Genomic DNA, 54,465 nt, shown 5'->3' on the forward strand with positions numbered 1-54,465 from the left:
GCGGTCCCGGCGCCCCGGACGAGGGCGGGACCCACGCGTACGCGCCCGGGACGAGGAGCCGCCCACGGCACCCGGAACGGCGCGCGGACGGACGACCGACGGGGCCCGGACGGTTCCACTCGCACGTCAAGCCCGGATCACCGTTGGATACCGAACGAGGAGCCATCCTACTCACGAGTAGGATTCTGTTGTTACGGTCGTCACGGCCCCATCCACCAGCACCCGTACACGTCCAGGAGCACCACGTGCGCGAATACAGCTCTCCCGCGAAAGCCGAGATCTCAGACGAGGCGCGGCTGACCGACACGCTCTTTGCGCGCGCGGCCGGCGAGCCGAAGGCGATCGCCGCCCGCCGTCAGGAGCAGGCCGGTTCCGGCCAGTGGCGTGACGTGACCGTCGAGCGTCTGCACGCCGACATCGTCGGTTACGCCAAGGCACTGATCAACGCGGGCATCGAGCAGGGCGACCGCGTGGCCCTCATGTCGCGCACCCGCTACGAGTGGACCGTCATCGACTACGCCATCTGGTCGATCGGCGCCGTCACCGTCCCGATCTACGAGACCTCCTCCGCCGAGCAGATCCAGTGGATCCTGTCCGACTCCGGCGCCAAGGCCGCCTTCGTCGAGACCCCCGACCACGCCGAGCGCGTCGAGTCGATCCGCGAGCAGGCCCCCGAGCTGACCAAGGTGTGGCGCTTCGACGGCGACGACCTGGAGAAGCTGGTCGCCACCGGCACCGGGATCTCCGACGAGGACCTGGAGAAGCGTCGCACCGCCGTCAAGGCCGACGACCTCGCCACCCTCATCTACACCTCCGGCACCACCGGCCGCCCCAAGGGTTGCGAGCTCACCCACCGCAACTTCCTCTTCATCGCCCACGCGGCGCTGGAGGGCCCGGCCAAGCCCATCATCCTCGGGCACGAGGGCGCCCCCTCCACTCTGCTCTTCCTCCCCCTCGCGCACGTCTTCGCGCGCTTCGTCCAGGTCATGGTCATCGAGGGCAAGGCCGTCCTGGGCCACTTCCCCAGCACCGGTCCGGACCTGATCGACCAGTTCTCGGTCTTCAAGCCCACCTTCCTGCTCGCGGTCCCCCGCGTGTTCGAGAAGGTCTTCACCAAGGCCCAGCAGAAGGCCGAGGCCGAGGGCAAGGGCAAGATCTTCAACATCGCCGCCGACACCGCGATCGAGTACAGCAAGGCCCTGGGCAAGGGCAACGTGCCGCTGACCCTCAAGCTCAAGCACGGCCTGTTCAAGAAGCTGGTCTACAGCAAGCTCATGGACCGTCTGGGCGGCGAGGCCCGCTACGCGGTCTCCGGCGGTTCGGCCCTGGGCGACCGCCTGGGCCACTTCTTCCGCGGCGCCGGCCTCACCATCATCGAGGGCTACGGTCTCACCGAGACCACCGCCCCGACCTCGGTCAACAGCCCCGGCTTCAACAAGATCGGCACCGTCGGCCAGCCCATGCCTGGCACCACCATCAAGATCGGCGACGACGGCGAGATCCTGCTCAAGGGCGACCACATCATGGTCGGCTACTGGCAGAACGAGAAGGCCTCGAAGGAGGCCTTCGAGGACGGCTTCTACCGCACCGGCGACCTCGGCTCCCTCGACGACGACGGGTTCCTGAGCATCACCGGTCGCAAGAAGGAGATCATCGTGACCGCCGGCGGCAAGAACGTCGCCCCGGCCGTCCTCGAAGACCGGATCCGCGCCCACGCCCTGGTCAGCCAGTGCATGGTCGTCGGCGACAACCGCAAGTTCATCGCCGCCCTGATCACGATCGACCCCGAGTCGTTCGCGCTCTGGAAGGACCAGAACGGCAAGAGCGGCGAGATCGCCGACCTGACCGAGGACGCCGACCTCCAGGCCGCGATCCAGGGTGCCGTCGACGACGCCAACAAGGCCGTGTCCAAGGCCGAGGGCATCAAGAAGTTCAAGATCCTGCCGAGCGACTTCACCGAGGAGGGCGGCCAGATGACCGCCTCCCTGAAGGTCAAGCGCCACGTGGTCAGCAAGCAGTGGAGCAAGGAGATCGACGACATCTACGACGTCTGATCCTCGAAGTCCTCCCCGAGGGGCCGGTCGCCGACGCGACCGGCCCCTCGGCCTTTCCCACCGGCCGTCAGCAGGTCCCGGTGGGCTCCGGGCCGTAGCCCGAGATGACGCCGGAACGCCTCACTGAATCCGTACGGGTCGGCGTACCCGACCCGGCGCGACACGCTGTCGACGGTGGCGCCGGGCTCCAACAACAGTTCCGACGCCAGGGTCATCCGCCACGCCGTCGGATAGGCGATGGGGCTCTCCCCCACCAGTTCGTTGAACCGGCGGGCGAAGGAGGCACGGGAGACCCCTCCCCGCGCGGCCAGGTGGAGGGGATGGCCTCCCTCCGGGGTGAGCGCCCCGTCGCCGCCGAGGAGGATCACCAGACCGAAACGCTCCTCCTCCCCCTTCACCGGTACCGACCACGGCCCCCGCAGGAACCCCCGCCGCCGGCGCGCTCCTGGGAGCGGCCGGAGCGGCGGTCCTGCCCTCGACCCTGGCCCTGATCTCGACGCTCTTCGTGGATCCGCGTCGTCGGGCATCGCCGTCGGCCCGGTGATCGGCGGGGCGGTGGTCGCCCACTTCTGGTGGGGGTCGGTGTTCCTGGTGGGTGTCCCGGTGATCGTGGCACTGCTGATCGCCGCGGTCATGGGCGTCCTCTTCACCCGCCGTCAGGCCCGGGTGCCCGGCCCTCTGCCGGAGGTCTCCCTATTGCGTGACCGGACCTTCCGGGCCGCGCTGCTCCTGCTCTTCCTGGGCCTGGCCGCGATGAACGGCGTCCAGTACCTGGCGCCGCAGTACCTGCGTCTGGTGATGGACGTCCCGCCCCTGACCGCCGGGCTCTGGCTGGTCCCCCCTGCCCTGGCCCTGATCCTGGGCTCTCAGGCGACCCCCGTCCTGGCCCGGCGCCTGAGGCCCGCACTCGTCATCGTCGCCGGCGTCGCGATCGCGCTCCCCGGGTTCGCCGTACCGGCCGGCGCCGACGGCCGGGAGGCCTGGTGGCTGAGCGCGGGGTTGAGCCTGGTGGTCCTCGGTGTGGCCCCGATCACCGTGCTGGGCACGGATCTGGCCGTGGGAGCCGCCGCCCCGGAACGGGCGGGGGCCGCCTCCGCCCTGGGACAGACCGCCTACGAGCTGGGACCGGCCTTCGGGATCGCCACGATCGGCACCGTGGCGGCCTCGATCTATCGGAACGAGGTGATCGCCCGGGCCCCGTCGGATCTGCCCGCACCCCTGGTGGAGTCCGCCGCCGACGGTATGGGAGGAGGCGTCGCCCTCGCGGAGGGGACGTCCGGGCCCGCCGGAGAGGCGTTCGTGTCCGCGGTCCGCGCCGCCTTCGACACGGCCTTCGCCGCCGCGGCCTGGACGAGCGCGGGTCTGGCGGTCCTGGTCGGGGTGTGGTCCCTGATGTCCTTGTGGCATCTTCGCCCTCTCGGGCGGGAGCCCGAGGGCGCGGGAAGGTCTCCCGAGGCCGCAGAGAGGATCTGAGGGCCTCCTGGACGCCTTCCCCGAACACGTGAGGGGCCCGACCGCGCTCGGCGGTCGGGCCCCTCATCGGGACGCGGGGGACCTAGTGGTCCTTGTCGCTCCCGTGGTGCAGGTGGTGCCCGCTGTGGGGCTCCACGCCCTCGAAGGAGATGTTGTCCTTCGTGTACCAGTGGGCCAGGGACCTGCGGAGTTTGCCCATGCCCTTGCGGGCCTCGGGGTTCTCCACGCCCTTCTCGTCGGTCGTCCCCTCCGTCAGAGCGTCGGAGGTGATGACCGGCTTGCTCTCCAGCACGTGGGTGGTCTCGGCCGAGCTCTCCTTGTGGACCTCGATGAACTCACCGCTCGGGAGCTGCTGGATGGTGCCGCTCTCGTAACCGTGCTCCAGGATCTCCCGGTCACGGCGCTGGAGACCCAGGCAGATCCGCTTGGCGACGATGAAACCGATGATCGGACCGAGGATGGCCAGCGTACGGAAGATGTACGTGGTCACGTAGAGGTCGATCGAGAAGGTCTCCGACAGGATGTCGTTCGAACCGGCGAGCCAGAGCACACCGTAGAAGACGATGCCGGCGACGCCCAGACCGGTGCGGACCGGGGCGTTGCGCGGGCGGTCCGCGACGTTGTGGGCGCTCTTGTCACCGGTGATCCACTGCTCGATGAACGGCCACATGGCCAGTCCACCGAAGATCAGGCCGGGGATGACCAGACCGGGCACGAGGACCGCGGTCATGATCGGGTATCCGGCGCCGATCGGGATCGTGAAGTCGAGCCAGTTCGGGAAGATCCGCAGCGAACCCTCCATGAAGCCCATGTACCAGTCCGGCTGGAGACCGGAGGTGATGGACGTCGGCGTGAAGGGACCGAACAGGTGGATCGGGTTGATCTGGACAAGGGCGCTCAGACCCGCGATGACGGCGAAGGTGAAGAAGAAGAACCCACCCGCCTTGACCGCGAACCCGGGGAACATGGGTGTTCCCACGACCGTCTTGTCCGTTCGTCCCGTCCCTGGATACTGCGTGTGCTTCTGGTGCCACAGGATCATGAAGTGCGCCACGATGAGCGCCAGCAGGATCGCCGGGATCAGCAGCACGTGCAGCATGTACAGACGCGTGATGATGTCCTCGCCGGGGAACTCCCCGCCGAACAGGAACATCGAGATGTAGGAGCCCACCAGTGGCAGCGCCAACATCACGCCCTGGAGGATGCGAACACCCATACCGGAGGGCAGGTCGTCCGGCAGCGAGTAGCCGAAGAGGCCCTCGACCATGGCCAGACCGAAGATGGCGATACCGATGAGCCAGTTGATCTCACGCGGCTTGCGGAACGCCCCGGTGAAGAACACACGGAGCATGTGCACCACAAGGGAGGCCACGAAGATCAGCGCGGCCCAGTGGTGGATCTGACGCATGAGGAACCCGCCCCGGACATCGAAGTCGATGTACAGGGTCGAGGCGAACGCCTCACTCATCGGAACGCCCTGGAGGCGCTCGTAGGAGCCGTCGTAGATGATCTCCGTCATGCTCGGTTTGAACCAGAGCGTCAGGAAGACACCGCTCAAGAGCAGGATGATGAACGAGTACAGCGCGATCTCGCCCAGCATGAAGGACCAGTGGTTCGGGAAGACCTTGCGCAGGTTCTTCTCACCGGTCTTCGCCAGGTGGAAGCGGTCGTCGATGAAGTTTCCGACGCCGCGCAGCGCCTTGGGTGCTTGCGTGGTCTTACTCATCGACTAGTCCTTCGCGTATTCCCAGAACGTCGGCCCGGTCGGCTCGTTGAAGTCGCCCCGGGCGACGAGGTAGCCCTCGTCATCGACGCCGATGGGCAGCTGCGGCAGCGGCCGGTGGGCCGGGCCGAAGATGACCTTGGCGGCGTCGGACGCGTCGAACGTGGACTGGTGGCACGGGCACAGGATGCGGTGCGTGGTGCGCTCGTAGAGCGCCGCCGGGCAGCCCACGTGGGTGCAGATCTTCGAGTACGCCACGATGCCCTGGTGGGTCCAGTTCATGTGGGTCTCGTCGCTGCCCTTGCGGACCGGCTGGTCCATTCCGGGCTTCCAGTCCTCTTCCGGCATCTTGATGAGCAGGATGACGGACTTGGCCTGGTCGGTGAGGCTCATCCCGTGCGGGTAGCCCTCGTCGTCCAGAGCGGGAAGCGCGGAGATCATCCCGTACGGGTCGTTCTCCAGGTCCTCGGCACGAAGGTGACGGTGGGTGCCCTCGGCGTACATGCGCATGCCGTCGGTCCACCGGGTCTTCTTCATGAGGTCGCCGGGCACGGGCCCGGTGTCGCGCAGGAGCACCACCGGGGCCAGCCCCAGCGGGAGCATGGCCGCGATGAGCGTACGGCGCATCAGCGGACGCTTGGTGAAGCCGCTCTCGTCGGCGCTCTTCATGAAGAACTCGCTGAAGGAGCTCTTCTCCTCCTCGCTGGAGGGAAGCTCGTCGTAGGGAGAGGCCACCTCGTAGTGGGGCATCACGTTGCGCGCCCACACCGTCATACCGGCACCGATACCGAACATGGCGATGGCGAGGGTCCCGCCGAGCAGCAGGTTCGAGTACTGGCCGATCTGCGGGTCCGCGATCGCGGGCTCCCCCGCCGCGTTCGGCGGGAAGAGGAAGTACGAGACCAGGAAACCGATCCCCGCCAGGAAGGCGATGATGAACCAGGCCGAGGCGAGCTTCTCGCCGCGGCGCTGCTGCTCCTCCGGGTGGTGGTGGGTCTCCGAGGCCAGGTACGGCCCGTTGTGCTCACGCTCGGCGTGAGACGAGGTCTCGGTCACCACGTCCGTGGTGTCCTTCGGGGTGCCGACCACACGCTCGTCGGCCCCGGCCTCGTTGTTGTCATTGTTGTTGTTCTCAGTCATGGGCACGCTGCTTCGCGGTGATCCAGATCGCGCAGGCGATGATCAGGGTCAGACCCACGGTCCACCCGATGAAGCCCTCGGCGACCTGGCCGACTCGCTCCAGGTCGAAGATGCCGCCGGCGTTCGGTTCCGCCTGCAACGTCTTCACATAGGAGATGAGCTCCTGCTTCTCGTCAGGAGCGATGACGCCATCGCTGAACATCGGCATGGCGCCGGGTCCGCTGACCATGGCCTCGTAGATCTGACGCGGGGTCGAGTCGTGGATCTCCGGGGCCCACCGGCCGTCGGTGAGGGCGCCGCCGCCACCGGACCAGCTGTGGCAGTGCGCACAGTTGGTCAGGTAGAGCTTCATGCCCATGTCGACGTCGTCGGCGCCTTCGATGTAGGAGTCGTACTCCGCCTCGTAGTCCTCGATGGCGGCCTCGTAGGCCGCCTGGTCCTCGAAGTCATCGGCCTTGGGAGGCGTACCCGGAACGTCGTAGGGCACGTCGGCGCCACTACCGTCGGTCCTGATCGACTCGTCGTAGTAGGCGATCAGGTTGGCCAGGTCCTCCTCGGACATGACCATCGGCTTGCGCGGCATCTGGGAATCGGGGTCCATCGACGGCATACGGCCGGTGCTGACCTGGAAGTCGATGGCGGCCGATCCGACCTCACGGAGGTCGGGACCGTTCAGGGCCGAACCCGAACCGTCCAGGCCGTGGCACGAGGCGCACGTCTGGTCGAAGATGGCCTTGCCCGCGGCGGTGTCCACGTCCTCGGGGGACGGGGCCTCAGCCGAAAGCGTCTGCGCGCTTGCCTGGTCCGCGGTGGGGGCCAGAGAGGCGTACCCCACCCCGAACAGGGCTAGCGCGAGGATGACGACGACATACCCCGCCAGGGGATGCCGTCGCCGCGCGGTAATCCATTTCACGGTTTCCCCGTTTCGGGTTACTGGATGAAGTAGATGGTGAAGAACAAAGCGACCCAGACGACGTCGACGAAGTGCCAGTAGTAGGACACGACGATCGCACTGGTCGCCTGTTGGTGAGTGAAGCGCTTCGCGGCGTACGTGCGTCCCAGCATGATGAGGAACGCGATCAACCCACCGATGACGTGGAGTCCGTGGAAGCCAGTGGTCAGGTAGAACATCGACCCGTAGGCGCTCGACTGGAGAGTCAGGCCCTCGTGGAAGATGAGCTCGTAGTACTCATAGGCCTGTCCAAGGATGAAGAACAGGCCCATGAAGAACGTGATGAAGAACCACATGCGCAGCTTCTTGACGTCACCGCGCTCCGCGGCCCAGACGCCGAACTGCGCGGTGAAGCTGGAAGCCACCAGGACCACGGTGATCGTGGAGGCCCAGGGCACGTTGAGGTGGACGTCCGCCCACTCGCCGAGCTCGGGGTTCCCGTTCGTCACCGATCGGATGGTGAAGTACATCGCGAACAGCGCAGCGAAGAACATGAGTTCGTTGGCAAGCCAAACGATGGTGCCAACACTCACCAGGTCAGGACGCTTTGCCGCACCATGCGCTGGTGCGGTTGCTGTTTTTGGGTTCGCGGTTGCTGTCGCCACGGGAGCATTATTACGGCATCTCGCGAAGGTCCGTACTCGACCCCCCGTAAGGCGACGGATCAGTCCCGGTATCGACCGTCATCGGGGTCACGGGCGGAGGCGTATCCGTGACATGGGCGTTACTGTAACCGCCGCCGGCCCCACTCTCCGCACACGGCGCGCTCACATGCGTGAAAAACCGCGATCCTGCGCGGTTGCGGCGTTCCGTACCCCGCGAGACCGCCCCCGAACCCTCCCTTTCCAACGCCGAGATATCGAAACGATCACCGTTGGGCAACGGCGCCCTCGAGGCCGTCGGACGAAGCCCTTCACGCCCCTGGCATGCTGTGGTGTCGAAGGTCTCAACCTCTCCACCGGTTCCTCGACTCTCCTGGGCCGGCGGGGGCACGAGGCAATAGAGTCGTAGTCATACAGCCAACGAACGCCACGGCCGCACCCCCCACGGCGGCGGCCGCGGACTGACGCGATGGGACGGTTGCGCGATGAGCGGTACGGACACGGACGCCAGGATGCGCGTGCTGGTCTACAGCGACAAGGCGGACACCCGTGAGCAGGTGCGGACGGCCATCGGCCGCCGCCCCGCCACCGATGTCCCCAAGGTCGAGTTCGTCGAGTGCGCGACCGCGCCCGGCGTTCTGCGCAAGCTGGAGTCCAAGGACCCGGCCGAGCGCATCGACGTGGCCATCTTCGACGGTGAGGCCGCGCCCACCGGTGGGATGGGCCTGTGCCGCCAGGTCAAGGACGAGATCTTCCGTTGCCCCCCGGTACTCCTCCTGGTGGGCCGGCGCGACGACGGTTGGCTGGCGACCTGGTCCCAGGCCGACCAGGTGGTGAGCCACCCCATCGACCCGGTCGCGCTCGCCGAGTCGCTGGCCGACCTCATGCGCCGCCGCGTGGCGGCACTCAGCGGGTGACCCGGTGGGGCGTGCGGAACACGGCCTGGTGAAGGCCGGAGGGGACGACGGCGCGAGGGACATGCGCCGTGGCCTCATGGTGGGCGGAGCCCTCAACCACGGCGCGAGTACCGGGCGATGGCGCGGCCGCGCCCGGATCCTCGCCCTTCCCCGCCCGGGTCGTTGAGGGGCGGGCACCTCACCCGTGCCCGCCCGACGACCCCGTTCCCACGCCCTTCCATCAGGAGTAGCCCACATGAACGTCCCCGCATCGTCCGCCGCGGAACGGAACGCCGTCGATACCGGCGCTCCCGTCGGAGATTCCTCCTCCGTCGAGGAGCGCACCTGGTCCAACCTGATCACCGCCCTGCTCGGCGGCGTCTCCCTGAGCGCCTCCGACACCGAGTGGGCGATGAACGAGATCATGTCCGGGTCGGCGACCGACGCGCAGGTGGCGGGGTTCGCCATCGCCCTGCGCGCCAAGGGCGAGAGCGTGTCCGAGGTGACCGGTCTGGCCCAGGGCATGCTCGACAACGCCGTGCGGATCGAGATCCCCGGCCCGACCCTGGACATCGTCGGCACCGGCGGCGACCGGGCCCACACGGTGAACGTGTCCACCATGGCCGCGATCGTGGCCTCGGCCGCGGGCGCCCGGGTGGTCAAGCACGGCAACCGCGCCGCCTCCTCCTCGTGCGGGACCGCCGACGTACTGGAGCGGCTCGGCGTGGTCCTGGACCTGGCGCCGGAACCCACCGCCCTGCTGGCGGAGAAGGCGGGGATCACCTTCTGCTTCGCCCCGCTGTTCCACCCCTCCCTGCGTTACGCGGCCAAGCCCCGTCGTGAGCTGGCGGTGCCGACCGTCTTCAACTTCCTGGGGCCCCTCACCAACCCGGCCCGGCCGACCACCTCGGCGATCGGGGTGTTCGACGAGCGCATGTGCGAGGTCATCGCCGGGGTCTTCGCCCGTCGCGGTTCCTCGGCGCTGGTGTTCCGCGGCGACGACGGTCTGGACGAGCTGACCACGACCACCACCTCCACGGTGTGGGTGGTCTCCGAGGGACGGGCCCGCCGCGAGCGGCTGGACCCGACCGACCTGGGGATCCCGCGCTCGGCCCCGGACGCCCTGCGCGGAGGCGACGTCGACTTCAACGCCCAGGCGGTACGCGACCTGCTCGCCGGCCGTACCGGGCCGGTCCGCGACGCGGTGCTGCTCAACGCCGGGGCCGCGCTGGCCGCGGTGGAGGGCATCGACGGCGATCTGACCGAGGCCGTGCGGGTCGGATACGCGCGCGCCGCCGCCGCGGTCGACGACGGTTCCGCCGAGCGGGCGCTGGAGACCTGGGTGCGCGGCAGCCGGGAGGCGGCCGAGGCCCGCTGAGATCGGGGGACGCCCCCTCGGAACGAGACGGGCGGGGCGCGGTGGATCGGATCCGCCGCGCCCCGCCCGTCTCGGTGTCCGGGCCTACCAGCCCAGGGCGAAGGCCGACTCCAGGTCGTGCTTGGAGTAGGTCTGGAAGGAGATGTGGGTGTCGGAGGAGATCACGCCGGGCACCTTGTTGACCCGGCCGGGGATCACGTCGGCCAGGTCCTCGTGACGGCGGACCCGCACCATGGCGATGAGGTCGACGCCTCCGGTCACCGAGTAGACCTCGCTGACGCCCTCGATCTCGGCGATGGCCTCGGCGACCTCCGGGATGCGGTGGACGTCGGCCTTGATCATGACGATCGCGGTGATCACTGTGCCTCCTGGGCGTTCGTGGTACGTGGGCGGGACGGGGAGGGCGTCGCTCTAGTAGGCGTCGGAGAGCCGTGTTCCGGAGTTCCTGCGCCAACGGAAGGCCACCGGTGCCGCGATCAGCCCCGCGATGAACCCGTAGACGTGCGCCGCGTAGGCCACGCCGGATCCCCCGCCCGGGGCGGTCGAGGATGTGACGTAGAGAAGATACTGAAGCGCGAAGTAGCTGCCGACCACCGCCCATCCGGGCAGCCTCATCGGGACGACGCCGAACACGAGCGTGGTCACACGGCTGCGGAACTGGACCACCAGATAGGCCCCGAGCACCCCGGAGATGGCGCCGGAGGCCCCGATCATGGGCACCCCGCCGTCCATGTCCACCAGCGCGTGCCCGTAGACGGCGACGACCCCGGTCAGCACGTACAGGAGCAGGTAGCGGAGCCTGCCGATACGGTCCTCGACCACCGGTCCGAACACGAACAGGTAGACCATGTTGCCGAGCAGGTGCATGGCGCCGCCGTGCAGGAACATCGAGCTGAGCACCGAGAACCAGACGGATTTGCCCTCGATCCCCCCGCATTCGGGGGTGAGCGGTTCGGCCAGGGCCGCGCGTCCGAGGATCTCGTCCGGGATGGCCCCCCAGCGCATGAAGTAGGCGTCGACGGCGCAGAACCGTTCGAGCATGTCGGCCGGGTACCAGACGGCGGTGGCCGCCTGTGGGGAGAGCAGGTAGACGAGGACGTTCGCGGCGATCAGGCCGTAGGTGACGACCGGTGCGCGGCGGACGGGATAGTCGTCATTGAGCGGAAGCGCGGCCATGGGCCCAGTGTGTCATCCGATCGTGGGCTTCGGCGCTCCGCAACGGGCATGTCCACTCACCTTCGATCTCGATCAGGTGGGTGCCGGGGGTGGTGAGCCAGTCCAGGATCAGCTCGCCCTCCTCCGCCGTGGCGTTGGGCACCGGTCCGGGACCGGGCGGAACGCGTTCGGCGGTGGCGGTGAGCGAGTTCAGGAAGGCCGCCGGGTCGGTCCCCGGGGTCAGGACGGCGCAGGAGGCCAGACGTCCGTGGCGGACCACGATCGTCTCCCATCCCCGGTCCCCCGGCCGGGAGGCGACCAGGTGGGGCACCGAGGCGAGCGCCGTCAGACGTTGGGACCGCCGGGCGCCCCGGAGGAAGGCCACGAGACGGTCGCGCAGACTCGCCGCCTCCTCGTAGCGCAGCTCGGCCGACAGTTCTCCGATCCTCGCGGTGAGCGCGTCCACCACCACAGCGGGGTCGGCGGTCATGGCGGTGCGCGCCTCTTCGGCGTGGACCCCGTACTCGTCCCGCCCCTGGGTCCCGTCGCAGGGGGCGCCGCAACGCCCCAGTTGGGCGAGTACGCAGCGTGGCACCGTACGTTCGGGCGGGGCGAAGGTGTGGGTGCACTGTCGCAGGGGCAGGGCGTGCAGTAGTGCCTCGCGGGCCTCGTCCGCCTCGCGGGCGGAACGGTAGGGACCCAGATAGGGGGCGCCGTCGTCCTTGACCGAACGGACCACCGCCAGACGCGGGTAGGCGTCGGTGGTGAGTTTCACCCAGCGGACGTTCTCCGGGTTGCGCGAACGCCGGTTGAAGGGGGGTTTGCGTTCGGCGATGATGCGCAGCTCACGGACGGAGGCCTCCAGGTCGGTGGCGCAGACGATCGGGGTGACCGCCTCGACCAGACCGGCCATCTCGCGGATCCGGCGGCGGGACTCGGCCGCGGTGAAGTAGGAGGCGACCCTGCGTCTGAGGTTGTTGCTCTTGCCCACGTACAGGCTGTGGCCCCGGGAGTCGGTGAACACGTACACGCCCGGACGGTCGGGCAGGTCCTCGGCGAGGTGCCTGCGGGCGCGCTGGGCCTTGGTCGGTGGTTTGGAGACCGCCCGCAGCTCCTCCAGGGAGGTGGCGCCCAAGGGGACGAGTTCGGAGATGAGCCCGCCGAGCACGTCCACGGTGGCGCGGGCGTCGTCCAGGGCTCGGTGATCGGGGGTGACGGAGGCGCCGTAGTAGGCGGCGAGGGTGCCCAGCCGGTGGTTGCGCACCTTGGGCACGGGCAGGAGGGCCCGGGCCAGCCGCAGGGTGTCGACCACCGGCGGCGCCGGCCACTCCAGCGCCTCGCGTTCGCAGGCGGCCTTCAGGAAACCGGTGTCGAAGGGGGCGTTGTGGGCGACCAGCACACTGTCGGGATCCTCGGTGAGGAAGGCCAACAGCTCGGGCAGGACCTTCTCGATCCGGGGCGCCGTCGCCACCATGGACTGGGTGATCCCGGTCAGGAGGGTGACCTCGGCCGGAATGAGGGTATCGGGATCGACCAGGGTGGTGTACTCGTCCAGGATCTCGCCGTCACGGACCCGCACCGCGCCGACCTCGGTGATCCGGGACCTCGACGCGCTGGTCCCGGTGGTCTCCAGGTCGACGACGACGAAGGTGACCTCGGACAACGGGGTGCCGAGGTCACCGATGCTGGTTTGGACGCCCGAGGGCGTCACGGACTGTCGAACCACCCGGTCAGAGTAGTCGGGGGGCACGACCGAACCTCTCCGGGAGAACGCCCGACCCTCCCGACGTGGAAAGATGTGGGCACCGGGGGCACCGGGACGCCAGAGGGCGCTCGGCCCCATGACGATGACGACGACAACGAGGAGGAACCCCGTGGGGATCGCGATGCCGGGTGACAGTGAGCGTTGGCGGTGCACGGGGTGCGGCAATCTCACGCGGTTCGACGTGACCCGCACCGTCCGCTCCCAGGACTACGTGCACCAGGAGCTGTCGGGCGCCGGTGCCGTCGAGGAGCGCAACGTGCTGTCGGAGACGATCGAACGGGTGCGGTGCCGCTGGTGCGGCGCCACCGACAGTGTGGAGATCGTCCCCCGCCCCGACGCCGACCGGTCGGACTCCGACCCTTCGGCGGAGAGCCCGACGGGTCTCGCATGAGTGGCGGCCCGGAGGCGGGCGGCCGGACCGACGGAGAACCGATCGACCGGAGCGGGGCCTCCGACTCCGACGACGACCCCGCCGAGCGGCTCTTCCGTCCCCTGCCCGAGACGGTCCGTGCCCGGGTGGTGGAGTACGGATCCGACGTGCTGGGCGGGATGCGCACGGCCGATCTTCCGCCCGTACTGCGCAGGGTGGCCAGGTTCGAGCCCCGGCGCAGGGCCAGGTTGGCCGGTCCGCAGATCGCCGCCCAGTTGGAGAACGACGCGGACTTTCGCGCGTTGGTCGCCTCACGGGTGGAACAGGTCTGGCCCGAGCTCGCCGAGGGGATGCGCGCGGGGGTCGTCCCTCCGGCCGCCGATCCCGTGGCCGTGGCCGCCTGCGCCTATCTGCTGCGTCCGCCCGGCTGGCCTCGGATGATCGAGGACGTCCACCAGGAGTTGGAACGGCGCAACAACGCCAAAGAGGTGGACGAGGCCGCCGAGGCCCTGGAGGAGGTGCGCCGGGAGCTGGAGGAGACCAGGCGCGGTCACCGCTCGGAGACGGACCGTCTACGTGCGCAGATCTCCGACCAGCGCACCGAGATCGCCGAACTGCGCCGGAAGGTGCACAACGAGCGGCAGCGCGCCCGAACGGCCACCAGCGAGGCCGAAGAGGCGATGAGCCGGGCCCGGGAGCACGGCAGCGAGACCGAGAACCGGGTCCATTCCCTGGAGAGCGAGAACCGGAGACTCCGGGCGAGGCTGGCCGACGCCGAGGCCCAGGTGGAGAACGCCCGTCGCGCGGTGCGCACGGGACGCAACGCCGACGAGGCCCGTCTCCGGGTCCTCCTCGACGTCCTGGTGGACGCCTCGCACGGTCTGCGACGCGAACTGGCGCTGCCCACGGGGTTGGACAGCCCGGCCGACCTGGTCGCCGCCGCCGGCGACGAACGCCGTCGGGTGTCCTTGGACGGGTTGCCCGACGACGACCCCGGGCTGCTGGAGCACCTGTTGACCGTCCCCCGGGTGCACCTGGTGCTGGACGGCTACAACGTCACCAAGACCGGGTACGGCACGCTCCCGTTGGTCGATCAGCGCAACCGTCTGCTGGCGTCGCTGGAGGGCCTGGCGAGCCGGACCAGGGCCGAGATCACCTGCGTGTTCGACGGCGCCGACGTCGACACCCCTCCGGTGGTCCCGAACCGTCGGGTCCGGCTGTTGTTCAGCGCCCCGGGCGAGACGGCGGACGAGTTGATCGTCCGACTGGTGCGGGCCGAGCCGCCCGGTCGTCCGATCGCCGTGGTGACCTCGGATCAGGAGATCGTTCGGGCGGTCCGCAGGGCCGGGGCCAGGGCCGTCCCCTCCCTGATCTTCCTGCGACAACTGTCCTGAGAGTGCCTGATGGTGACCACGCTCACCCGTGTCACGGGGGGTCTTCGGGCCCTGCCCTGGTTGAGCGGGGAAGGCCGTTCCGCTAGGTTCTTCCCGAACGTGAGTGCCTCATCGGGTAGAAGGCCACCCCTGTGTCCGTCCCCGGTGAGGACCCGCACACTCATGGCAGCCCCGTGACCCACGGGCGCCCCCAGCTTTCGTCTCCCAGACACCCCTGCGGATTTCCCAGACTCAAGGAGCGTGGACCGCCATGAAGAACCCCGGTGGTCGGCGTACGGCTCGCCGAATCGCTACGACCGGCCTCGGCGTGGTCGCCGCCGGCACCTTCATCGCCCCAGGTATCGCACACGCGGAGCCGACCCAGGACGAGGTCGAGGACCGCATCGAGGAGCTGAACCAGGAGGCCGCCCAAGCGGTAGAGGCCTACAACCAGGCCGAAGAGGACTACGAGGCCGCCAAGGCCGCCTTCGACGAGATCGACGACCAGGTCGGCGACGAGGAGGACCGCTACGAGGAGCTTCGCGAGAAGGTCCAGCAGTTCGCCAACGCCACCTACCAGGGCGGCGACCTCAGCTCGACCGCGAACGTCCTCACCTCCGACGGTCCCGAGACGCTCCTGGAACAGAACGCCGACCTGACCTACCTGTCGGAGGCCCAGCAGGCCCAGCTCGACGACTTCGGCGACTCCGCCGAGCGTCTGTTCGCGCTCAAGGACGAGGCCGAGTCCGCCTTGGAGGAGGCCGAGAAGACGAAGGACGAGGCCGAGGAGGCCAAGGAGGAGGTCGAGAAGGCGATCGAGGAGCAGCAGGAGCTCCTCGCGCAGTTCCCCGACTCCGACGCCTCCGCCGAGGGCGCCGACGACAGCGGCGGCCAGAGCCACGCGGGCGGTGGCAGCGGCGGCGCGTCGACGGCCCTGGACTTCGCCTACTCCAAGGTGGGTCTGCCCTACGTGTGGGGCGGCACCGGCCCCAACGGCTACGACTGCTCCGGCCTGGTCCAGGCGTCCTGGCGCGCGGCCGGTGTCGACCTGCCCCGCACCACCTACGGGCAGGCCGACGTGGGCACCCGCATCTACGACATGAGCGCGGTCCAGCCGGGCGACATCCTCTTCTTCTTCGGCGACCTGGGTCACAACGGTCTGTACGCGGGCAACGGGCAGATGGTCCACGCCCCGAGCAGCGGCCGCAACCTGGAGGTCGTCGGGTTGGCCGCCTACTGGGGCGGTCAGTTCCAGTTCGCGGTTCGTCCCTGAACCACTCGTGTCCACGAGGCCGTCGTCCTTCGGGGCGACGGCCTCGTGTTCGTTCCGGCCCCGGACCCCGAGGTTCGTGGAAGCGTCTCGTGGGGCGGGTTTCGGACAGACCTCCCCTTCTTCCAGAACATCACGAAACAGTTGAGAGCCACCCAAGAGATGCACTAGTGTTCGTCGCCGAGCAAGGTCGTTCCTCTTCACCGAACCCCGTCGGTGACGGCCTCGCCCGGGTCGGGCACAGCAGACCCCCTTTCGGTCGTCCTCATCGACTCCGCCCCCGCCCGGTACGCCCGCCTGTTCCCGATCACCGGAGCGGCGGGAGAAAGGTGCTGACCTCGTGTCCGTGTTCTCTGGTGCCCCCGGTCGCCGTTCGGCGACCATCGCCTCGATCGGCGTCGTCGTCCTCCTCGCCTCCTCCGCGGTGGCGCGGGCGGAGCCGACCAGCGACGAGGTCCGTGAGGAGATCGAACGCCTCGAAGAGGAGTTCATCGGACTCAACGCGGCCTACAACGAGGCCAAGGAGGAGCACGAGGCCGCCGAGGAGAAGCTCACCGATCTGCTCGCCGACATCGAGGCCGCCGAGAAGACCGTCGACGACCTGAGCGGCGGGGTACGCGCCCTCGCCAACATCTCCTACATCGGTGTCGACCCGACCTCCCCCACCCAGCTCATCGGCGCCTCCGGCCCCGAGGAGGCGCTGGAGCACCAGGCCGACCTGACCTATCTGTCCGAACAGCAGCAGATGGGGCTCGACCGGTACGTGGACGAGCTCGACCACCTGGAGTCACTGCGATCGGAGGCGGAGAGCACCGAGGAGAGCGCCGCCCAGGCCCTGGAGGAGGCCGAGGAGGCCACCGAGGAGGCCGAGGCCGCCATCGCCGAGCAGGAGGAACTGCTCTCCGAGCTCACCGCGGAGGAACGCGCCGAGGCCACCCGCAACGTCGACAACGGCGGCGAGAGCACGACCACCGGCGGCGGTTCCGGAGGCAACGGCTCCAGTGGCGGCGGAGGCGGTGGCGGCAGCTACACCGGTCCCGCGTCCGGCAACGCCCGCACCGCTCTGGACTTCGCCTACGCCCAGATCGGCAAGCCCTACATCTGGGGCGGCACCGGTCCCGACGGCTACGACTGCTCCGGACTGACCCAGGCGGCCTGGGCCCAGGCCGGTGTGAGCCTGCCCCGCACCACCTACGACCAGATCAACGCCGGACAGCGCGTGTCCTGGGACGACAAGCAGCCGGGCGACCTGCTGTTCTTCTACGGTTCCAGCCCCGACCACGTCGGCCTGTACGCGGGCGACGGCGTGATGGTCCACGCCTCCACCTCCGCGCGCCCCATCGGTACCGTCACCCTCAACGACCACTACCGCTCCAACTTCGTCGCCGCCGTCCGCCCGTAGGGACACCCTCGGCGGGGTGTGACAGGTACCCGCTCCCCCACCCCGCCCCGGAATCACCCGAAGCGAAGCGGAGGCGCGAAGCGAACACGTCCCGCCCCCTAGACTCCTGACGTGTCGCGAACGCTGATCATCACCAACGACTTTCCGCCTCGGGCCGGGGGGATCGAGTCCTTCGTCCACGAGTTGGCGCTGCGCCGGCCGGAGGGGTCGGTCGTGGTCTACTGCTCCTCTCCCGCCGCCGCGGATCGGGCCGGCGATCCCCATTTCGACGTGCGGCAGCCGTTCCCGATCGTGCGGGACGGCGCCGGGGTCCTTCTGCCGACGCCCCGGGTGGCGGAGCGGGCGCGGGTCATCGCCGGGTTGGAGGGGTGCGACTCGGTCCTGTACGGGGCGGCTGCGCCCTTGGGGCTGCTCGCTCCGGCCCTGCGTTCCGTGGCGCGACGCCAGGTGGCGATCACCCACGGGCACGAGACCGGTTGGACGGTGGTCCCCGGGGCCGGGGCGGCACTGCGCGGGATCGGATCGTCGGTGGACACCGTCACCTACCTGGGCGAGTACACGCGGCGTCGGTTGGCGCGTTCCCTCTCCCCCGTGGCGACGGCCCGGATGCGGCGGTTGGCCCCCGGGGTGGACACCGGGCGTTTCCGTCCCGGGGCGGGCGGCGAGGAGGTGCGCGCGCGTCTGGGGCTGGGCGGCCGTCCCGTGGTGGTGTGCGTCTCCCGGATGGTCCCGCGTAAGGGGCAGGACACCTTGATCCGGGCCTGGCCCCGGGTGTTGAAGGACGTTCCCGACGCCGCCCTGCTGCTCGTGGGCGATGGCCCGTACGCGTCCCGGCTCCGTTCGGCGGCGGAGGGCGTCGAGTCGGTGTACTTCACCGGCCCCGTGCGGGCCGAGGAACTGCCCGCACACTACGACGCGGGCGACGTCTTCGCCATGCCGTGCCGGACCCGGAGGGGCGGTCTGGACGTGGAGGGGCTCGGAATGGTCTATCTGGAGGCGTCGGCCACCGGGCTGCCGGTCGTGGCCGGCGCGTCGGGCGGTGCCCCGGACGCGGTCCTGGAGGGCGAGACCGGACACGTGGTGGACGGTTCCCTACCGGGGCCGACCGCTCGAGCGTTGATCCGTCTCCTGAAGGACCCCGACCGCGCCGCCCTGATGGGCGCACGCGGCCGGGAATGGGTGGGTCGTGAGTGGACCTGGGATCGGACCCTCGATCGCCTGGAGAGCCTCCTGAGCGACTCCTGAGCCCCTCGGGGCTCAGGTGAGGGTCCCCCTCACAGGTCCTCGCCGTGGACCGTGCCCGGAGTGGCCGAGCCGTCGGTCACGTGGGGCTCACCGGTCTCGCTGTGGGACAGCCACTCCTCCCAGGAGCGCTGGTAGTAGCCCCAGCCGTTGTCCCACTCCAGTTCGCGGTCGGTTCCGGTGGTCTCGAGGACGTCGCCCATCAGGACCTCGTCGTGGAACCAGCGGGCGTCGTTCGGCGCCATGTTGGTGCAGCCGTTGGAGGTGTTCGCCGACCCCAGGTTCCCCGAGTTCCACGGGGCGGAGTGGGTGAACTCGCCGCTGTTGGAGGTGCGCACCGCCCAGTCGACGTCCAGCCGGTAGTGGCCGGGCGACCCTTCGGGGATACCGACGCTGGCGGAGTCCATCACCATGGACGAGTACTTCTCCATCGTGAGGTGGACGCCGGAGGTCGTGGTGTTGAAGTGGCGGTCGGCCGCCCCGTTGCTCACCGGGATGCTCCGGACCTTCTCCCCGTCCACGGCCACGTTCAGCTCGTGGTCGGGGACGTGCATGGTGGCGATCAGTTCGCGTCCGACCTCGAACTCCAGACGCCGGTCGGTCGTGCCGTAGACGCCGTCGCCCGCCTCCACCCCGGCCAGTCTCAGGTCCACGGTGACCTTCTGGTGGGGTTCCCAGTACTCCTCGGGGCGAAAGACCGCGGTCTCGTCGGTGAGCCAGTTCCAGGCGCCGCGGGTCGCCTCCTCGGAGACGACCTGGATGGAGTTCTCCACCTGGGTCTTGTTGGTCACGGGTCGACCGAAGTCGACGATGACGGGCATTCCCACCCCGACGGTCTGTCCGTCCGCGGGGAAGGTGGAGGCGACCTCCAGGCGTTCCTTCCCGTCGGCCGGGAGGGTGGTGAACTCCGAGACGACCTCGGTCTCCCGGCCGGCCTCGTCGGAGGCGGTGGCGATGACGGTGACGGCGGCGCCCGGCCGCAGGTTCCAGTCCGAGGTCCAACGGTCACCGGTCTCGTTCAGGGTTCCGGTGTGTTCGAGTTCGGGGGCGCTCTCGGCGTCCTCCCCGGTCGTGTCCGCCGAGGCGATCTCCTCGGGTACGACCTGCTCGATCGAGACGTCGGTGATGGTCCCCGAGTCGGTCTCGACCCGGACCGGCGTGTTCGGCGCGATCCCGGTGGCCCCGGGTTCGGGTGTGATGGTCGGCTCCGGCCCCGGGGCGTTCCGCGCGTCCTGGTCCTCTCCGCCCGGGGCACAGGCCGCCAGGAGGGAGAGCAGGGCCGCCCCCGCGATCGCTCGTCGTCTCATACACGGCTTCACAGGACCTCCAACGTCCGTTCCGCGGGGCGTGTATCCGGAGGCGGACGGGCCCGCCGGGGCCCGTTCACCGTGCCCCGGTAGCCAAGGACACCGTGACGAAGAACCCCGGTGTCCGGCGCGGGTCGAGGACCACGCGTCCGGCCACCGGGGCGGTGACGCTGACTATCTACCCAAAGTAGTCAATTCTACCCAGAGAGTGACAGAACCTTGGGCTGCGCTCTAGTGCTGGAACTCCTTGCGGTAGTACTCGAAGATCCAGCCGATCGCGGTGAGGATGATGGCGAAGAAGCCGATGAACACCATCCACCAGCCGATCGCCACACCGACCGCCGTGAAGGCGACGGCCAGGGCGACGAACATCGGCCACCAGCTGTGCGGGCTGAAGAAGCCGTACTCGCCGGCGTTCTCCGCGATCTCGCCGTCGAGGCGCTCCTCGGCCGGGAGGCCGTGGAAACGCTCACTGCGGCGAGCCGCCTGCCAGAGCCAGAAACCGATCATCCAGCCGAAGCCGATGGCCACGACCAGGGCCGTGGATCCGGCCCATTCGATCTCGCCGGTCTCCTGGAGGGACCAGTAGATGTACAGGGCACCGATGAGACCGAAGAAGGTCGAGATGCCCATGAACAGGTAGGCCTGCATCTTCATGTGTGGCCGCCCCTACTTCTTCTCGGCGCCCGCGGCGACGGCACCGGGTGCCGCGGCGTGCGGGTGGTTGAGGTCGAAGGCCGGACGCTCGGACCGGATCCGCGGCAGCGACGTGAAGTTGTGTCGCGGCGGCGGGCACGAGGTGGCCCATTCCAGCGAGCAGCCGTAGCCCCACGGGTCGTCCACGTTGACCATCGGCGCCTTCTTCGCGGTGATGTACATGTTCCAGAAGAAGATGAGCGTCGAGGCGGCGAGCACGAAGGACGAGATCGAGGAGATCTGGTTCAGCTCGGTGAAGCCGTCGGTGGGCAGGTAGTCGGCGTAGCGACGCGGGAAGCCCGCGGCGCCCAGCCAGTGCTGCACCAGGAAGGTGCCGTGGAAGCCCAGGAAGAGCAGCCAGAAGTGGAACTTGCCCAGCTTCTCGTTGAGCATCTTTCCGGTGAACTTGGGCCACCAGAAGTAGAAGCCCGCGAACATCGCGAACACCACGGTGCCGAACACGACGTAGTGGAAGTGCGCCACCACGAAGTAGGAGTCGGTGACGTGGAAGTCGATGGGCGGAGAGGCCAGGAGCACACCGGTCAGACCACCGAAGAGGAAGGTGACCAGGAAGCCGATCGTGAACAGCATCGGCGTCTCGAAGGTGAGCTGCCCCCGCCACATCGTGCCGATCCAGTTGAAGAACTTCACACCGGTCGGGACCGCGATGAGGAACGTCATGAAGGAGAAGAACGGCAGCAGCACGGCACCGGTCGGGAACATGTGGTGCGCCCACACGGTGATCGACAGGCCCGCGATGGCGATGGTGGCGGCCACGAGGCTCTTGTAACCGAAGATCGGCTTGCGGCTGAACACCGGCAGGATCTCCGTCGCGATGCCGAAGAACGGCAGGGCGATGATGTACACCTCGGGGTGACCGAAGAACCAGAACAGGTGCTGCCACAGGATGGCGCCACCGTGTTCGGCGTTGAAGACCTGTGTACCGACGATGCGGTCGGCGCCCAGGGCGATCAGCGCGGCGGTCAGGACCGGGAAGGCCAGCAGCACCAGAACGCTGGTGAGCAGGGTGTTCCAGGTGAAGATCGGCATGCGGAACATCGTCATACCGGGCGCGCGCATGCACAGACCGGTGGTGATGAAGTTGACCGCGCCGAGGATCGTGCCCAGACCGGACACGGCCAGGCCCAGGATCCACAGGTCGCCGCCCAGGCCCGGGGAACGGACCGCGTCGGACAGCGGGGTGTAGGCGAACCAGCCGAAGCTGGCGGCGCCGCCCGGGGTCAGGAAGCCGCTGACGGCGATGAGGCTGCCGAACAGGTACAGGTAGTAGCCGAACAGGTTGATCCTGGGGAAGGCCACATCGGGGGCGCCGATCTGCAACGGCATGAGGATGTTCGAGAACCCGATGAAGAGCGGGGTCGCGAACATCAGCAGCATGATGGTGCCGTGCATCGTGAACATCTGGTTGAACAGTTCGTTGGACATGATCTGCTTGCCCGGTGCGAACAGTTCCAGACGCATCAGCAGCGCCATCACGCCGCCGATGAGGAAGAACGCGAACGAGGTGATCAGGTACATGTACCCGATGACCTTGTGGTCGGTCGACGTCAACCAGTTGACGATGATCGAACCCTTACGCGACGGTGCCTGACCGTCGGTACGCGGTGCGTCGGTGGTCGTCGTGGTCATTACTCGTCATTCTCCTCGGCGTCATTCTCCTCGGCGTCCTGCGCCTCGGTGTCTTCCGCCTCGGTGTCCTCGGCGCCCTGAGCCTCGGACGCCTCGTCAGCGGCGGCCTGCCGCTGCTCGGCCTCGTCCGCCGCAGCCTGCTGCTGTTCGGCGGCCCAGGCCTCGTACTCGTCCTGAGGCAGGACCTCGACGTTGAAGAGCATGCGGGTGTGGTCCACGCCGCACAGCTCGGCACAACGTCCGATGTAGGTGTCCGCGGTGCCCTCGTTCAGGTTGACCTGGAAGGAGTTGTCGCGACCGGGGACGACGTCCATCTTGAAACCGAACGCCGGGATCCAGAACGAGTGGATGACGTCGGGAGAGTAGAGGTCGAAGTGGACGACGGAGTCCTCGGGAAGCACGAGGGTCGTCTGGGTCTCGGGGTCGGTGGTGCCGTCCGGGTTGGGGATACCAACCTCGGAGAAGAGCACCTCGCCACCGTTCTCCTTGGTGTCGTCCATGTAGTTGAACTGCCAGGCCCATTGGAAGGCCACGACCTCAACGTGGACGTCGGCGGGCTCTTCGGTGTCGAGCAGGTAGGCCTGGTCTCGCGCGGTGAAGAAGAAGAGCACCGAGATGATGACGATCGGCAGCACGGTGTAGAGCGCTTCGATGGGCATGTTGTACCGCACCTGCGGCGGCAACTGCTCAGAGCGCTTGCGGTGGAAGAGGATCGTCCAGATGAACAGTCCCCACACGAGAATGCCGACCGCGAAAGCAGCGACCCACGAGCCCTGCCAGAGCGAGAGAACACGCTCGGCCTGCTCGGTGATCGGCTCCGGCATGCCCAAACGAGCGAGATCGTTCGACGCGCAGCCGGTCGCGGCCAGCCCCAGCACGGCGAGCGCGGCGCCGCGTGGTGCCCATCGGCGCAGTGTTGAGCGCCGATTTTTTTGGCGGGTCGGACTCACGGATTGCCTTCCCAGCGGTGAAGCCCGTGGATCCTCCACGGGCGGCCTAAGTATCCAAAGCTTGTCAGGGGGAAACATTATCGCGAACCGTTCGACGTGCCGTTCATGGGCTTGCCTGGTCAGCGTGTTGCCAGACGAGCCCTCGCGGAACGCTCGACATCCCTCGCGGAGCCGGGCCAGGCCGCCCCCGAGGGACATCCTCCGGCTGGCTGCGAGGCGCGGCCCGGCGTTCCCCCGGGCCCTCGGGTCGAGACCCGTGCACCCCGCCTCCGGCGGTGATGCGCGCGTACTCGGCTCGAGACTAAGGCGAGCGTATCGCTGGATTTACGGCACCCTTAACCGGGTGCGCCTTTTCGCGCACCCCAGGTCAAGATCAGGACACGGGACGACAACCAACGGGGGTGGAAGTGTCCGAGCGACCGATCGGTCAGGGGCCTCGGGTCACCGTGGAGGCGGTGGGCCGAAAGTGCCCGATCCCGATCATCATGCTGGCCGCCCGACTGCACGAAGTGCCTATCGGGGCGGTCATCGCGGTCACCGCGGACGACCCGGCCGCGAGTGCGGACATACCGGCATGGTGCCGGATGAAGATGCACGAGTTCGTCGCCGAGCACCCCCTGGATCGGGGTAGTGCTTTTCACATCCGCAGGATGTACTGACCACTCGATGGTGTGCCCAGGACCGGAGGTCGGGGTTTCGGTTCCATTGCGATAACGATCCCCGCCATCCCTTTCTTCGGGAGTGGCGTGACACGTCCGCGGCCGGGCCGGAGGGGATCCGGCGGCGGCCACGGGCAAGGCGAAGGCCGCGCGGACCTGGGTCCGCGCGGCCTCGTCCACGAGGGGGCCGGGCTCCGAGAAAGAGTTCCGACCCACGACGTGGCAGGTGTTCTAGCGAGCGTAGAACTCGACGACGAGCTGCTCGTCGAAGGGCACCGGGATCTGCTCGCGCTTGGGGCGGTCGATGACCGCGACGCGCAGGTCCTTGTGGCTGACGGCGAGGTAACCGGCGATCTTGTCGTCGGCGTGGACGCCCTCGGCGGCCTCGACGAACGGCACCATGTTGCGGGACTTCTCCCGAACACCGATGATCTGGCCCGGCTTGACCTGGTACGACGGGATGTCGACCTTCTTGCCGTCCACGGTGATGTGGCCGTGGTTCACGAACTGACGGGCGGCGTAGATCGACGCGGCCAGACCGGCGCGCAGGACGACCGTGGCCAGACGCAGCTCCAGCTCGGCGAGCATCTCCTCACCGGTACGACCGGCGCGCTTCTTGGAGTTCTCGTAGACGCGGACGAGCTGCTTCTCGGTCAGGTCGTAGTACCAGCGCACCTTCTGCTTCTCCGCCTGACGGACGGCGAAGTCGCTGCTGTTGCGACGAACACGACGGCCGTGCTCACCGGGCGGGTACGGACGCTTCTCGAAGTAGCTGACCGCCTTACGGGTCAGCGGGGTGCCGGCGCGCCGGGACAACCGCACCTTCGGTCCGGTGTAGCGCATGCATAGTCCTTTCAGGGTGAATCAGGGAATCCCAGGTAAGGCTTGCCTAGATCTGGGAGGCGCTGGACGCGCCCGGGCCCCGCGCCCGTCGGACGGGCGTTCAGAGCGGGTTCCCCACCGTCGTGCGCGACCCTGCACGGACGGCTCGGGCGAATGAACCGGCACGCGTTTCAGCGCACCGGGGCGGTGCGGGTCTCCCCGCACGGGTCACGGCCATCCACTCTACGGGGTCCGGGGCACCACCCCGACCAGAGACGGGGTTCTCGGGTCGGGGCGGCCACGCCGGTCACAGGTGGGGACGCACCTCGTCGGCGGCCTCGGAGCCGTAGGAACGCTCGACGCGCTCCAGCAGGGAGGCCGCGGTGAGCGTGTACTCCTGCGGGCCGTCGGCCTCCAGGCAGTGCACGGCGGTGGCGTTGCCGACCTGCGCGGCGCGCTCCAGGGACAGCCCCCAGGAGTGGGCGGCCAGGAAGCCGGCGCGGAAGGCGTCGCCCATGCCGGTGGGGTCGACCAGTTCGTCCACGGCGGCGGCCGGGACCTGGATGGAGGGCTCGCCCTCACGGTCGATCCGCGCGCCCTTGGGGCCCAGCGTGGTGATACGGGTGCCGACCTTGGACAGGATCTCGGCGTCCGACCACTCGGTCTTCTGCTCGGCCAGGGCCTTCTCGTACTCGTTGGAGAACAGGAAGGAGGCGCCCTCGATGAGGCCGCGCACCTGCGGGCCCTCCATCCGGGCGAGCTGCTGGGAGGGGTCGGCGGCGAAGGGGATGCCGCGCGTCCGGCACTCCTCGCTGTGCCGGACCATGGCGGCCGGGTCGTCGGCGCCGATCAACACCAGGTCGAGTCCGCCGAGACGGTCCGCGATCGGCTGGATCTCGATGTTGCGGGCCTCGGCCATGGCGCCCGCGTAGAAGGAGGCGATCTGGTTCTGGTCGCGGTCGGTGGTGCAGACGAACCGGGCCGTGTGGCGGATCTCGGAGATACGGACGGCGGAGGTGTCGACGCCGTGGCGGTCGAGCCAGGCCCGGTAGTCCTCGAAGTCCTCCCCCGCGGCGCCGACCAGGACCGGGTTCAGACCGAACCCGCCCAGGCCGAAGCAGATGTTGGCCGCGACGCCGCCGCGGCGTACGTCGAGCTCGTCGATGAGGAAGGAGAGGGACAACTGCTGGATCTGCTCGGGGATGATCTGCTCGGCGAACCTGCCCTCGAAGGACATGAGGTGGTCGGTGGCGATGGATCCGGCAACCGCGATACGCACGGGACGTTGTCTCCTTGCTAGGGGAAGGGGTGTGACGCTCGGGACGAGCCGACCGAGCCGTCGAGGACGGGCGAGGACGTGCCCGTTCGGACCTGCCAAGGGTACCCAGAGCACCGTGCCCCCAATCCTCGGGCGTTCGGGACCTCTCCCCGTCCTTCCCCCGGAAACGGGAGGGGTGGGGGGGGGGGGGGGACACCCCCCCCCCCCCCCCGGCCCCCCCCCCCCCCCCCCCCCCCGGGGGGGGGGGGGGCCCCCCGCCCCCCCCCCCCCCCCCCCGGGGGGGGGGGGGGGGGGGTGGCCCCCCCCCCCCCCCCACCCCCGGGTCCACCGACCGCCGCGCGGCCCGTGGGAACGCTCAGTTGAAGGAGTCGCCGCAGGCGCAGGAGCCGGTGGCCATCGGGTTGTCGATGGTGAAGCCCTGCTTCTCGATGGTGTCGACGAAGTCGATGGTGGCCCCGGTCAGGTAGGCGGCGCTCTTGCGGTCGGTGACGACCTGGACCCCGTTGAAGTCGGCGATGATGTCGCCGTCGAGGTCGCGTTCGTCGAAGTAGAGCTGGTAGCGCAGCCCCGAGCAACCCCCGGGCTGGACGCCCACACGCAGGCGCAGGTCGTCACGGCCCTCCTGGTCCAGGAGGGAGCGGACCTTGTCGGCCGCCTCGTCGGTCAGGATGACTCCCTGCGCGGTGTCCTCGGTCTGAACCGTCATGTTGTAAAGCTCCTCTGGAAAGGGGTTGCGGCCGCCTGGCGCCCTCGGTCGTCGGCGAGGCGGACCCCGAAGGGTCCTGTCCTCCTCAACGGGTGCCAACACCGGGGCCCGGTGGAGCATTCCACCTTCCGACCGCCGTGTTCGCCCCGCCGCCGCGGCGCACGGTGCGTCCGTGCCCTCGACGACGTACGGATGTGCCCGTGGACACCAGGGTAATTTGTCCCCGGCCCCGATGCCATCTCCACGAACGTCCGTCCCGGAGCGTCCCGTTCTCGACCGGTCCACCCCCGCGACCTGGTGGTCGGCCTCGGCCCCGTCCCGGGTGAGGGCCGGGGCGGGGCCGTGTTCCGGGGTCGGCGCCCCGGTGGTCGCACGAGGGCGCCGAGGGGCGTCGGGCCCCGGAACGGGCCTGACACACGTGGATCCAGTGTGCGGCCTCACATCCTCGTTCCGCCAGGGCCTAAGGGCAGAAAATTCGCATAACGAACATCTTCTCTCGCATCGCGAAAGAAAAGAATCGGGTGGGGCGCATCAGAGTCCCGGGGCCCCGTAGACCGGGAACCAACGCGAACGGTCCCGCTCCATCGGCAGATCGTCCCCCAACGCCGCCTCCACCTGGAGTTCCAGCGCGTTGTCGCGCCGCTGACCTCCCGCCGGGGCGAAGGGGTAGAAGGTGCCGCGCTTGTAGAGGTAGACCAGCCCGACCCGGCGCCCGGAGCCGTCGCCGAACCCCACCAGGGAGCACAACAGCGAGGGACCGTAGCCGTTGGCCTCCAGCGTGGAGTTGACCGCGTGCAGATCGGTGACCAGGCCCGTGATGTCGGTGTCCACGAGCTCCCCTCCGGACTCCCCGCCCTCCGTCGGAGCACCGCCCCGCACCACCAGCCAGGTGTAGCCGTAGTCGTCGGTGCGCTGTTCGACCGGGGGTCCGTCACCGGCGTCCAACAGGGCGGTGACGTCGCGTTCGACGTCGGCGAAGGCCGCCCCCTCGGCCGCGCGGAAGGCCACCGACCCCGTTCCGGTCGGGGTCAGCCCCGCCCCGGCGCGCAGCGTCAGGGCCGCCGAGGGCAGACCGAAGAGCGCGTCCAGGTCGGGTTGGACCGGCTTGGAGCGCCCCAGAAGTGAACGCCAGAAGCTCATGATGTCCTTTCCGGGTGAGAGTGCCGTCCGGAGGAGCCGGAGGCGTCGTGGACACCGTCCCGGAGGGAACGGGGCCGGATGGGCCCGAGCCCCGTCAGGCCCCTCGACCGAGCTGTCGGGAGATGTCGGAGAGCTGGGCCAGGCGCTGTTCGACCGGGGGGTGGGTGGCGATCAGCTGGTTCATGCTGAACCCCTTCTTCGCGAAGGCCGGGGCGAAGAAGAAGGCGTTGAAGGGCTCGACCTGACGCAGGTCCCGGGTCGGGATGCGGGCCATGTCCCCGGTGATCTTGGACAGCGCGCTGCCCAGCATCGAGGGGCGCCCGGTGAGGTAGGCGGCGGCACGGTCGGCGGACAACTCACGGTAGCGGGACAGGGCCCGGGTGAGCAGGAAGCTCAACGCCCAGGCCACGGCGCTCACCAGGACCACCAACAGGGCGACCACCGCGGGGGCCGGACCGTTGTTGTTGCCGCGGCCGCCGGCGGGACCGGCGAACATCGCGAAACGCAGTCCGGCCTGGGTGAGGAAGCCCGCGACGATGCCGAGGAAACCGGCGATGGTCATGACCGTGACGTCGCGGTGGGCGACGTGGGAGAGCTCGTGGGCGAGGACCGCCTCCAGCTCGGGCCCCTCCAGACGGCGCATCAGACCGGTGGTCACGCAGATGACGGCGGACTTCTCGTTGTGTCCGGTGGCGAAGGCGTTGGGCACGTCGGTGTCGGCGATGCCCACCCGCGGTTTGGGCATGTCGGCCATGGCGCACAGCCGGTCGACCAGAGCGTGCAGTTCGGGCGCCTGCTGAGGGGTGACCTCCTTGGCCCCCATCGAGAACATGGCGATCTTGTCGGAGGAGAAGTAGGAGAAGAGCGCGAAGGCGGCGACGAGGACGATCACGAGCCAGATGTTGAGCCCCGCCAGGACCAGACCGACGATGAAGGCGACGTAGACCAGGACCAGAAGGAACATGGTCGTGACCATCCGGGCGGTCAGCCCCCGGTCCGGACGGAATTTCGAACCTGCCACGGCGTTTCCTCCCCCGATGCGTGGTTCGGAGTGTAGTTCGCGCAGGTGAGAATCGGGTTAAAGCGGGTCACCGCGTGTTCCCACGCCTCCGTGTTCCGTGACACACGTCGCGGCCACCGTGAGGGATCACGGCGGCCGCGATGGAGAAAGCGCGCGCAGGCACCGGACGCGATACCCCGGACCGGGGTCCGCGTCTGATTCGGGGGCTCACCCGGACGGGAGGTGACGGCCCGAGGGGGACGTTCAGCCCGGGATGAGCCCGTCGTCCTGAAGCATCTTGCGCACCTCGTCCATGCCCGCCTCAGCGTGCGGCAGGATGAACTCGGAGGGCTCCAGGGAGTCCGGAGGCAGGGGCCTGCCGTCCTCGCGCACCCGCTCCAGAAGGTCGTGCAGGGCCTTGCGGAACCTGTCCTCGTCCCCGGACTCGATCGCCTCCTCGAGGGCGGCGTCGAAGGAGTTGAGCAGGTCCAGGTCGGCGTCGGTCAGGTCCACCTGACCCTCACCCATGATGCGGACGATCACTGGCCCTCCCGGTTACCCGAACCGTTGCCACCCTCGATCTGCTGCGGGGTGGAGGAACCGCCACCGCCCAGTTCGAGCTTCATGCGCTCCAGCTCGGCCTCGACGCCGGTGGTGCTGGCCATACGGTCCAGCTCGCTCTGGATGTCGTCCTTGGGGCCGGTGCCCGTGACGTCGTCGAGGGCGCCGGAGGCCAGCAGCTCGTCGACCGCGCCGGCGCGGGCCTGCATCTCGGCGGTCTTGTCCTCCGCGCGCTGCACGGCCATGCCGACGTCGCCCATCTCCTCGGAGATACCCGAGAAGGCCTCGCTGATCTGCGTCTGGGCCTGGGCGGCGGTGTAGGTCGCCTTGATGGTCTCCTTGCGCGTACGGAAGGCGTCGACCTTCGCCTGTAGGCGCTGGGCGGCCATCGTGAGCTTCTGCTCCTCGCCCTGGAGGTTGGCGTGCTGCTCGCGCAGGCCCTCGATCTGACCGGTCAGACCGGAGCGACGGGTGAGGGCCTCGCGAGCGAGGTCCTCACGCCCCTGGGTCAGGGCGGCCCGGCTCTGGTTCTCCAGCTTGGAGGACTGCTGTTCGAGCTGCTGGATCTGGAGCTCGACCCGCTTGCGGGAGGTCGCGACGTCGGCGACACCGCGACGCACCTTCTGCAGCAGTTCGAGCTGTTTCTGGTACGAGTAGTCGAGGGTCTCCCTGGGGTCCTCGACGGAGTCCAAGGCCTTGTTGGCCTTGGACTTGAAGATCATCGAAAGTCGCTGAAACACGCTCATTGGCGTGGCCGTCCCCTTCTCGGTGCGTACATCGGCTGTTCCCAGCGGGCGCTTTGCCCAACCCTACGCGGTCTGGCCCGCGGTCGCCATAAAGCTATGACCGGCTACCCTGAGGGTGTGTTCCGACGTCGCTCCGCTTCCGCAGCCACGGATTCGGCCTCCGCCGAATCCGCCAGCCCTGAGGCCTCTGAGGCCACCCAACCTAAGGGATATACCCCCAAGAAGGGTGTGCCCACCCCTAAGCGCAGGGAATCCGAAACCTCCCCGCGCCGACCGGTGAAGGCCCCCGAGACACGGAAGGAGGCCTACCGCGCCTACCGGGACCGTCTCGATCGCCAACGTTCCAAAGGCGTCGCGCGTTCCGTTCCCGGCGCACCGAAGGGTGAGGACGCCCGTCACTTCCGGCCCCAGGACCTGAGCCCGGCCCGCGCCTACGCCCGCGACTTCATCGATTCGCGCCGCAGCGCCAGCGAGTTCTTCCTGCCGTTCTCGATCCTGATCATCCTGCTGCTCTTCGTGAACAACCCGACCTTCCAGGTGGGGGTCGCGTACGTGATCTGGCCTCTGATGATGGTCACGATCATCGCCGAGGGCGTCCTCGTGGGCCGCACCGTGAAGAAGCGCGCCACCGAGTACTTCCCCAACGACGAGCTGCTGCGGGGCATCGGCATGTACGCCGCCATGCGCCAGCTCCAGTTCCGTCGTCTGCGTCTGCCCAAGCCGCGCGTCAAGGTGGGCGAGGACCCCACCCCGAAGAGCGCGCGCTGAGCACCACCTCCCCATCCCCGTACGTCCGATGTGAGCGGGGCCGGTTCCCGTGCCGGCCCCTCACTCTCGACGTCCGTTGGGAGCGCTCCCTCCGGCCGGGGTCGCCACAGCCCGTTCCGGGCCCCGCCGACTAGAGTGCTCGACATGGAATTTCGGCATCTGGGCAGCACCGGCCTGATCATCAGCGAGATCGCCTACGGGAACTGGATCACCCACGGTTCCCAGGTGGAGGAGGACACCGCCGTCTCCTGCGTCCGCGCGGCGCTCGACGCGGGCATCACCACCTTCGACACCGCCGACGTCTACGCCCGGGGCAAGGCCGAGGAGGTCCTCGGTCGCGCTCTGAAGGGCGAGCGGCGCGACGGTCTGGAGATCTTCTCCAAGGTCTTCTGGCCCATGGGCGACGGGAAGAACGACAAGGGCCTGTCCCGCAAGCACATCATCCGCGGCTGCGAGGACTCCCTGCGCCGTCTGGGCACCGACTACCTGGACCTGTACCAGGCGCACCGGTTCGACCACACCACCCCGCTCGAAGAGACGATGCGGGCCTTCGAGGACCTGGTCCGGCAGGGCAAGGCCCTCTACATCGGTGTCTCGGAGTGGCGCGCCGAGGAGATCGAGCGGGCCCTGAGGATCGCGGACGAGATGGGCTTCGACCGGATCGTCTCCAGCCAGCCGCAGTACAACATGCTCTGGCGGGTCATCGAGTCGGAGGTCGTCCCGCTCTCCGAGCGCGAGGGCATCGGTCAGATCGTGTGGTCCCCGATCGCCGGCGGCGTCCTGACCGGCAAGTACAAGCCGGGCGCGGAGCTCCCCGCCGGTTCGCGGGCCAGTGATCCCAAGAGCGAGAAGTTCCTCGCCGACAAGGTCTCGGACCGGGTCCTGCTGGAGCGGGTCCAACTGCTGGAGCCGCTGGCGGCCGAGGCCGGTCTCACCCTCTCCCAGCTCGCCGTGGCCTGGGTCCTCCAGAACGCCAACGTGTCCGCCGCGATCATCGGCGCCTCCCGGCCCGAGCAGGTGGAGAGCAACGTCCGCGCGGCCGGGGTCCGTCTCGACCCCGCGCTCATGAGCCGGATCGACGAGATCCTCGGCGACAGCGTCCAGCGCGACCCGGCGCTCACCAAGAGCCCGGAGAACGTCCGCCTCCTCTAGAGGGGCCGAACGCATCGGGGCCCGGCGGCCGTCACGACCGCCGGGCCCCGCCGTGTCCGGAGCCCATGACCGGATGCGGTCAGGCCGACCTCGGGCCCTTGCCCCGCGCCCGCGCGCGCTCGGAGAATGAGGGCCACCACGTGAAAGGCCCCATGTCCTCCCCCGCCCCTCTCCTTCCCACGGACCCGCGCCGCATCGGATCGTTCCGAGTACACGGACGCCTGGGCGCCGGTGGGATGGGAACGGTCTACGCCGCCACGGACCCGACGGGACGGCCCGCCGCCGTCAAGACCGTGCACCGCGAATTCGCCGCCGACCACGTCTTCCGAGCCCGCTTCGCCCGCGAGGTGGAACTCGTCCGCACCGTGACCGGACATTGTGTTCCGGGTTTCCTCGACGCCGATACCCGGGCGGTCCTCCCCTGGCTGGCGATCGAGTTCGTCCAAGGGCCCACCCTCGGCCGCCATGTGCGCGAACACGGTCCCCTCGCCGGGGACGCCCTGATCGCCTTCGCGGCAGGGATCGCCGAGGCCCTGACGATGATCCACTCCCGAGGGGTCGTCCACCGGGACCTGAAGCCGGGCAACGTGATCCTGTCCCCGAACGGCCCCAAGGTGCTGGACTTCGGTATCGCCCGGGCCATCGACTCCAGTGGGATCACCCGTACCGGTCAGGCCCTCGGCACCCCGGGCTGGGTGCCACCGGAGATCTTCCACGGAGGTGCTCCCTCGACCGCCGGGGACGTGTTCGTCTGGGGCTCTCTGGTCTCCTACGCGGCCACCGGTCGACCGCCCTTCGGCCGAGGCACCCCGCAGGCGGTGGCGGCACGGATCATCGAACACCCCGCGGACACCGAGGGGGTTCCCGAGGGGTTGCTGCCCTGGGTGGACGCCGCTCTGGCCAAGGAGCGCGCCGAACGCCCCACGGCCGAACATCTGATGAGGGCGGTGGTCCGCCTGTCGGGTGAGCGGGCGGAGACGGTCGTCGACGCCACCCAGGTCCTTCCCCGGGTCCTGGCCCGTACCTGGGTGGCCCCCGTGGAGCGGCGGACCCCCGCGTGGGCGGCCGACGGCCCACGACTCCGGCGAAGGCGCCGGGGTGGACTCGTGGCGGCCGCGGTCGGCTCTCTGGTCCTGGTCGCCGGCCTGGGCTGGGGCGGAGCCCGGTGGCTCGACCAGGACGCGCGGCCCCCGGAGACCTCCGAGGAGGAGCCCACCACCGAGGAGATCCTCACCGAGGCCAACGCCGACCGCTATCTGCCCGCTCTGGCCGTGGCATCCAACCAGGGCAGTCGGCTGACCGTGTACAACGCACTGGAGGGGGATTACGTGAAGCCCGACCCCGGAGAGGTGGGGCTGAGCGCTCCGCCCGGAGCAAGCGTGCCCGGGGAGGGCACGGAGTCGATCGAGGTGGTCTTGGACTTCGGCCGGAACACCCCGCCGAGTGACAAGGGAGAGTTCCACATCACCATCACCGCCGAATTCCTTCCCGATGACGGAGCCTTCGCCATCCACCTGTCCGACTTTCTCATGTACGGAGTCGACGCGTCGGTCGATCCGAGTCGGTCCGGCCCCGACTCCCCCGGATACATCGAATACTCACTGTCGACCGCGGACGAGCCGGTCCTGCTCACCCCCGACGACCCGGTCACGGAGTTCGACCTACGCGCCGAGATACCCGACTCCGCATACCTCCACTACCTGCCTCGACCGGGAACCGCCTGGGGCCCCGGCCATGAGGACACGCCCGCCTGGGGCACCCATCTGTGCGCCGACCCCGGGGCTGAGGGGGAAGCGAGCGAAGCCATGTTCACCGGCCTGGGCGCGTACTGCTGAGAGGAAACATGAACCACCCCCCATCGCACCCTCCCCCGCGATTTCGTCGGCTCCACCCCGACGACCCTCGAAGGATCGGGCCCTACACGCTGATCGGCCGGATCGGCGCGGGCGGTATGGGCACCGTGTACGCCGGTCGGGCCGGGGACGGGCGGGTGGTCTCGGTGAAGGTCGTCCACCCCCGTCTGGCGTCCGATCCCGACTTCAGGGCCCGGTTCGCCCGTGAGGTCGAGATGGCGTCCAGGATCGTCGGCCCCCGTGTCCCCGCCGTGCTCGGTAGTGACCTGGAGTCGGACCGCCCGTGGCTGGCGACCGAATACGTCCTCGGCTCGGACCTGGGAGATCTGGTCCGTTCCCGCGGCCCGCTGCCTCGTGTGCTCCTCCCCGGTCTGGCGGCGGGGGTGGCCTCGGCTCTGGCCGACATACACCGGAACGGGGTCGTGCACCGCGATCTCAAGCCCGCCAACGTCATGATCTCTCCCGGTGGACCCCGGGTGCTCGACCTGGGGATCGCGCGCCCTCTCGATGAGACCGCCCTGACCCGGACGGGCGGCCTCGTCGGTACCCCGGGGTGGATCGCACCGGAATTGTACGAGGGAGGCGACCCGAGCCCCGCCGCCGACCTGTTCGGGTGGGGTTGTCTGGTGGCGTACGCGGCGACCGGTGCCGCCCCCTTCGGGGAGGGCCCCGGGGAGGTTTCGGCCTATCGGATCTCCCGCACCGCCCCGGAACCGCGTGGACTGCCCGAGGACGTGCTCCCTCTGGTCGAGCGGGCTTTGGACCCGGACCCGGAGCGCCGTCCCTCCGCCGACGAGGTGGTACGTGCCCTGAGCCCGACCGAACCGGTCGAGGCGTTGTTGGCGCGTACCTGGACCGGCGTTCGGGCTCAGGTACCCGAGCCCGCCTTCTCCTCAGGGGCAAGCCGTCGCCGCCGTAGAAGCGTCACAGCGGCCGCCGGCGCGGTCATCGCCATAGTGGCTCTGGGGGCGGTCGCAGGGTTGCTCTCTTCCACTACCGAGAACCCCGTGCCCAGCACGGACGACACAGCGGAGCAACTGGAAGAACCGACCTGGGACCCACCCGAAGCGGTGGCCGACGGGGTCAATCTGAGCTTGTACACGGAGGTGACCCTGGATGAGGACGGCTCCCACACGTTCTGGAGTTCCGAAGGGCGCAACTTCTATTCGGCAAGTCCTCAGAGCGTTTCCGTGACCGAACCGCCCGGGGTCGCGTTCACCATGACCGGAGGCGGGATGCCCGCCCGCGACGCGAGTTTCATCCCCGGGTCGTTCACCATCCTCACTCCGGACGCGGAGTTCGAGGAGACCGGCTCCCGACCACCGGCGGATGAGATCGACTTCGACACCCGCGAGGTCACCCTGACCTTCGCCGACGCACCACCGCGTGGACTCTTGGTCTTCGGCGACCGCGAGCGGTATGAACCCCATGTATCGGGCGCCCAGCCCGTGGGACTCTGTTACGACGCGGAGGACGGGGCGTTCTCCTTGGACTTCGACACCTGCCTGGCCGAGATCGCGGTCGACCACGCGCAGGGGGCCTGAGCGCCGCGTCGGCTCCGCGGCGCGGCGCCCCGCCCTACCTACTCGGCGCCCAGGGGCATCGTGTAGACCTCGCGGTCCTCCTCCAGGAGGGCGACCGTGCCCACGCCGGCCTCGGCCAGCTCGGACCAGTTCTCACCCAGCCAACTCTCGGCGTCGCCACGCGAGGTGAACGACTCCTCGGGCAGGCCCGTCGTCTCCACCGGAGCACCACCGGCCTCGTGGTACCGCCATGTCCATGCCATGTTCGACCGCCCTTCGTCGCCGGTTCCACGGGGACACTCGTCGAGATCCCGTGGCCGAGCTTAACCAAGCCTTGGCCCGAGATGCTGTTTACTCTTTCGGGTGCGTATCCGATTTCTGGGGACAGCGGGACAAGCGGGCTGGCCGGCGCCGCAGTGCACCTGTTCCTCTTGCAACAAGGCCCACGCGGAACGCCGTCTGCCGCTGAGGGTGACCGTCGACGACCGGTTCCGGATCCGGGACTCCGGCACCGCGGGACCGGTGCCGCCCGGTTACACGGTCACGTCCACCTCGCACGGAGTGCTGGTGGAGGCGCCCGACGGCGGCCGTCTGCTGTACGCCCGTTCCGGACCGGGTCCGACTCCGGAGGCTCCGCCGGCCGAGGCCCCTTCCGACGCGTCCTCCACCTATTCCTCCGCCCCGGAGCAGCAGGTGGACATGGTCATCGTGGACGCCGTACAGCGCCCGGAGGTCATCGGCGAGCTGCGCCGCTCGGGGGTGATCGGCGTGACCACGGCGGTGGTGGCGGTCGGCGGCGACCATCGGGTCCGTTCTCCCGAGGAGTTCGCCCGGCGCGCCCGCCTGTGGGGCGCTCTGGCTCCGGGCGACGGCACCGTGATGACCTGTCCGCCGTCGGTGTGGCCCGAGCCCCGACCGCGAGGACCGCATCGGACGCTGGTGACCGGGGGCGCCCGTTCGGGCAAGTCGACCGAGGCCGAGCTGCGACTGTTGGCCGAACCGACGGTGGTGTACGCGGCGACCGGCCCCGCCGCCGACCCGGAGGTCGATCCCGAGTGGGCCGCGCGGGTCGCCCGCCACATCGAGCGGCGTCCCTGGTGGTGGCGGACCGAGCGGACCACCGACCTGGCCGGGCTGTTGCGTCGGGAGCGGGGCGCCGTCCTGGTCGATTGTCTGGGCACCTGGCTCACCTGGGTGATGGGCGAGTGCGGTCTGTGGGAGGAGGAGCCGACCCGGGACGCGGAGGAGCGTGTGGAGACCGCCGTCCACGAGCTGTTGGAGGCCTGGCGCGCCACGTCGGCCTACGTGGTGGCGGTGACCAACGAGGTGGGCTCGGGGGTCGTGCCTGCGACCAGGGCCGGACGCCTCTTCCAGGACCACCTGGGGCTGCTGAACCAGTGGGCCGGGGCCGAGTCCGAGGACGTGGTCCTGACCGTGGCCGGACGCGTGGTGGAGCTTCGATGAGCGTCTCCGACGCCGTGGCGGGCGCGCGGATGGCGGTGGGCACGTTCACCGTCTGGCCGGTCCGGGTGGAGCGGGTCGATCGCGCGGTGGCCGGCTGGGCGATGCGTTGGGCCCCTGTCCTGGGTGGGGCTCTGGGCGCGCTGATCGGCGCGGCCACCGCGGCCGGTCTGTGGCTGGGCTGGTCGGCGCCGTTGTCCGCCTTGCTCGCGACCGGTCTGGGCGCGTTGGCGACCCGGGGACTGCATCTGGACGGTCTGGCGGATCTGGCCGACGGTCTGGGGAGTGGACGTTCGGCCGAGCGTTCGCTGGAGGTGATGCGCCGTTCCGATATCGGCCCGTTCGGGGTGCTGACCCTGTTGGTCGCGGTGGGCGCCCAGGTCCTGGCCCTGGCGGGGTTGGCCGAGCTCTCCCCTCGGGCGGTGGTGGTGGGGGCCCTGGTGGCGGGTGCGGCCGGTCGGACGGCGGCGACGCTGGCGTGTCTGCGCGGGGTCCCCTCGGCCCGTCCGGACGGGTTGGGCGCCTTCGTGGCCGGGACCGTGCGTCCTCCGGCGGCCCTGGTCTGTTCCCTGGGTCTGGTGGCGGTGTGCGCTCTGGGCCTGTTCCACTCCCCCGGGTTCGCGCTGGCCTGTGCGGCCGGGGTCGTGGTCGGCCTCGTCGCGGCCGGTCTCGTGCTGTGGCACGCGGTGCGGCGGCTGGGCGGTATCACCGGGGACGTCCTGGGCGCTCTGGTCGAGACCGCCGTCACGACGGCCCTCCTGGTGATGGTCGCGGTCGCCTCCCATCTGTGATCGACGTGGGACCGAGGGTGCCCCTGATCACCCGAGAGTGCCACCAGGACTTTCCTACCGACCGGTAACCCGACCCGGAACCCAATGTAGCCATCATCACATTTTTTCACACGGAGTTTCACAGCGGTTCGCCATGGGCAACGCGCCCTCACGTGCCGGAACCCGCACGACACCCCCCACCAGCGACCACAGGCCCCTCATCACGCGGCCGGGCCCCACCCCACCGAGGGGCGGTCCACGTCGCCCGGGGTCGCCATGGGCCGCACCGGGCCCGTCGGCCCCACGGGGCGCCACGTCGCCGCCGGGGCACAGGGAGGACTAGCATCGGGGACGTGAGCACGACGTTGTCAGTAAACACGGAGTCCCCCAGTTCGCTCGACGCCGACGCCGTTGTCGTCGGTTACCACTCCGGAGGCGACGCCCCGGAGCCCGCATCGGGCGCTCATACCGTCGACGCCGCCTTCTCCGGTGGCCTCGGCACGACCCTGTCGCTCCTGGGAGCGAGCGGCGCCCTCGAGGAGGTGCACACCCTTGCCTCCCTCGGGGCCGTCCAGGCCCCGGTCGTCGTCGCGGTCGGTCTCGGCCCGGCGTCCGCCGACGGCTCCGTCGACACCGACGCGCTGTCCCGCGCGGCCGGCGCCGCGCTGCGTTCGCTGAGCTCGCGCCCCGAGGGCGCGGGCCGTGTCGTCCTGGCCCTGCCCGCCACCACCGCCGACCAGGTCGGCGCCGTGGCCCTGGGTGCCCGACTCGGTTCCTACTCCTTCGACCGCTACCGCACCGGTGAGAAGGCCGCCAAGGACACCGAGACCACGCTGACCCTGATCAGCGAGGCCGACGGCGCCTCCGAGGCCGCCGAGCGCGCCGGTGTCCTGGCCGACGCCGTCTCCCTCACCCGCGACCTCGTCAACACCGCCCCGGCCGACCTGGTCCCCGAGGACCTGGCCTCGGTCGCGCAGCAGGTCGCCGAACAGGCCGGCCTGGAGATCGAGGTCCTGGACGAGCGCGCCCTGGCCGAGGGCGGCTACGGCGGTCTGACCGGCGTCGGTCAGGGTTCGGTGAACCCGCCCCGTCTGGTCCGGCTGGCCTACAGCCACCCCGAGGCCACCAAGAAGGTCGCCTTCGTCGGTAAGGGCATCACCTTCGACTCCGGCGGTCTGTCCCTCAAGCCCGCGGGCTCGATGGACTGGATGAAGTCCGACATGAGCGGCGCCGCCTCGGTGCTCTCCGCTCTGCGCGCCATCGCCGCCCTGGGCCTGAAGGTGAACGTCGTCGGCTACCTGGCCGTCGCCGAGAACATGCCCAGCGGCACCGCCCAGCGCCCCTCCGACGTGCTGAGCATCTACGGCGGCAAGACCGTCGAGGTCCTCAACACCGACGCCGAGGGCCGTCTGGTCATGGCCGACGCCCTGGTCCGCGCTCAGGAGGACGAGCCGGACCTGGTCGTGGACATCGCCACCCTCACGGGCGCGCAGATCGTCGCCCTGGGCTCCCGCGTCTTCGCGGTCATGTCCAACGACGACACCGTCCGCGAGGAGATCGTCTCCTCGGCCACCGCCGAGGGCGAGGCCTCCTGGCCGATGCCGCTCCCGAGCGAGATGCGCTCCGGGCTCGACTCCGCGATCGCCGACATCGCGAACATCTCGAACGCGACCGGAGGCGGCATGCTGTCCGCCGGTCTCTTCCTCCAGGAGTTCATCGAGGAGGGCAACAAGTGGGCCCACCTCGACGTCGCCGGGCCCTCCTTCAACCAGGGCGGCCCGCACGGCTATACCCCCAAGGGCGCCACGGGTGCGGGTACCCGCACCCTCGTCCGCATCGCCGAGGACTACGCGGGCAAGTAGTCGTCCGGGGCGGCGCCGATCGAGCCTTCGGCGCCGCCCGCCTCGGCCCACCACGGATTCGGTGTCCGGGCGTCCCCGACCTCGACCGACCGTGGTACCCACCACCATCAGCCACCTGATTTAGGAGTTCGTTCCCGTGAGTGAGAGCGGCGGTACCTTCGACCTCGTCGTCCTTGGCGGCGGCAGTGGCGGCTATGCGGCGGCGCTGCGCGCGGCCGAGCTGGACATGAGCGTCGTCCTGATCGAGAAAGACAAGCTCGGCGGCACCTGCCTGCACCGCGGCTGCATCCCCACCAAGGCCCTCCTGCACTCGGCCGAGGTCGCCGACTCCGCCAAGGAGAGCGAGAACTTCGGCGTCAAGGCCTCCTTCGAGGGCATCGACATCGAGGCCGTCCACAAGTACAAGGACAAGGTCATCGGTGGCCTGCACAAGGGCCTGAGCGGGCTGATCAAGTCCCGCAAGATCACCGTCGTCGAGGGTGAGGGCAAGCTCACCGGCAAGGACGAGGTGACCGTCGACGGCAAGGTCTACAAGGGGAAGAACATCCTCCTGGCGACCGGCTCCAAGCCCAAGACCCTGGGCCTGGAGATCGACGGCGACAAGGTCATGACCAGCGACCAGGCCCTCGGCCTGAACCGCGTCCCCGAGTCCGTCATCGTCCTGGGCGGCGGTGTGATCGGTGTGGAGTTCGCCAGCGTGTGGCGCTCCTACGGCGCCGACGTCACCATCGTCGAGGCCCTCAAGCACCTGGTCCCCGTCGAGGAGGAGTCCAGCTCCAAGCTGCTGGAGCGGGCCTTCCGCAAGCGGAAGATCAAGGCCGAGCTGGGCACCCCCTTCGAGTCGGTCAAGACCACCGACTCCGGCGTGGTCGTCACCCTCCAGGGCGGCAAGACCCTGGAGGCCGAGGTCCTGCTGGTCGCCATCGGCCGCGGCCCGGTCTCCGAGGGCCTGGGCTACGAGGAGCAGGGCATCACCCTCGACCGCGGCTTCGTCAAGGTCGACGAGAACCTGCACACCGGTGTCGGGAACATCTACGCCGTCGGCGACCTGATCCCGACCCTCCAGCTGGCCCACGTCGGCTTCGCCGAGGGCATCTTCGTCGCCGAGCAGATCGCCGGGCAGAACCCGCCGGCGATCGACTACGACGGCGTCCCCCGGGTCACCTACTGTGAGCCCGAGGTCGCCTCCGTCGGTCTGACCACCCAGGTCGCCAAGGAGCGCGGTTACGACGTCGTCGAGATGAACTACAACCTCGCGGGTAACGGCAAGAGCCAGATCCTGCAGACCCAGGGCGCGGTCAAGGTCATCGCCGAGAAGGACGGCCCCGTTCTGGGCGTCCACATGGTCGGCAGCCGCGTCGGCGAGCTCATCGCCGAGGGACAGCTGATCTACAACTGGGAGGCCCTGCCCTCCGAGGTGGCCCAGCTGATCCACCCGCACCCGAGCCAGTCGGAGGCGTTGGGCGAGGCGCACCTCGCGCTGGCGGGCAAGCCCCTCCACGTCCACGACTGATCGCTTCACCAGGGGGCGGGCTCCAGGGCCCGCCCCCGCACACATCCGCGCTGCCCATCAAGGCTTGGGCAGGTATCCGCGCCCAGATCCAACGAGGAACCCATGCCGACTTCCGTTTCCATGCCCGCCCTGGGTGAGAGCGTCACCGAGGGGACCGTCACCCAGTGGCTGAAGAACGTGGGCGACACCGTCGAGGTAGACGAGCCGCTCCTTGAGGTCTCCACCGACAAGGTGGACACCGAGATCCCGTCCCCGGTGTCCGGTGTACTCACCAAGATCCTCGTCGACGAGGACGACACCGTGGAGATCGGCGCGGAGATCGCGATCATCGGTGGCGAGGGCGAGTCCGCCGACGCGCCGGCCGAGCCCGAGCCCGCCGCCGCTCCCGAGCCGGAGGCCGAGCCCGAGCCCGCCCCGGCCGCCGAGGAGCCCGCCCCCACGCCCGAGCCCGCTCCCGCGAGCCCCGCGGCCACGGGCACCGGTACTCCGGTGGACATGCCCGCCCTGGGTGAGAGCGTCACCGAGGGGACCGTCACCCAGTGGCTCAAGAGCGTGGGCGACACCGTCGAGGTGGACGAGCCGCTGCTCGAGGTCTCCACCGACAAGGTGGACACCGAGATCCCGTCCCCGGTCGCCGGTGTGCTCACCGAGATCCTGGTGGCCGAGGACGAGACGGTGGAGATCGGCGCCCGTATCGCCCTGATCGGCGGCTCCGCCTCCGCTCCCGCCGCTCCCGCCGAGTCCGCTCCCGCTCCGGCCGCCCCGAAGCCCACGAGCGCCCCCGCCCCGGCCACGCCTGCTCCCGCCGCACAGGAGCAGGACTCCGAGGGGGGCCCGTCCGTGGACGTCGAGACGCTGAGCGGAACCGGTCGCGCCTCCGGCACCGACGCCGTGACCGAGGCCTACGTGACCCCGCTGGTCCGCAAGCTCGCCGGCGAGCACCGTGTCGACCTGAGCCGTGTCACCGGCACCGGCGTGGGCGGTCGCATCCGCAAGCAGGACGTGCTCAAGGCCGCCGAGGCACGGAGCTCGGCCGCCGCCGCTCCGCGCCGGACCGGCTCGGACACGTCGCTGCGCGGGCGCACCGAGAAGCTGACGCGTCTGCGTCTGTCCATCGCCGACCGCATGGTGGAGTCGCTGCACGTCTCCGCCACGACCACCCAGGTCATCGAGGTCGACGTCACCAAGATCGCGCGCCTGCGCACCCAGGCCGCGGCCGACTTCACCAAGCGTGAGGGCGTGGACCTGGACTTCTTCCCGTTCTTCGCGCTGGCCGCGGTGGAGGCCCTCAAGGCCCACCCCGAGGTCAACGCGGTGATCGACAGCCAGGCCCAGACGGTGACCTACCACGACATCGAGAACCTGGCGATCTCGGTGGACACCGAGCGCGGTCTGCTCGCCCCGGTCGTCAAGGACGCCGGTTCGCTGAACCTGGGCGGTCTGGCCCGGACCATCACCGACCTGACCGAGCGGGCCCACACCGCCGTTCTGAGCCCGGACGAGCTGGTCGGCGGTACCTTCACCATCACCGACACCGGCCACACCGGCGCCCTGTTCGGCACCCCGATCATCAACCAGCCCCAGGTCGCGATCCTGGGCGCGGGCGCGGTCGTCAAGCGCCCGGTCGTGGTCGAGGACTCCGCCATGGGCGGCGAGGTCATCGCGGTCCGGTCGATGGTCTACCTGTCGATGGCCCACGACCACCGTCTGATCGACAGCGCCGACGCCGGCCGCTTCCTCCAGACGGTCAAGGCCCGTCTGGAGGAGGGCGCCTTCGAGAGCGAGCTCGGTCTGGCCTGATCAGGGCCTCGATCCGCTCCGTGTGAGCCGGGCCCGGCCCGGGTACCGTCCGTGGTACCCGGGCCGGGCCCTTTCGTGTACGTACGGGATCCACCGTCCGGAGTGGCCGGGGTCTCCTCGCACCCGGTTGACCTCAACCGAACTCCAGGTTCTAACGTGGCAGGGTACGTCCACAGCGAGCGTCCCACCGGCAAAGGACCCCCATGTATCGAGAGAACCTTCGAATCGCGGTCGTCCTGGGAGGCGACCATCGAGGGCGTACGGGGCTCCGCGTCTCCTCCTGGTTCCTCGACCTGCTGACGGCCCGTCCCGGTGTGGAGATCGACGTCCTGGACGTGGCCGAGCACCGGGGCGACGGGCACGGCACCCCTTCGGAGCTCTTCTCCGCCTCGGTGGCGGCCGCCGACGGCTTCGTCGTGGTCACCCCGGAGTACAACCACGGCTATCCGGGACCGTTGAAGAGCGCCATCGACTCCGCCCGCCGGGAGTGGTTCGCCAAGCCGGTCGCCTTCGTCTCCTACGGGGGCATGTCGGGCGGCCTGCGCGCGGTGGAGCAGTTGCGGACGGTCTTCGCCGAACTGCACGTGACCTCGGTACGCACCTCGGTGAGCCTGCACAACGCCCGGGAGATGTTCGCCGACGGCGCCGTCTCGGGGGAACGCGGCGCGGGTGCCGCGGCGGCCGTGGCGGAGATGCTGGACCAACTGACGTGGTGGGCGCTCTCCCTGCGCGAGGCACGCGATCGCCGCCCCTTCCCCGGTTAGCGGAAAAGGGCCGGAAAAGGTGGACGGGGCGGCGCCGTAACGGCACCGCCCCGCCTTTCTACCCCACCAATCACCATCCCCTGATGATCCCCATCATCAAAGGTCTGTGGTCGGGCGCACCACCGCCTGAACGGCGGATGGTCGCCCACAGTGCCTCCGCGATGACGCGGAGTTCCATGTCCCACTCCTCAACCTAGAAGACCCGGCCCCTCCCCGCAGAGGTTTCACCGAAAAAGCCGGAGAAAAATTCGAACGACCTCGACGGCAACGGGTAGACCCTCGTCATGCGAGTGGCGATCACGGGTGCGACAGGGCTGATCGGCCGGGCACTGACCACGTCCCTCCTCTCGGACGGGCACACGGTCGTGCGGCTGGTACGCCGACCTCCCCTCGACGGAGGGGCCCCGGGCCTGGAGGAGGCCGAGTGGCGGGCCGAGCAGGGGCGCGTGGACTCCGTGGCCCTACGGGGAACGGACGCGGTGGTGCATCTGGCGGGCGCCCCCGTGGTCGCGAGGCCCTGGGCCCGTCGCAGACACGAGCTCGTCCATCGCAGCAGGGCGCACTTCACCCGGGAGCTGTGCCGGGCCCTGGCGGGCATGGACCACCCGCCTCCCCGCCTCCTGAGCGCCTCGGGGGTGCACTACTACGGGCGGACCGGGAGCACCGTGGCCGTGGAGGGCCACCCGCCGGGCCGGGGCTTCCTGTCCCGGGTGTGCCGCGACTGGGAGGAGGCCACCCTGCCCGCGGAGGAGGCCGGGATGTCGGTGGCCCATCTGCGCACCGGACTGGTCCTGGCCCGCGAGGGCGGGCTGCTGCGGACCCTGGTCCCGTTACAGCGGATGGGTCTGGGCCGTCGCCTGGGCCCCGGCGACCAGTACCTGACCTGGATCTCCCTGACCGACCAGGTGGGCGCCATCCGTTTCCTGCTGGAACGTCCGGACCTCACCGGGCCGGTGAACCTCTGCTCCCCCGAGCCCGTCGGCAACGCGGCCTTCTGCCGCGAGCTCGGCCGCGCCCTGGGCCGCCCCGCGCTCCTCCCGATCCCCGCCGCCCTGGTGCGCGCGACCCTGGGAGGGCCGGCCGAGGAGAGCGTCCTCCTCGATCTGAGGGCGCACCCCGAACGTCTGGAGAAGGCCGGGTATTCCTTCTCGTTCCCCATGGTCGATCGTGCTCTTTCCGACATCCTGACCCACCCTCGACCCTCGACCGGGGCGTAAGGTGGTGGTGTGAATGATCTCGTTTACGCATGGCTGGGCGATGCTCCCGTCCCCTACCACCAGGGCTGGGATCTCCAGAAACGGCTCCACCAGAGTCGTGTCGCCGACGAGGTGGCCGACACCGTCCTCCTCCTGGAGCACGAGCCCGTGTACACGGCGGGCAAGCGCACCGGGAGGTGGGATCGTCCCATCACCGACCCCGGCGCTCCCGTCGTGGACATCGATCGGGGCGGCAAGATCACCTGGCACGGCCCCGGACAGCTCACGGTGTACCCCATCGTGCGGCTGGCCCAGCCGATAGACGTGGTCGCCTATGTTCGCATGTTGGAGGAGGCCGTCATCCGCACCATCGCGGAGTACGGCCTGACCGGCAGGCGGGTGGAAGGGCGCAGCGGGGTCTGGCTCGACGCCGACCCCGAGCGCGGTCTGATCGAGCGCAAGATCTCGGCGATCGGCTGTCGTATCGCCCGCGGGGTCGGTATGCACGGATTCGCCCTCAACTGCGACAATGACATGTCGTGGTTCGATCGGATCGTCCCTTGCGGGATCACCGACGCGGGGGTCACCTCGCTCACCAGGGAGCTGGGGCGCACCGTCACCGTCGCCGACGTGCGACCGAGCCTCGAACGCCACCTGGCCGATGTCCTCGGCGCGTCGGACTACAGCCACACCGACGGCGCCGGGATGCTCTCCGTCGCCACCGCCCGATGATGACAGACCACACCATGAGCCAGCCCCCACCGGGACACGATGCCCGAACCGAGGGCGAGAGGGTCCCCGTCACAGGGGTACAGAAGGGAACGGGTTCGCGTTGACCATCGCTCCTGAGGGCCGCAAGCTGCTGCGCGTGGAGGCGCGTAACAGCGAGACCCCCATCGAGAGAAAGCCGCCGTGGATCAAGATCAAGGCGCACATGGGGCCCGAGTACACCGAGCTCCAGTCCCTGGTCAAGGGTGAGGGCCTGCACACCGTCTGCCAGGAGGCGGGCTGCCCCAACATCTACGAGTGCTGGGAGGACCGCGAGGCCACCTTCCTCATCGGCGGCGACCAGTGCACGCGCCGATGCGACTTCTGCCAGATCGCCACCGGCAAGCCGACCGCCCTGGACAAGATGGAGCCGCTCAAGGTCGCCACCTCCGTCCAGAAGATGGAGCTGCGCTACGCCACCATCACCGGTGTGGCCCGCGACGACCTGGAGGACGGCGGCGCCTGGCTCTACGCCGAGACGGTCCGCAAGATCCACGAGCTCAACCCCGGCACCGGTGTCGAGCTGCTGATCCCGGACTTCAACGCCGAGCCCGACCAGCTCGCCGAGGTCTTCGGATCGCGCCCGGAGGTCCTGGCGCACAACGTGGAGACCGTGCCGCGGATCTTCAAGCGCATCCGTCCGGGCTTCCGCTACGAGCGTTCCCTCAAGGTCATCACCGAGGCGCGCGACTACGGTCTGGTCACCAAGTCGAACCTGATCCTGGGCATGGGCGAGACCCGTGAGGAGATCAGCGAGGCCATGCGCGACCTCCACGAGGCCGGCTGCGACCTGCTGACCATCACCCAGTACCTGCGTCCGTCCAAGCTGCACCACCCGATCGACCGCTGGGTGAAGCCGCAGGAGTTCGTGGAGCTGGGCAAGGAGGCCGAGGAGATCGGCTTCGCCGGTGTCATGTCCGGTCCGCTGGTGCGTTCCTCCTACCGAGCGGGAACGCTGTACAAGCAGGCCCGCGAGAAGCGTGACGCCGAGGCCGCGACCGCCGCGAACGGGACATGACGATCGATACACCCGAGTCGTGATCAAGCTGGAACGGTGGCCCGCGGGCCACCGTTCCGCATGTGGGCGCGCGGACACATATCCTGGTGGTTCCAGGGCGCCCGTTTCGTGGCGCCGGGAGGCGCCGCATCGAAGGTCGACCGCGAAGAGGAGGCAAGGCAGCTCAGGGATCTCCTTCCCCACCGATCAACTCGGTGTGCGCTGCCTGAAAGCACGATGGCGAAGAAGTCCGACACCACGTCCGCCGGTAAGGGTGACGCGAAGCAGCCGGGCCGGTTGAAGCAGATCGGCATGGTCGCCAAGGTCGTCCATCAGCAGAGTCCGCGTACGATCCCGCTCGCGATCACCGTCGCGGTCGTGATCCTCGCGATCTTCATCGGTATCGGCATCTGGACCGGTTCCTGGATCATCTGGCCGCTGACCGGTCTGCCCGTCGCCTTCCTGGTCGGCTTCATCATGTTCACCCGCTCGGCCCAGCGCGTGCAGTACAAGATGCTGGACGGCCGTCTGGGCGCCGGTATGGCGATCCTGGAGAACATGCGCGGCAACTGGGTGGTCGAGCCCGGTGTCGCCGCCAACAAGCAGATGGACGTGGTCCACCGCGTCGTGGGCCGTCCCGGCGTCATCCTCGTCGGTGAGGGCGACCCCGGCCGTCTGCGCGGCCTGATCGCGGGCGAGAAGAAGCGTGTGGCGCGCGTCGCCCACGACACGCCCATCTACGACTTCAAGGTCGGCAACGGCGAGGACCAGGTCCCGGTGTCCAAGCTCCAGCGGACCCTGGTGAAGCTGCCCAGGAACCTGGACAAGGCCGGCACCGCAGAGCTGAACTACCGGCTCAAGGCGCTGCCCGCCGCGATGCAGATGCCCAAGGGCCCCATGCCCAAGGGCGCCAAGCTGCCCAAGGGCATGCGCGGCCAGAGCGGCGGCACCGCCTGATCACGACCGTGCTCGCATGAGCTCTCACGGCGACCTTCGGGGCCGTCGCACCGATCGGTGCGACGGCCCCGTTCTCATGCGCCGGTCCCGGGTTCCGACTCGTAGTCGATGAGGTCTCCGGGAGAGCAGTCCAGCTCCCGGCAGAGGGCCGCCAGGGTGGAGAAGCGGATCGCCCTGGCCCGCTGGTTCTTGAGCACCGACAGGTTGACGATGGTGACACCGACCCGTTCGGCCAACTCGGTGAGGGTCATCCCGCGCTCGGCCAGGATCCGGTCCAGGTGGATCCTGATCCCGGTGGTCTCCTCCGGCGGCATCAGACGAGGCCTTCGACGTCGTGACGCAGCCGCGCGCCCCGTCGGAAGATCTCGGCGAGCGCCGCCAGGATCAGACCGACCAGGACCAGGGGCACCGTCCCGCCCTCCAGACCGAAGGTGAACGTGAGGGAGGGGTCCGTTCCCAGGGCCCGGCTCTCCAGCACCGCACCGGTGACCCCGGCGCAGGCCGGAACCAGGAGGGAGCCGGTGATCACCGTGAGGGCGACGGTGTAGGCGCGGCGCACGTTGGCGGGTGAGAACGGGTCCCCCTCGCGCAGGGACGGGAGCATGCGCAACAGCAGGTAGGCGACCAGGCCGATGGCCAGGGTCGTGAGCAGCGCGGGGGCCACGAGGAGCAGGCGTTCGCCCACCGAGGGGTCTTGGAAGACGAGCACCATCCGCTCGACCCCCTCGATGGTGACGTTCCCGTGGGGGACGACCCCCGTCACGGAGGTCGAGGCCTCGGAGGGCAGGGGCCTGGTGAGCAGGTCGAGTCCGGCCCTGCTGTCGGCACGGACGAAACCGAGCCCCCAGACCACCAGGAAGAGCCCGTGCAGAGCCTGGAGCGCCAGGAAGACGGCGAGGACGAAGGTGAGGATCACGGAGTCCGTCCGTGACCAGAGCAGTACGTGTCGGCGACTCATGGCACCACTTTCTTATCGATCATCGATATTAACGATAAACGATAATTTCTGGGCTCGGGACGGGGCCCCGGGTGGTCCGGGAACGCCGCGGGGGCGGGACCCCCGTTCGGAATCTCCGCCCCCGCGACCGCCGTCGTTCTCAGTCGCAGCTCACCTTGTCCGCCGCCGCGCTGTTGGTCTCCAGACCGTCCAGGACGTCGCCGCCGGACCCCCCGGACCCTTCGCCGCCGCCACCGCCGACACCGGACACCCCGGACCAGTCGGCGCCCATCACCAGCTCCAGGTCATCGCCCAGAGTGGGCTCCTCGACGACCTCCGCGCCACCGGTCAGGGCCGAGGCCAGGAGTTCGGCCTCCCCGTCCAGCCCCGCGCCGTGGTAGACGGTCGTGGCCTCGGGGGCGCGCAGCTCGGGGTTGCCGGTACCGACTACACCGAAGCCCTCGGCCGCCAGCAGCGGTTCGACCTGCGCCCCCAGCCCGTCGATGCCGGTGTTGTTGAGCAACGTCAGGGAGACGTCGGAGGGCTCGACCTCGCTCTCCTCCTCCGAGGAGTCGGAGTCGTCGGAGCCCTCCTCCGGGTCCTCGGTGAGCTCACCGGCGGCCACCGCCGAGAAGAGCTCGGAGGCGTCGGGCTCCATGAGCTCGACCTTGTCCGGGTTGGGCTGGTAGTCCATGACGGGGGCGGTGACCATGTTCATCCGGCCCAGGTCGACCTCGCGCATCGCCGCGGCCAGCTCGGCCATCTTGGCGTTGTTGAACTGGTCGTCGGTCACGAGGCTGTCGGTGACCGAGTCCAGGAACCCGGCGAGGTTGCCCGGACTGGTGAGGATGTCGCCCGAGGTGACCTCGCGCAGGATGGCGCCCATCATGCGCTGCTGGTTCTCGATCCGCCCCAGGTCGCTCCCGGTCTCCGTACTGTCCCGGGACCGGGCCAGGCCCAGCGCCTGCTCACCGTTGAGCCGCTGGGTCCCCGCGTCCAGGGTCAGATGCGCCTTGGGGTCGTCGATCGCCTCGGGGACGCACATCTCGATACCGCCGACGGAGTCGACGATCTGCTCGAAGCCCGCGAAGTCCACCAGGACCAGGTGGTCGAGGTGGATCCCGGTGACGGTCTCCACGGTATTGCCCTGGCAGTCCATCCCGCCGTAGGTCATGGCGTGGTTGATCTGGTCGACACCGCCGGCCCAGCCCTCGCCCTCCTCTCCGGGGTCGCACGGGGGGATGTCGACCATCGTGTCGCGCGGCAGGTTGACCATGGTCACCCCGCCCTGGTCGACGTCGATGCTGACGACGACCAGCACGTCCGGGCGGATGCCGTTGAGGTCGTTGTAGGCGGCGTCCTCCCCCGCCCTCTCGTCGGTGCCCAACAGGAGGATGTTGTTCACACCGTCGACCTGGGCGGGGCGATCGCCCCAACCATCGGGGTCCACATGGGCGGTCTGGATACCGAGGACGTCCTGGTAGAAGCCGTAGCCCACCAGACTTCCCGCGATGACCACGCCGGTCATCGCGCAGGCCGCCCACTTGCCGAGGGTCATCTTGGCGGCGACGGCGGCCGTAGACACGTTTCTTGGGGCCAACAGGGCACCTGCGATCCGTTCCGGGGCACGAGAGGGAGTGTCCGACCTGAGGGGGACCCGCCCCGGAGCTCGTTCCCCGGTCGGGTAATCGGACGTAACCCACCGGATGGTACCGGAACGGTCTCACCGTGTCAGATCCCGGCCATCGGCACGGCCCACCCCACCCCCACTCCAACAGAGGGCGAAATCGCAGGTCATGGACGTGAGACGACGTCGGCGCCCCCCGAAGGACACCGACGTCGCCACCTCGATCCGCGAACCCTTAGCAGGCGCTCTCGGGCGCCTCCTCGGCGGTGACCCCGCCCAGGTCGTCGGTGATGGACAGGTCGGTCTCGGCCGAGGAATCCCCGACGAAACCGTTCCAGTCGGCGCTGGCCACCAGCTCGAGGGTCTGCTCCAGCCCCTCGGCCTCCTCGATCTGGGCGTTCTCGAGGGTGCCGGCCAGCAGCTCGGCGGCGGCCTTGTCGTCGGGGCCGTAGTAGACGGTGGTGGCGTCGGGGACCCGGAGCTCGGGGTTCCCCGTACCCGTGACCACGTAACCCTCCTGGGCCAGGACCGCCTGGATCTCCAGGGCCAGCCCGTCGATCCCGGTGTTGTTGAGGATCTCGACGGAGACCTCCTCGGGGGCCACCGGACTCTCGTCCGTCTCCTCGTCCGAGGATCCCGCGTCGTCGCCCCCGGACAGGTCGACCCCGGCGTTGATCGCCTCGAACAGCTCCGAGGCCTGGGGCTGGCTCATCATGATGCGGTTCTCGTCGTCGGGGTGCGCCCCGTTGGGGACGGTGACGAACTGGACCTTGCCCAGGTCGACCTCGCGCATCGAGATGGCGATGTCGGTCATGGTCTCGACGGTGAGCTCGTCGTCGGTGGTGATGGAGTCGGTCACGGCTCCCAGGAAGTTGGTGATCGTCACCGGGTTGGTCATGACCTCGCTGCTGAGGACCTCGCGCAGCATGGCGCCCATGAACTCCTGCTGACGGTCGATCCGGGACAGGTCGCTGCCGTCGCCCTGGGCGTAGCGGGAGCGCACGAAGCCCAGGGAGTCCTCGCCGTCGAGCTTCTGGAGACCGGCCTCCAGCGTCAGGTGCGCCTTGGGGTCGTCGACCGGTTCGGGGATGCACATCTCCACGCCGCCGATGGCGTCCACCATGTCCTTGAACCCGACGAAGTCCATCATGATGAAGTGGTCCAGGTGGACACCGGTGACCTGCTCGACCACCTTCCACTGGCACCCCACACCGCCGACGGTCATCGCGGAGTTGATCATGCCCTGGTGCGGGGACATGCCCTCGTAGCCCTCGCTCGGCTCACAGGCCGGCATGTCGACCATGAGGTCGCGGGGCAGGTTGACCAGGGTGGCGGCCCCGTTGTCCACGTTGACGCTGACGATGAGCATCGTGTCGGGGCGTTCGCCCTCGGCCACGCCGTAGTCGGCGTTCTCGCCGGAACGGACGTCGGAACCGATCACCAGGAGGTTCATGACCCCCTCGACGCTGGTGGGCCGATCCCACTCGTCGGTGTCGACCCGAGTGGTCGTGATGTTGCCGATCAGGCCCTGGTACCAGCCGTACCCGCCGAGCCCGGCGATGATGGTGAGCGCGGTCGCGATACAGGCGACCCAGTGCCCGGTGGACAACCGTGCGGCGCCCAGGGCGCCGGAGGCGCGGGGGGCGGATCGTTTTCCAGCCATGCGAACCTTCGGATGCGAAGAGACCTAGAGGGGGCGGGGTCAAGGCGGCCCACAGGTCGCGGCCCCGGGAAAGCTGTGAACGGATGCTAACAGCCGTACGGAAGAGGTACTGAACGCTTCGGTGGAGGATCCGACGCCGGGAGAGGCGTGCCGTATTCGATCAGTAACGAGTGGTGATCGTCCCGGCGGCCCGGTCGTGCAGGCCGCGAGTGTCGCGATCGTACACCACGGCCGGGATGACCAGGCAGAGGAGCAGGGTACGCGCGGTCATGGACAGGAACCAGGGCCAGGTGCGCTCCCCCGTGGCCGTGATGCCGACGCCGACGATCCGCCGCCCGATCGTTGTACCGAAAAGGGTCAGCAGGACGATGTTCATCGCCGCGAACACCACCAGAGTGGACAGGGTGGTGAAGTTGGTCAGGGCCAGGGCCTCCTCCTCACCGCCGGAGGCGGCGGCCGCGGCCAGGTCCTGTCCGATCAACCCGAGGGAGACGGCGCCCCACACCAGCAGGACGGCCAGGCCCCAGTCCAGCGCCAGGCCGACCAGACGTCGCATGACCCCGGGGACCGAACCGGGACCGTTCTCGGGCAGGCCGAGCCGGTTGCCCCGGTAGCGGAAGTCGTCGTCGGGGGTGGCGGCCGACCGGCTCTTGTCACTCATGTCATTCACGGTATAGGCACGTCGTGGGCGCGCGTACGCGGGTCGAGGGGGCCGGTGCGATACCGGTCTCGCACCGGGGTGGCGATGGTCACCGGCAGACCCCGGGAACATCCCGTTTCACCCGTGGAACACGCGGAACCAGCAGGTGGAAGGACACATCGCCCGCGGACGGCCGGCTCCGTAACATGCAGGAAACAATCGAGACATGGCGTGGAAATCACGCGCTCATAGCTTCGAAGAGAAGCCGGGAGACGGTGCGGCCCGACCCCTGAGGGGCCGGAGGGCCGCCGTCTCAGCCACCTGCACGGAGGTTCCGTTTTGTTCAGCAGCGTCGATGAGGTGCTCGCTTACATCCGCGACGAGGACGTCAAGTTCCTCGACGTCCGTTTCTCGGACCTGTTCGGGGGTGTGAACCACGTCACCCTTCCGGTGGAGAACGTCGACGAGTCCACGTTCACCGAGGGCCAGATGTTCGACGGCTCCTCGATCCGCGGCTTCCAGGCCATCCACGAGTCCGACATGCTGCTGCTCCCCGACCTGAGCACCGGCGTCCTCGACCCGTTCCGCAAGCACAAGACGTTGAACATGACGTTCTTCGTCCACGACCCGCTCACCCTGGAGTCCTACAGCCGCGACCCGCGCAACATCGCGCGCAAGGCCGAGGCCTACCTGCGCGGCTCCGGTGTGGCCGACACGGCGTTCTTCGGTCCCGAGGCCGAGTTCTACATCTTCGACGACGTCAAGTTCGAGACGCGTTCGAACACCGGCTACTACGAGATCGACTCCATCGAGGGCGCCTGGAACACCGGCTCCTCCATCGAGGGCGGCAACCGCGGCTACCGTCCGCGCTACAAGGGCGGCTACTTCCCGGTCGAGCCGGTCGACCACTACAGCGACCTGCGCTCGGACATGGTCCGCGCCCTGATCGACGCCGGCATCGAGGTCGAGCTCCAGCACCACGAGGTCGGCACCGCCGGGCAGGCCGAGATCGGCATCAAGTTCGGCACCCTCCTGAGCTCGGCCGACCAGATCCAGCTCTACAAGTACATCGTGAAGAACGTCGCCAACGAGGCCGGCAAGACCGCGACGTTCATGCCCAAGCCGCTCTTCGGCGACAACGGCTCCGGCATGCACTGCCACCAGAGCCTGTGGAAGGACGGCGAGCCGCTCTTCTTCGACGAGTCCGGCTACGGTCAGCTCTCCGACATGGCCCGCCACTACATCGGCGGTCTGCTCAAGCACGCCCCGGCGCTGCTGGCCTTCACCAACCCGACGGTGAACTCCTACCACCGTCTGGTGCCGGGTTACGAGGCCCCGATCAACCTGGTCTACAGCCAGCGCAACCGTTCGGCCTGCATCCGTCTGCCGCTCACCGGGTCCAACCCCAAGGCGAAGCGGATCGAGTACCGCGTTCCGGACCCCTCGGCCAACCCGTACCTGGCCTTCTCCGCCATGCTGATGGCCGGTCTGGACGGTATCCGCAACAAGATCGAGCCGCCGGAGCCGGTCGACAAGGACCTCTACGAGCTGCCCCCGGCCGAGGCCGAGGCCATCGAGACGGTCCCCGCGTCCCTGGACGCGGCCCTGGAGGCCCTGGAGAACGACTACGAGTTCCTCCTGGAGGGCGGGGTCTTCACCAAGGACCTGATCGACACCTACATCGACTACAAGCGCACCGAGGAGATCGAGTCGCTGCGCCTGCGCCCGCACCCGCGTGAGTTCGAGCTCTACTACGACGTCTAAGGACATATGACGTACGACGCCGGACGCGGGCCCACGAATCCAGAGGGGGCGCGGCACGAGATGGAGGTGACAAGAAGTTGGGCGGTGGGGGGGGGGCGAGGGGGTAGGCCCTAAAAGACCCCGGGGGGGGGAGGTGGGG

At 69.3% G+C, this 54,465-nt stretch carries 50 protein-coding genes; 25 read left to right on the plus strand and 25 right to left on the minus strand.

The window, feature by feature from the left end:
* Positions 1-245: 245 nt before the first annotated feature.
* On the plus strand, positions 246-2,054 hold the full coding sequence (locus U9J66_RS24225) for an AMP-dependent synthetase/ligase (protein ID WP_014910279.1): 1,809 nt from the start codon (positions 246-248) through the stop codon (positions 2,052-2,054).
* Here the strand turns inward: U9J66_RS24225 and U9J66_RS24230 are convergent.
* On the minus strand, positions 2,042-2,452 hold the full coding sequence (locus U9J66_RS24230) for a helix-turn-helix transcriptional regulator (RefSeq protein ID WP_326338854.1): 411 nt from the start codon (positions 2,450-2,452) through the stop codon (positions 2,042-2,044). The two genes, U9J66_RS24225 and U9J66_RS24230, sit on opposite strands and share 13 nt — an antisense overlap.
* On the opposite strand from U9J66_RS24230, the gene U9J66_RS24235 reads away from it, so the two are divergent.
* Positions 2,391-3,527, plus strand: a complete 1,137-nt coding sequence (locus tag U9J66_RS24235; protein ID WP_326338856.1) for an MFS transporter — start codon at positions 2,391-2,393, stop codon at positions 3,525-3,527. The two genes, U9J66_RS24230 and U9J66_RS24235, sit on opposite strands and share 62 nt — an antisense overlap.
* Positions 3,528-3,609: 82 nt before the next feature.
* Here U9J66_RS24235 and qcrB read toward each other — a convergent pair whose 3' ends face one another.
* The 4 genes from qcrB to ctaE are packed head-to-tail and all read right to left on the minus strand — an operon-like array spanning position 3,610 to position 7,947.
* Entirely contained in the window at positions 3,610-5,253 is a 1,644-nt protein-coding gene (gene qcrB / locus U9J66_RS24240) for a cytochrome bc1 complex cytochrome b subunit (protein WP_014913558.1), read from the minus strand.
* A gap of 3 nt (positions 5,254-5,256) precedes the next feature.
* A complete protein-coding gene (gene qcrA / locus U9J66_RS24245) occupies positions 5,257-6,390 on the minus strand; it encodes a cytochrome bc1 complex Rieske iron-sulfur subunit (RefSeq protein WP_014910126.1) in 1,134 nt (377 codons plus the stop codon).
* Positions 6,383-7,303, minus strand: coding sequence for a cytochrome bc1 complex diheme cytochrome c subunit (gene qcrC, locus U9J66_RS24250; protein ID WP_014911746.1), 921 nt, complete (start codon positions 7,301-7,303; stop codon positions 6,383-6,385). The genes qcrA and qcrC overlap by 8 nt, the downstream gene beginning before the upstream one ends.
* 17 nt (positions 7,304-7,320) lie before the next feature.
* Complete coding sequence (ctaE, locus tag U9J66_RS24255; protein WP_169336177.1) at positions 7,321-7,947, minus strand: aa3-type cytochrome oxidase subunit III; 627 nt, start codon at positions 7,945-7,947, stop codon at positions 7,321-7,323.
* A gap of 482 nt (positions 7,948-8,429) precedes the next feature.
* On the opposite strand from ctaE, the gene U9J66_RS24260 reads away from it, so the two are divergent.
* Both U9J66_RS24260 and trpD read left to right on the plus strand, forming a co-directional pair.
* Complete coding sequence (locus tag U9J66_RS24260; RefSeq protein WP_017535115.1) at positions 8,430-8,861, plus strand: hypothetical protein; 432 nt, start codon at positions 8,430-8,432, stop codon at positions 8,859-8,861.
* A 235-nt stretch (positions 8,862-9,096) separates the two neighbouring features.
* Entirely contained in the window at positions 9,097-10,218 is a 1,122-nt protein-coding gene (gene trpD / locus U9J66_RS24265; protein ID WP_017535114.1) for an anthranilate phosphoribosyltransferase, read from the plus strand.
* An 84-nt stretch (positions 10,219-10,302) separates the two neighbouring features.
* Here the strand turns inward: trpD and U9J66_RS24270 are convergent, their stop codons facing one another.
* From U9J66_RS24270 to U9J66_RS24280, 3 genes are read right to left on the minus strand one after another with little or no spacing between them, the layout of a single operon-like run.
* Positions 10,303-10,578, minus strand: a complete 276-nt coding sequence (locus U9J66_RS24270) for an Lrp/AsnC family transcriptional regulator (RefSeq protein ID WP_014910589.1) — start codon at positions 10,576-10,578, stop codon at positions 10,303-10,305.
* 51 nt (positions 10,579-10,629) lie between these two features.
* Positions 10,630-11,394 (minus strand): rhomboid family intramembrane serine protease, encoded by a 765-nt coding sequence (locus U9J66_RS24275; RefSeq protein WP_014908810.1) that lies wholly within the window; start codon positions 11,392-11,394, stop codon positions 10,630-10,632.
* The gene (locus U9J66_RS24280) at positions 11,372-13,123 is read right to left on the minus strand and encodes a DEDD exonuclease domain-containing protein (RefSeq protein ID WP_400412612.1); all 1,752 of its coding nucleotides are present in this window, start codon (positions 13,121-13,123) and stop codon (positions 11,372-11,374) included. Before U9J66_RS24280 ends, U9J66_RS24275 begins: the two co-directional genes overlap by 23 nt.
* Positions 13,124-13,247: 124 nt before the next feature.
* On the opposite strand from U9J66_RS24280, the gene U9J66_RS24285 reads away from it, so the two are divergent.
* The 5 genes from U9J66_RS24285 (at position 13,248) to U9J66_RS24305 (ending at position 18,798) form a co-directional block, all read left to right on the plus strand.
* Complete coding sequence (locus U9J66_RS24285; protein ID WP_014910911.1) at positions 13,248-13,529, plus strand: hypothetical protein; 282 nt, start codon at positions 13,248-13,250, stop codon at positions 13,527-13,529.
* Positions 13,526-14,902 (plus strand): NYN domain-containing protein, encoded by a 1,377-nt coding sequence (locus U9J66_RS24290; RefSeq protein ID WP_326338858.1) that lies wholly within the window; start codon positions 13,526-13,528, stop codon positions 14,900-14,902. The genes U9J66_RS24285 and U9J66_RS24290 overlap by 4 nt, the downstream gene beginning before the upstream one ends.
* A 250-nt stretch (positions 14,903-15,152) precedes the next feature.
* Positions 15,153-16,154, plus strand: coding sequence for a C40 family peptidase (locus U9J66_RS24295; RefSeq protein ID WP_014908707.1), 1,002 nt, complete (start codon positions 15,153-15,155; stop codon positions 16,152-16,154).
* Between the two features lie 337 nt (positions 16,155-16,491).
* Positions 16,492-17,553 carry a C40 family peptidase gene (locus U9J66_RS24300; protein WP_014912059.1) on the plus strand — a complete coding sequence of 354 codons (1,062 nt, stop codon included), beginning with the start codon at positions 16,492-16,494 and terminating at the stop codon, positions 17,551-17,553.
* 111 nt (positions 17,554-17,664) lie between these two features.
* Complete coding sequence (locus U9J66_RS24305) at positions 17,665-18,798, plus strand: glycosyltransferase family 4 protein (protein WP_161110191.1); 1,134 nt, start codon at positions 17,665-17,667, stop codon at positions 18,796-18,798.
* Between the two features lie 29 nt (positions 18,799-18,827).
* On the opposite strand, the gene U9J66_RS24310 is transcribed toward U9J66_RS24305, so the two are convergent.
* From U9J66_RS24310 to ctaC, 4 genes are all read right to left on the minus strand, one after another.
* On the minus strand, positions 18,828-20,102 hold the full coding sequence (locus U9J66_RS24310; RefSeq protein ID WP_400412605.1) for a L,D-transpeptidase: 1,275 nt from the start codon (positions 20,100-20,102) through the stop codon (positions 18,828-18,830).
* A 231-nt stretch (positions 20,103-20,333) separates the two neighbouring features.
* Positions 20,334-20,759 (minus strand): cytochrome c oxidase subunit 4, encoded by a 426-nt coding sequence (locus U9J66_RS24315; protein ID WP_014908701.1) that lies wholly within the window; start codon positions 20,757-20,759, stop codon positions 20,334-20,336.
* A gap of 12 nt (positions 20,760-20,771) precedes the next feature.
* Positions 20,772-22,448 (minus strand): aa3-type cytochrome oxidase subunit I, encoded by a 1,677-nt coding sequence (gene ctaD, locus U9J66_RS24320; protein WP_017535110.1) that lies wholly within the window; start codon positions 22,446-22,448, stop codon positions 20,772-20,774.
* Positions 22,448-23,398 (minus strand): aa3-type cytochrome oxidase subunit II, encoded by a 951-nt coding sequence (gene ctaC, locus U9J66_RS24325; protein WP_435794668.1) that lies wholly within the window; start codon positions 23,396-23,398, stop codon positions 22,448-22,450. Before ctaC ends, ctaD begins: the two co-directional genes overlap by 1 nt.
* 401 nt (positions 23,399-23,799) lie before the next feature.
* On the opposite strand from ctaC, the gene U9J66_RS24330 reads away from it, so the two are divergent.
* Positions 23,800-24,057, plus strand: coding sequence for a sulfurtransferase TusA family protein (locus U9J66_RS24330; RefSeq protein ID WP_014911562.1), 258 nt, complete (start codon positions 23,800-23,802; stop codon positions 24,055-24,057).
* Between the two features lie 231 nt (positions 24,058-24,288).
* Here U9J66_RS24330 and rpsD read toward each other — a convergent pair whose 3' ends face one another.
* From rpsD to U9J66_RS24365, 7 genes are all read right to left on the minus strand, one after another.
* Positions 24,289-24,900, minus strand: a complete 612-nt coding sequence (rpsD, locus tag U9J66_RS24335; RefSeq protein WP_014911417.1) for a 30S ribosomal protein S4 — start codon at positions 24,898-24,900, stop codon at positions 24,289-24,291.
* Between the two features lie 286 nt (positions 24,901-25,186).
* Complete coding sequence (locus U9J66_RS24340; RefSeq protein WP_017535108.1) at positions 25,187-26,158, minus strand: carbohydrate kinase family protein; 972 nt, start codon at positions 26,156-26,158, stop codon at positions 25,187-25,189.
* 355 nt (positions 26,159-26,513) lie between these two features.
* A complete protein-coding gene (locus tag U9J66_RS24345) occupies positions 26,514-26,864 on the minus strand; it encodes a HesB/IscA family protein (RefSeq protein ID WP_014911982.1) in 351 nt (116 codons plus the stop codon).
* Between the two features lie 531 nt (positions 26,865-27,395).
* The gene (gene pspAB, locus U9J66_RS24350) at positions 27,396-28,004 is read right to left on the minus strand and encodes a PspA-associated protein PspAB (protein ID WP_017535107.1); all 609 of its coding nucleotides are present in this window, start codon (positions 28,002-28,004) and stop codon (positions 27,396-27,398) included.
* A 94-nt stretch (positions 28,005-28,098) separates the two neighbouring features.
* Positions 28,099-29,025: a zinc metalloprotease HtpX gene (gene htpX, locus U9J66_RS24355; protein ID WP_326338865.1), complete on the minus strand. Its 927-nt coding sequence runs from the start codon at positions 29,023-29,025 to the stop codon at positions 28,099-28,101.
* Between the two features lie 243 nt (positions 29,026-29,268).
* Positions 29,269-29,547 carry a PspA-associated protein PspAA gene (pspAA, locus tag U9J66_RS24360; protein ID WP_014912099.1) on the minus strand — a complete coding sequence of 93 codons (279 nt, stop codon included), beginning with the start codon at positions 29,545-29,547 and terminating at the stop codon, positions 29,269-29,271.
* Entirely contained in the window at positions 29,544-30,311 is a 768-nt protein-coding gene (locus U9J66_RS24365) for a PspA/IM30 family protein (protein WP_014908714.1), read from the minus strand. The genes pspAA and U9J66_RS24365 overlap by 4 nt, the downstream gene beginning before the upstream one ends.
* Before the next feature lie 96 nt (positions 30,312-30,407).
* On the opposite strand from U9J66_RS24365, the gene U9J66_RS24370 reads away from it, so the two are divergent.
* From U9J66_RS24370 to U9J66_RS24385, 4 genes are all read left to right on the plus strand, one after another.
* Positions 30,408-31,079, plus strand: a complete 672-nt coding sequence (locus U9J66_RS24370; RefSeq protein ID WP_014913529.1) for a DUF3043 domain-containing protein — start codon at positions 30,408-30,410, stop codon at positions 31,077-31,079.
* A gap of 144 nt (positions 31,080-31,223) precedes the next feature.
* Positions 31,224-32,231: an aldo/keto reductase family protein gene (locus U9J66_RS24375; RefSeq protein ID WP_161110193.1), complete on the plus strand. Its 1,008-nt coding sequence runs from the start codon at positions 31,224-31,226 to the stop codon at positions 32,229-32,231.
* Positions 32,232-32,383: 152 nt separating this feature from the next.
* Positions 32,384-34,066: a serine/threonine-protein kinase gene (locus U9J66_RS24380; RefSeq protein ID WP_326338868.1), complete on the plus strand. Its 1,683-nt coding sequence runs from the start codon at positions 32,384-32,386 to the stop codon at positions 34,064-34,066.
* Between the two features lie 8 nt (positions 34,067-34,074).
* Entirely contained in the window at positions 34,075-35,628 is a 1,554-nt protein-coding gene (locus tag U9J66_RS24385; RefSeq protein ID WP_326338869.1) for a serine/threonine-protein kinase, read from the plus strand.
* Between the two features lie 38 nt (positions 35,629-35,666).
* Here the strand turns inward: U9J66_RS24385 and U9J66_RS24390 are convergent, their stop codons facing one another.
* Positions 35,667-35,870: a hypothetical protein gene (locus U9J66_RS24390; RefSeq protein ID WP_326338871.1), complete on the minus strand. Its 204-nt coding sequence runs from the start codon at positions 35,868-35,870 to the stop codon at positions 35,667-35,669.
* A 208-nt stretch (positions 35,871-36,078) separates the two neighbouring features.
* Here U9J66_RS24390 and U9J66_RS24395 point away from each other — a divergent pair, with 208 nt between their 5' ends.
* The 10 genes from U9J66_RS24395 (at position 36,079) to U9J66_RS24440 (ending at position 47,695) form a co-directional block, all read left to right on the plus strand.
* Complete coding sequence (locus U9J66_RS24395; RefSeq protein ID WP_326338886.1) at positions 36,079-37,071, plus strand: bifunctional adenosylcobinamide kinase/adenosylcobinamide-phosphate guanylyltransferase; 993 nt, start codon at positions 36,079-36,081, stop codon at positions 37,069-37,071.
* Positions 37,068-37,859, plus strand: a complete 792-nt coding sequence (locus U9J66_RS24400) for an adenosylcobinamide-GDP ribazoletransferase (protein ID WP_326338872.1) — start codon at positions 37,068-37,070, stop codon at positions 37,857-37,859. The genes U9J66_RS24395 and U9J66_RS24400 overlap by 4 nt, the downstream gene beginning before the upstream one ends.
* A 332-nt stretch (positions 37,860-38,191) precedes the next feature.
* Positions 38,192-39,700, plus strand: a complete 1,509-nt coding sequence (locus U9J66_RS24405; protein ID WP_161110196.1) for a leucyl aminopeptidase — start codon at positions 38,192-38,194, stop codon at positions 39,698-39,700.
* Positions 39,701-39,836: 136 nt separating this feature from the next.
* Complete coding sequence (gene lpdA / locus U9J66_RS24410; RefSeq protein WP_014912445.1) at positions 39,837-41,213, plus strand: dihydrolipoyl dehydrogenase; 1,377 nt, start codon at positions 39,837-39,839, stop codon at positions 41,211-41,213.
* A 102-nt stretch (positions 41,214-41,315) separates the two neighbouring features.
* Positions 41,316-43,013, plus strand: a complete 1,698-nt coding sequence (sucB, locus tag U9J66_RS24415) for a 2-oxoglutarate dehydrogenase, E2 component, dihydrolipoamide succinyltransferase (RefSeq protein WP_326338874.1) — start codon at positions 41,316-41,318, stop codon at positions 43,011-43,013.
* A 203-nt stretch (positions 43,014-43,216) separates the two neighbouring features.
* Positions 43,217-43,777, plus strand: a complete 561-nt coding sequence (locus tag U9J66_RS24420; protein WP_326338876.1) for an NADPH-dependent FMN reductase — start codon at positions 43,217-43,219, stop codon at positions 43,775-43,777.
* A 284-nt stretch (positions 43,778-44,061) separates the two neighbouring features.
* On the plus strand, positions 44,062-44,994 hold the full coding sequence (locus U9J66_RS24425) for a TIGR01777 family oxidoreductase (protein WP_161110198.1): 933 nt from the start codon (positions 44,062-44,064) through the stop codon (positions 44,992-44,994).
* A 9-nt stretch (positions 44,995-45,003) separates the two neighbouring features.
* Positions 45,004-45,705, plus strand: coding sequence for a lipoyl(octanoyl) transferase LipB (gene lipB / locus U9J66_RS24430; protein ID WP_014909162.1), 702 nt, complete (start codon positions 45,004-45,006; stop codon positions 45,703-45,705).
* Positions 45,706-45,805: 100 nt separating this feature from the next.
* Complete coding sequence (gene lipA, locus U9J66_RS24435) at positions 45,806-46,759, plus strand: lipoyl synthase (protein WP_014910578.1); 954 nt, start codon at positions 45,806-45,808, stop codon at positions 46,757-46,759.
* A gap of 216 nt (positions 46,760-46,975) precedes the next feature.
* Complete coding sequence (locus U9J66_RS24440) at positions 46,976-47,695, plus strand: DUF4191 domain-containing protein (protein WP_014909057.1); 720 nt, start codon at positions 46,976-46,978, stop codon at positions 47,693-47,695.
* A 74-nt stretch (positions 47,696-47,769) separates the two neighbouring features.
* Here U9J66_RS24440 and U9J66_RS24445 read toward each other — a convergent pair whose 3' ends face one another.
* The 5 genes from U9J66_RS24445 to U9J66_RS24465 form a co-directional block, all read right to left on the minus strand.
* Positions 47,770-48,009: a helix-turn-helix domain-containing protein gene (locus tag U9J66_RS24445; protein ID WP_326338877.1), complete on the minus strand. Its 240-nt coding sequence runs from the start codon at positions 48,007-48,009 to the stop codon at positions 47,770-47,772.
* Complete coding sequence (locus U9J66_RS24450; RefSeq protein ID WP_326338878.1) at positions 48,009-48,653, minus strand: DUF2975 domain-containing protein; 645 nt, start codon at positions 48,651-48,653, stop codon at positions 48,009-48,011. The genes U9J66_RS24445 and U9J66_RS24450 overlap by 1 nt, the downstream gene beginning before the upstream one ends.
* Before the next feature lie 139 nt (positions 48,654-48,792).
* Entirely contained in the window at positions 48,793-50,217 is a 1,425-nt protein-coding gene (locus U9J66_RS24455) for an LCP family protein (RefSeq protein WP_042283742.1), read from the minus strand.
* 277 nt (positions 50,218-50,494) lie between these two features.
* Positions 50,495-51,922: an LCP family protein gene (locus tag U9J66_RS24460; RefSeq protein ID WP_326338881.1), complete on the minus strand. Its 1,428-nt coding sequence runs from the start codon at positions 51,920-51,922 to the stop codon at positions 50,495-50,497.
* Between the two features lie 160 nt (positions 51,923-52,082).
* The gene (locus tag U9J66_RS24465) at positions 52,083-52,583 is read right to left on the minus strand and encodes an RDD family protein (protein WP_026125093.1); all 501 of its coding nucleotides are present in this window, start codon (positions 52,581-52,583) and stop codon (positions 52,083-52,085) included.
* 318 nt (positions 52,584-52,901) lie between these two features.
* Here U9J66_RS24465 and glnA point away from each other — a divergent pair, with 318 nt between their 5' ends.
* Entirely contained in the window at positions 52,902-54,326 is a 1,425-nt protein-coding gene (glnA, locus tag U9J66_RS24470; protein WP_014908758.1) for a type I glutamate--ammonia ligase, read from the plus strand.
* The last annotated feature ends 139 nt before the right edge of the window (positions 54,327-54,465 follow it).

Source organism: Nocardiopsis sp. LDBS1602 (assembly GCF_035818715.1).
Taxonomy (GTDB): domain Bacteria; phylum Actinomycetota; class Actinomycetes; order Streptosporangiales; family Streptosporangiaceae; genus Nocardiopsis; species Nocardiopsis alba.

Bases quoted from the DNA above. Each gene is read 5' to 3' on its own strand.
- qcrB (WP_014913558.1), bottom strand. From the start codon at position 5,253: ATGAGTAAGACCACGCAAGCACCCAAGGCGCTGCGCGGCGTCGGAAAC.
- qcrA (WP_014910126.1), bottom strand. From the start codon at position 6,390: ATGACTGAGAACAACAACAATGACAACAACGAGGCCGGGGCCGACGAG.
- U9J66_RS24260 (WP_017535115.1), top strand. From the start codon at position 8,430: ATGAGCGGTACGGACACGGACGCCAGGATGCGCGTGCTGGTCTACAGC.
- trpD (WP_017535114.1), top strand. From the start codon at position 9,097: ATGAACGTCCCCGCATCGTCCGCCGCGGAACGGAACGCCGTCGATACC.
- U9J66_RS24275 (WP_014908810.1), bottom strand. From the start codon at position 11,394: ATGGCCGCGCTTCCGCTCAATGACGACTATCCCGTCCGCCGCGCACCG.
- U9J66_RS24290 (WP_326338858.1), top strand. From the start codon at position 13,526: ATGAGTGGCGGCCCGGAGGCGGGCGGCCGGACCGACGGAGAACCGATC.
- U9J66_RS24295 (WP_014908707.1), top strand. From the start codon at position 15,153: ATGAAGAACCCCGGTGGTCGGCGTACGGCTCGCCGAATCGCTACGACC.
- U9J66_RS24310 (WP_400412605.1), bottom strand. From the start codon at position 20,102: ATGAGACGACGAGCGATCGCGGGGGCGGCCCTGCTCTCCCTCCTGGCG.
- U9J66_RS24315 (WP_014908701.1), bottom strand. From the start codon at position 20,759: ATGAAGATGCAGGCCTACCTGTTCATGGGCATCTCGACCTTCTTCGGT.
- ctaD (WP_017535110.1), bottom strand. From the start codon at position 22,448: ATGACCACGACGACCACCGACGCACCGCGTACCGACGGTCAGGCACCG.
- rpsD (WP_014911417.1), bottom strand. From the start codon at position 24,900: ATGCGCTACACCGGACCGAAGGTGCGGTTGTCCCGGCGCGCCGGCACC.
- U9J66_RS24345 (WP_014911982.1), bottom strand. From the start codon at position 26,864: ATGACGGTTCAGACCGAGGACACCGCGCAGGGAGTCATCCTGACCGAC.
- pspAB (WP_017535107.1), bottom strand. From the start codon at position 28,004: ATGAGCTTCTGGCGTTCACTTCTGGGGCGCTCCAAGCCGGTCCAACCC.
- U9J66_RS24365 (WP_014908714.1), bottom strand. From the start codon at position 30,311: ATGAGCGTGTTTCAGCGACTTTCGATGATCTTCAAGTCCAAGGCCAAC.
- U9J66_RS24370 (WP_014913529.1), top strand. From the start codon at position 30,408: ATGACCGGCTACCCTGAGGGTGTGTTCCGACGTCGCTCCGCTTCCGCA.
- U9J66_RS24375 (WP_161110193.1), top strand. From the start codon at position 31,224: ATGGAATTTCGGCATCTGGGCAGCACCGGCCTGATCATCAGCGAGATC.
- U9J66_RS24380 (WP_326338868.1), top strand. From the start codon at position 32,384: ATGTCCTCCCCCGCCCCTCTCCTTCCCACGGACCCGCGCCGCATCGGA.
- U9J66_RS24385 (WP_326338869.1), top strand. From the start codon at position 34,075: ATGAACCACCCCCCATCGCACCCTCCCCCGCGATTTCGTCGGCTCCAC.
- U9J66_RS24390 (WP_326338871.1), bottom strand. From the start codon at position 35,870: ATGGCATGGACATGGCGGTACCACGAGGCCGGTGGTGCTCCGGTGGAG.
- U9J66_RS24400 (WP_326338872.1), top strand. From the start codon at position 37,068: ATGAGCGTCTCCGACGCCGTGGCGGGCGCGCGGATGGCGGTGGGCACG.
- sucB (WP_326338874.1), top strand. From the start codon at position 41,316: ATGCCGACTTCCGTTTCCATGCCCGCCCTGGGTGAGAGCGTCACCGAG.
- U9J66_RS24420 (WP_326338876.1), top strand. From the start codon at position 43,217: ATGTATCGAGAGAACCTTCGAATCGCGGTCGTCCTGGGAGGCGACCAT.
- U9J66_RS24425 (WP_161110198.1), top strand. From the start codon at position 44,062: ATGCGAGTGGCGATCACGGGTGCGACAGGGCTGATCGGCCGGGCACTG.
- U9J66_RS24440 (WP_014909057.1), top strand. From the start codon at position 46,976: ATGGCGAAGAAGTCCGACACCACGTCCGCCGGTAAGGGTGACGCGAAG.
- U9J66_RS24445 (WP_326338877.1), bottom strand. From the start codon at position 48,009: ATGCCGCCGGAGGAGACCACCGGGATCAGGATCCACCTGGACCGGATC.
- U9J66_RS24450 (WP_326338878.1), bottom strand. From the start codon at position 48,653: ATGAGTCGCCGACACGTACTGCTCTGGTCACGGACGGACTCCGTGATC.
- U9J66_RS24460 (WP_326338881.1), bottom strand. From the start codon at position 51,922: ATGGCTGGAAAACGATCCGCCCCCCGCGCCTCCGGCGCCCTGGGCGCC.
- U9J66_RS24465 (WP_026125093.1), bottom strand. From the start codon at position 52,583: ATGAGTGACAAGAGCCGGTCGGCCGCCACCCCCGACGACGACTTCCGC.